At 42.8% G+C, this 46,208-nt stretch carries 37 protein-coding genes, 4 tRNA genes, 1 other RNA gene and 1 riboswitch; of the genes, 6 read left to right on the top strand and 36 right to left on the bottom strand.

Translation table 11 applies throughout. From position 1 onward, the window contains the following. The first annotated feature begins 321 nt into the window (after positions 1-321). Positions 322-392 (top strand) — tRNA-Cys (locus IV73_RS04895). A gap of 62 nt (positions 393-454) precedes the next feature. Here IV73_RS04895 and IV73_RS04890 read toward each other — a convergent pair. After that, positions 455-1,984 (bottom strand): glycosyltransferase, encoded by a 1,530-nt coding sequence (locus tag IV73_RS04890; RefSeq protein WP_057755629.1) that lies wholly within the window; start codon positions 1,982-1,984, stop codon positions 455-457. Continuing rightward, a complete protein-coding gene (gene asp1, locus IV73_RS04885) occupies positions 1,981-3,564 on the bottom strand; it encodes an accessory Sec system glycosyltransferase Asp1 (RefSeq protein WP_057755625.1) in 1,584 nt (527 codons plus the stop codon). Before asp1 ends, IV73_RS04890 begins: the two co-directional genes overlap by 4 nt. A gap of 259 nt (positions 3,565-3,823) precedes the next feature. Here asp1 and IV73_RS04880 point away from each other — a divergent pair, with 259 nt between their 5' ends. Next, the gene (locus IV73_RS04880) at positions 3,824-4,777 is read left to right on the top strand and encodes an aldo/keto reductase (RefSeq protein ID WP_057755622.1); all 954 of its coding nucleotides are present in this window, start codon (positions 3,824-3,826) and stop codon (positions 4,775-4,777) included. A gap of 58 nt (positions 4,778-4,835) precedes the next feature. Further along, entirely contained in the window at positions 4,836-5,204 is a 369-nt protein-coding gene (locus IV73_RS04875; protein WP_057755619.1) for a hypothetical protein, read from the top strand. A 121-nt stretch (positions 5,205-5,325) separates the two neighbouring features. On the opposite strand, the gene galE is transcribed toward IV73_RS04875, so the two are convergent. The 14 genes from galE to IV73_RS04810 all read right to left on the bottom strand — a co-directional run bounded on the left by galE (position 5,326) and on the right by IV73_RS04810 (position 16,461). After that, a complete protein-coding gene (gene galE / locus IV73_RS04870; RefSeq protein ID WP_057755616.1) occupies positions 5,326-6,318 on the bottom strand; it encodes a UDP-glucose 4-epimerase GalE in 993 nt (330 codons plus the stop codon). Between the two features lie 93 nt (positions 6,319-6,411). After that, the gene (locus IV73_RS04865; protein WP_057755614.1) at positions 6,412-7,146 is read right to left on the bottom strand and encodes an acyl-[acyl-carrier-protein] thioesterase; all 735 of its coding nucleotides are present in this window, start codon (positions 7,144-7,146) and stop codon (positions 6,412-6,414) included. A gap of 17 nt (positions 7,147-7,163) precedes the next feature. Next, positions 7,164-8,036: a 16S rRNA (cytidine(1402)-2'-O)-methyltransferase gene (gene rsmI, locus IV73_RS04860; protein WP_057755612.1), complete on the bottom strand. Its 873-nt coding sequence runs from the start codon at positions 8,034-8,036 to the stop codon at positions 7,164-7,166. Positions 8,037-8,073: 37 nt separating this feature from the next. After that, on the bottom strand, positions 8,074-9,087 hold the full coding sequence (gene holB, locus IV73_RS04855; RefSeq protein ID WP_057755610.1) for a DNA polymerase III subunit delta': 1,014 nt from the start codon (positions 9,085-9,087) through the stop codon (positions 8,074-8,076). A gap of 21 nt (positions 9,088-9,108) precedes the next feature. Next, positions 9,109-9,438, bottom strand: a complete 330-nt coding sequence (locus IV73_RS04850) for a cyclic-di-AMP receptor (RefSeq protein ID WP_057755608.1) — start codon at positions 9,436-9,438, stop codon at positions 9,109-9,111. 3 nt (positions 9,439-9,441) lie between these two features. Beyond that, complete coding sequence (tmk, locus tag IV73_RS04845; RefSeq protein ID WP_057755605.1) at positions 9,442-10,074, bottom strand: dTMP kinase; 633 nt, start codon at positions 10,072-10,074, stop codon at positions 9,442-9,444. A gap of 19 nt (positions 10,075-10,093) precedes the next feature. Then, positions 10,094-10,351, bottom strand: coding sequence for a YaaL family protein (locus IV73_RS04840; RefSeq protein WP_057755603.1), 258 nt, complete (start codon positions 10,349-10,351; stop codon positions 10,094-10,096). Beyond that, positions 10,351-10,950 carry a recombination mediator RecR gene (gene recR, locus IV73_RS04835; protein ID WP_057755601.1) on the bottom strand — a complete coding sequence of 200 codons (600 nt, stop codon included), beginning with the start codon at positions 10,948-10,950 and terminating at the stop codon, positions 10,351-10,353. Before recR ends, IV73_RS04840 begins: the two co-directional genes overlap by 1 nt. Positions 10,951-10,981: 31 nt before the next feature. Beyond that, positions 10,982-12,706: a DNA polymerase III subunit gamma/tau gene (gene dnaX, locus IV73_RS04830; protein WP_057755599.1), complete on the bottom strand. Its 1,725-nt coding sequence runs from the start codon at positions 12,704-12,706 to the stop codon at positions 10,982-10,984. Positions 12,707-13,018: 312 nt separating this feature from the next. Beyond that, positions 13,019-13,112: signal recognition particle sRNA small type (ffs, locus tag IV73_RS06525), an RNA gene on the bottom strand. Positions 13,113-13,193: 81 nt separating this feature from the next. Next, positions 13,194-13,940, bottom strand: a complete 747-nt coding sequence (gene truA / locus IV73_RS04825; RefSeq protein ID WP_057755597.1) for a tRNA pseudouridine(38-40) synthase TruA — start codon at positions 13,938-13,940, stop codon at positions 13,194-13,196. Positions 13,941-13,980: 40 nt separating this feature from the next. Further along, entirely contained in the window at positions 13,981-14,787 is an 807-nt protein-coding gene (locus IV73_RS04820; RefSeq protein ID WP_057755595.1) for an energy-coupling factor transporter transmembrane component T family protein, read from the bottom strand. Beyond that, positions 14,780-15,643, bottom strand: coding sequence for an energy-coupling factor transporter ATPase (locus IV73_RS04815; protein ID WP_057755593.1), 864 nt, complete (start codon positions 15,641-15,643; stop codon positions 14,780-14,782). Before IV73_RS04815 ends, IV73_RS04820 begins: the two co-directional genes overlap by 8 nt. Beyond that, positions 15,619-16,461 carry an energy-coupling factor ABC transporter ATP-binding protein gene (locus IV73_RS04810; RefSeq protein WP_057755590.1) on the bottom strand — a complete coding sequence of 281 codons (843 nt, stop codon included), beginning with the start codon at positions 16,459-16,461 and terminating at the stop codon, positions 15,619-15,621. Before IV73_RS04810 ends, IV73_RS04815 begins: the two co-directional genes overlap by 25 nt. Positions 16,462-16,593: 132 nt before the next feature. Between IV73_RS04810 and IV73_RS04805 the strand changes: the two genes are divergently transcribed. After that, positions 16,594-17,202 carry a TrmH family RNA methyltransferase gene (locus IV73_RS04805; RefSeq protein WP_057755587.1) on the top strand — a complete coding sequence of 203 codons (609 nt, stop codon included), beginning with the start codon at positions 16,594-16,596 and terminating at the stop codon, positions 17,200-17,202. A gap of 74 nt (positions 17,203-17,276) precedes the next feature. Here IV73_RS04805 and IV73_RS04800 read toward each other — a convergent pair whose 3' ends face one another. Then, the gene (locus IV73_RS04800; protein WP_057755585.1) at positions 17,277-18,884 is read right to left on the bottom strand and encodes an NAD(P)/FAD-dependent oxidoreductase; all 1,608 of its coding nucleotides are present in this window, start codon (positions 18,882-18,884) and stop codon (positions 17,277-17,279) included. A gap of 298 nt (positions 18,885-19,182) precedes the next feature. Here IV73_RS04800 and IV73_RS04795 point away from each other — a divergent pair, with 298 nt between their 5' ends. Next, a complete protein-coding gene (locus IV73_RS04795) occupies positions 19,183-19,557 on the top strand; it encodes a DUF308 domain-containing protein (RefSeq protein WP_057755582.1) in 375 nt (124 codons plus the stop codon). Between the two features lie 197 nt (positions 19,558-19,754). On the opposite strand, the gene adhE is transcribed toward IV73_RS04795, so the two are convergent. The 11 genes from adhE to IV73_RS04740 form a co-directional block, all read right to left on the bottom strand. Further along, positions 19,755-22,457, bottom strand: a complete 2,703-nt coding sequence (adhE, locus tag IV73_RS04790) for a bifunctional acetaldehyde-CoA/alcohol dehydrogenase (protein ID WP_057755580.1) — start codon at positions 22,455-22,457, stop codon at positions 19,755-19,757. 349 nt (positions 22,458-22,806) lie between these two features. Continuing rightward, a complete protein-coding gene (locus tag IV73_RS04785) occupies positions 22,807-24,699 on the bottom strand; it encodes a M13-type metalloendopeptidase (protein WP_057755577.1) in 1,893 nt (630 codons plus the stop codon). A 91-nt stretch (positions 24,700-24,790) separates the two neighbouring features. After that, positions 24,791-25,369, bottom strand: coding sequence for a xanthine phosphoribosyltransferase (locus IV73_RS04780; RefSeq protein WP_057755574.1), 579 nt, complete (start codon positions 25,367-25,369; stop codon positions 24,791-24,793). 54 nt (positions 25,370-25,423) lie between these two features. Then, a riboswitch (purine riboswitch) is annotated at positions 25,424-25,520 on the bottom strand. 35 nt (positions 25,521-25,555) lie between these two features. Beyond that, a complete protein-coding gene (locus IV73_RS04775; RefSeq protein ID WP_057755572.1) occupies positions 25,556-26,476 on the bottom strand; it encodes a quinone oxidoreductase family protein in 921 nt (306 codons plus the stop codon). A gap of 39 nt (positions 26,477-26,515) precedes the next feature. Then, a complete protein-coding gene (locus tag IV73_RS04770) occupies positions 26,516-27,334 on the bottom strand; it encodes an SPFH domain-containing protein (RefSeq protein ID WP_057755570.1) in 819 nt (272 codons plus the stop codon). Between the two features lie 19 nt (positions 27,335-27,353). Further along, positions 27,354-27,698, bottom strand: coding sequence for a hypothetical protein (locus tag IV73_RS04765; protein WP_057755568.1), 345 nt, complete (start codon positions 27,696-27,698; stop codon positions 27,354-27,356). A gap of 195 nt (positions 27,699-27,893) precedes the next feature. Continuing rightward, positions 27,894-28,613: a purine-nucleoside phosphorylase gene (gene deoD / locus IV73_RS04760; RefSeq protein WP_057755566.1), complete on the bottom strand. Its 720-nt coding sequence runs from the start codon at positions 28,611-28,613 to the stop codon at positions 27,894-27,896. Between the two features lie 66 nt (positions 28,614-28,679). Beyond that, positions 28,680-29,978, bottom strand: coding sequence for a thymidine phosphorylase (locus IV73_RS04755; RefSeq protein ID WP_057755556.1), 1,299 nt, complete (start codon positions 29,976-29,978; stop codon positions 28,680-28,682). A gap of 12 nt (positions 29,979-29,990) precedes the next feature. Beyond that, on the bottom strand, positions 29,991-31,175 hold the full coding sequence (locus IV73_RS04750) for a phosphopentomutase (protein WP_057755553.1): 1,185 nt from the start codon (positions 31,173-31,175) through the stop codon (positions 29,991-29,993). Between the two features lie 143 nt (positions 31,176-31,318). Continuing rightward, entirely contained in the window at positions 31,319-32,002 is a 684-nt protein-coding gene (gene deoC / locus IV73_RS04745; protein ID WP_057755551.1) for a deoxyribose-phosphate aldolase, read from the bottom strand. 254 nt (positions 32,003-32,256) lie between these two features. Continuing rightward, the gene (locus tag IV73_RS04740) at positions 32,257-33,267 is read right to left on the bottom strand and encodes a YeiH family protein (protein ID WP_057755549.1); all 1,011 of its coding nucleotides are present in this window, start codon (positions 33,265-33,267) and stop codon (positions 32,257-32,259) included. Positions 33,268-33,376: 109 nt separating this feature from the next. On the opposite strand from IV73_RS04740, the gene IV73_RS04735 reads away from it, so the two are divergent. Further along, a complete protein-coding gene (locus tag IV73_RS04735; RefSeq protein WP_057755547.1) occupies positions 33,377-34,216 on the top strand; it encodes a LysR family transcriptional regulator in 840 nt (279 codons plus the stop codon). A gap of 57 nt (positions 34,217-34,273) precedes the next feature. On the opposite strand, the gene rpoC is transcribed toward IV73_RS04735, so the two are convergent. From rpoC to IV73_RS04695, 8 genes are all read right to left on the bottom strand, one after another. Beyond that, a complete protein-coding gene (gene rpoC, locus IV73_RS04730; RefSeq protein ID WP_057755544.1) occupies positions 34,274-37,918 on the bottom strand; it encodes a DNA-directed RNA polymerase subunit beta' in 3,645 nt (1,214 codons plus the stop codon). A 52-nt stretch (positions 37,919-37,970) separates the two neighbouring features. Continuing rightward, a complete protein-coding gene (gene rpoB / locus IV73_RS04725; protein WP_476723307.1) occupies positions 37,971-41,570 on the bottom strand; it encodes a DNA-directed RNA polymerase subunit beta in 3,600 nt (1,199 codons plus the stop codon). 272 nt (positions 41,571-41,842) lie between these two features. Beyond that, positions 41,843-44,287, bottom strand: a complete 2,445-nt coding sequence (locus IV73_RS04720) for an ATP-dependent Clp protease ATP-binding subunit (RefSeq protein ID WP_057755539.1) — start codon at positions 44,285-44,287, stop codon at positions 41,843-41,845. Beyond that, complete coding sequence (locus IV73_RS04715; protein WP_057755538.1) at positions 44,284-44,757, bottom strand: CtsR family transcriptional regulator; 474 nt, start codon at positions 44,755-44,757, stop codon at positions 44,284-44,286. The genes IV73_RS04720 and IV73_RS04715 overlap by 4 nt, the downstream gene beginning before the upstream one ends. Before the next feature lie 333 nt (positions 44,758-45,090). Continuing rightward, positions 45,091-45,164 (bottom strand) — tRNA-Arg (locus IV73_RS04710). A 40-nt stretch (positions 45,165-45,204) separates the two neighbouring features. Beyond that, a tRNA-Thr gene (locus IV73_RS04705) sits at positions 45,205-45,277 on the bottom strand. Between the two features lie 14 nt (positions 45,278-45,291). Next, positions 45,292-45,374: transfer RNA gene (locus IV73_RS04700), tRNA-Leu, on the bottom strand. Positions 45,375-45,448: 74 nt separating this feature from the next. Next, entirely contained in the window at positions 45,449-46,108 is a 660-nt protein-coding gene (locus tag IV73_RS04695; RefSeq protein ID WP_057755536.1) for a hypothetical protein, read from the bottom strand. Between the last annotated feature and the right edge of the window lie 100 nt (positions 46,109-46,208).

Below are 46,208 nucleotides of genomic sequence, written 5' to 3'. Positions count from 1 at the left end.
AACCTGTGACCCCCTGCTTGTAAGGCAGGTGCTCTCCCAGCTGAGCTAAACGTCCATTTTTAATTTGTTACCACCGCAACAACAAAAATAATTATATCGGATATTAACTCAGTTGACAACCCCTTTTTACAAAAAAATTCAATTTTGTTTTTTTAAAGCTCAAGAAAGGCTTTCCCATCACATTCATGCACCAAACATTTTTACCAATACCTATTCTCTTCTATCAACGTTTGACCACCTCATGGTAGATAGAAAGCCCTGCTACCCGAGCATTGCTTTTATGCCGGGATTACCGTATAATATTTTATTGTTGATAATAATGGTAGTGTAGCCAAGCGGTAAGGCATCGGTCTGCAAAACCGTGATCGCCGGTTCGATTCCGGTCACTACCTTCGTTTACGTAATTAAAAGCCTGAGGCCATCATGCGGTGTACCTCAGGCTTTTTATATCTTCTCAAACTTTATCAGCTAACACTTCCTGCCAAACAGTGCCAAAGTTTGCTAAATCAAAGGCCTGCGCCTTTTTAAGGCTCGCCTGACTCATTTTCTGCCAGACCTGTGCATCTTCCAAAATTTGCACGATTTTCGGCACAGCCCCATTAAACGGCAAAGTTTGTAACCGATAGCCATTAATACCATCCTCAACCACCGCGTTCGGCGTATAGCGATTTTCCATTGTGATAAGAGGCAATCCTGCGGCCAAGCCTTCAACCAACTGCATACCAAACGCCTCATGGCTCGAAGGATTGATTAATACTTGGGCCCGTCGCAAAGCCGTCTGTACTTGCTTAGCATCCCCATATTTTGAAATAAAGACCTGCTCTCCCAAGCCTAAAGTTTGCACTTGGGCTTTGAATTGTGCTAAATAATCCGGACTACTAGGATAGCCCATGAATTCCATCGTGACATCCGGTAAATAATTCCGAATCAGCGCTAATAGCTGCAGCGCTAATTCCGGAGCTTTTTCCGCGCTCAAACGACCTAAAACTAATAAATGTCCTGGGATGCGTTGATCACGTGCCGGGACGTGTTGCGGTAGCGTGACAACTGTATCAGGCACCACTTTAAAATTTTGTTTTGGGTAACGGCTTTGCAAGTCTGCTCGTTGTCGCTGGGATGGAACAAAAATTGTATCAAAAGCGGGGGTTAAAGCTTCAAATAAATCCTGATAACCTGCATACAACGTGCCAGCCGGCAAATCGGTATTCGTCACGGTGTGCATTTCATGCAAAATCGCATAGCGTCCGGTCATCCCTTGAGCTTGACTCACCGCTCGATCAACGGATCGTCGTTCTGACCATAAGTTAACCTGGCCATCATTTTGTCGGATTAACTCATTTAAAAAAAATCCAAATAAATCATCTTCCGTGGCAAACCGATAATTTTTTCCATGATATTGTTTTAATTCCCAAATTGTTGGCTGAGAAATTCCATCTTTCACCATAAAGTTAACTTCTAAAACGGGGTCTCCTGCTAAATTTAAATATTGAGTAACTTGCACCTGCCCGTCCGGTGTAAACCGATCAACCGAGGAAAGGAAACCACGCCAATCCCAATTTTCACGCCGTGTAGGATTACCAGCCCGATCATTATAGATCACCTCATTCACTAAGCCAACGGTGGCCGGCAATACCGTAATCCGAGCAACTTGCCGCCCAGCTTTTTGCACCAATGAAAAATTCGGATTACTACTATCTAAATGGTCCGTTCGCCAATTAAAATCAGCTAAATCATGGAGACTCTGTTTGCGCATTCGAGTTGTTTGAGTACCTTGAAAATAATCATACATATTAATAACCGTCTGCATATCTAAGTTTAAATTGGCCGCGTCTCGGGCCAAAAAACGGTTATAATTTCGCGTTACATAATAAGCCGGAATGCCAAGCTGTTGAAAAGCACGAATCCGGCGTGCTTGCGCATGTTCCGTTCCAGAATTAAAGGCATAGAGGTTTTCATTCACAAATAAATTTACTTTCGCCGTCATTTATCCTTCCCTTCTGGCAACTCGGCCCAAAACGCAGCAGCATCTTGAAATAAAGCTTCCCAATCCTGATATATCTGCTCCTCAGAATAACGCTGGGCTGATTCATAGGCTCCCGTTGAATAACGTTGTGCTAACTGCGGGTCAGCCAAAATATCAAGAATTGCCTGCGCTAAAGCTTCGTAATCTTGATAAGCCACTACTCGACCATTCCAATCATCTTGAATAATTTCATTCGGACCATAATTAACGTCATATGTCACCCCAATTAAGCCATGCGAAATACCTTCCAGCAAAGCTAAATTGAACCCCTCCATCCGTGAAGTTAGGCCATATAACATCGCTTGATGTTCAATTGCATCAATCTGATCTGTATAACCTTTCAATTGGACCACCTGCTCCAAATGCTGATCTTGAATCACAGCTTCAATCTCACGTCGAGCTCGATATTGGTCGGTGGGGTCCGCATAACCATACAGGTCTAAGGAAACGGCTGCATTTTGTTGGTGCGCCAAGCCGACTGCCCGTACTAAGTCAACCAACTGCTTTTCCGGAGCAATCCGGGCAAAGGCCACAATTTTACCATATTGGCGCTGTGCTACCGGAATTCGGGGTTGTTCGCTTAACCGCTGATTAACAATTCCCACCGGAATGGTCCATAGTTTACTTTTTGGATGAAAGCGCGTCTGTAAATCGCGAGTTTGTTGCGGTGTTGCCGAAACGACCGCATTATACCGATCTAAATTATGTAAAGCATATTCATAATGTTGATTCAATGGCGCGGTCAACGGTTCTTGAGCATTACTAGTTTGTGCATTATGTAAATGCAAAACCGTATAGGCTGGCCAATCTAAATTCAACAAGGCCGCGTCCCCAAGATGGGCGCGATCCAAAATAAAAATATTTGGCGTTTTTGCTGACCAAAATTCATGATTAATTTGATTTAAAAAATGCGCTGTTAATTCATCCAACGTATCAAATTGAAATTGTTGATTTTCCGTTTGTAATTGCCAATGAGTTGGCTCTAAATTACCCGGATTGCCCATTGTGTACTTTCGATAATTTTCAATCACTGGGTGTCCTTTCACATCCAGCCAGGTCTCACCGCTGACCTGATTATTTGCCGTATACCATTGGATCATGGAAGGAAAGCCACGCCAATCATAATATTCAGCTTTGTACAAATTTTGTTGGGTATCAAACCACTCCACCAAGCGTACTTGCTGATCATCTGGATAATAATGCACCCGCGCAATTAATTCATCAGCTTGATTGGATATTAACCAACGTTGCTGCTCTGGTTCAATTTGCCAGATTAAAGGTGTTTCCCCAAAATCCAAGTCACGCGCGGTCACTTTACACCAAGGCACCATGGTCGCCCGCTGGTAAAAATCAAACATATTCAACACTAAAGCATCTGGTAAGGCTTCTTTTTGTAATTGTAAGTGCAATTTAGGGTCCCACTCCCGTAAAACTAATCTTTGGGGCACTTGCTTTTGCGCAAACAATTTAATTCGCTTTAACTCGGCATGCTCAATGCCGGATTTATGAGCTGGCATGGTCGCATTAATATGAAACAGCATTACTTCCCTCACTTCTGTCACGATGATTTAAAATTTCATCTTTATGTTTAATTATACACCTTAAGCTTAACTGAATTTAAAAGCACCCAGTTTCCGCTTTTACTCGCAGTAAGAACACCACATTCATTTTGTTGTAACCCGTCAATCGAATCAGAATTCTCATTGGCAACATTAACAACAAGTAACCGCTTCCATTTTTAAAAATACTGTTATAATTGAAGTGAAACAAATTTATCTTATTCAAGAAAGGATTTTTGATATGCCAAAATTAAATTTAGGTAACTCCGGTCTCATGGTGTCAGACGTCGCTTTAGGTGTGATGCGCATCGCTGACAAAAGCACGCCTGAAGCACAGGCCGTCGTTCAAACTGCCTTAGATAAAGGTATTAACTTTTTTGATACTGCCGATATTTATGCTGGAGGTCGTTCTTCAACGGCTTTAGGCCAAGTTTTACATAATTTAAAACTACCGCGCGATCAATATTTCATCCAATCAAAGGGTGGAATTATTTTAGAAAATGGACAAATTAATGGGGATGGACTCACCGGACCACGTTATGATTTCAACAAAGAACATATCATTGCGGCCGTTGATACCGAATTACAACGTCTGCAAACGGACTACCTTGATGTCTTTTTGCTCCACCGTCCGGATACGCTACAAGATCCAACTGAGATTGCCGAGGCCTTTGATCAATTAAAGACCAGTGGTAAAGTCCGTCAATTTGGGGTTTCAAATATGAATCCTTGGCAAGTTGAATTCTTGCAAGCGTCCTTGCATCAAAAGTTGGTGACCAACCAACTTCAATTTGGACTGATGCATACTGGCATGATTGATGCAGAATTCCATGTTAATATGCAAGACCAGCCTTCAATTGATCATGATGGTGGTATCTTAGCTTATTCACGTTTGCATCAAATGACAATCCAAGCTTGGTCGCCATTCCAATATGGCTTCTTTGCGGGACCATTTATTGATAATCCCGAATTCCCGGAAGTTAACGCCAAGTTACAAGAAATTGCGAATAAAAACCACACCAGTAAGAACGCGGTCGCGGTAGCTTGGATTACCTACCATCCTGCTCATATGCAAGTAATCTTAGGATCAATGAATCCCACGCGGATTGATGAAATGACTGATCATAACCAAGTCCAACTAACTAATCAAGAATGGTATGACCTTTACCTAGCTACTGGGAACGATTTACCCTAAGCTGTATCAGCTAGCGTCGCTACATTCAGCGGATTAATCATCCAGAAAGCAGGTGTTAATGCTTAATTTAATCTTTGCTTTTCCTTTTGAAAAACAGTCGCAAATTATCAAATTCATCCAACAAAAAGTTTCTGAGGACACGCCCTTTAATTTACACGTCACTTTGGCAGGGTCCTCGCAACAAACCTTGAATGCCAAGCAATTAGCAACCTTTCACAATTTAAAGCCAAATCAATTTCAATTATTGGTTAGTACAGATCCAATGCAAAGTCTCCACGAATTTCTCACTCACGCGGACACCGACGCTACGGAAACAATCGTGATAGTTGACCAAGCCTTTGAATGGGCCGAAAGCATCATGGGACCTTATAATTGGATTGGGCATGACATCATGAAATTGCATAACGCTTCAATTGAAATTATCTAAACATAATGAATCGATTCAACAAGGAATGTTCTTGGTAGAATCGATTTTTTATTTTTCAAAGCATTAAAAAACGCCTCAGTTTCTACTGAAGACGTCTTGAAAATGTTCATTCAATTAATAATTAACGATCTTGATAACCCTCTGGATGTGTTTGATGCCAGGTCCAGGCCGTCTTAATAATTTCTTGGACTGATTCATACTTAGGAGCCCAGCCCAAAATTTCACGAGCGCGGGTTGAATCAGCAATCAATGAATCTGGATCACCAGGCCGCCGCGGACCCACCTTGGCTGGAATTTCCATACCTGTCGCTTCACGAGCTGCTTCCACCATTTGCTTGACCGAATAACCATTGGCCGTTCCCAAATTAAATTGGTTTGAATCATGACCCTGTGCCAAATAATCCAAAGCTAAGACGTGTGCATCTACCAAATCCATCACATGGACATAATCACGCACATTAAAGCCATCTGGAGTATTGTAGTCATCCCCAAACATGGTAATTTCGTCACGTTCACCCAAAGCGGTTTGCAAAATGATTGGAACCAAGTGCGTCTCAGTTGGGTGATCTTCCCCAATTGAACCATCAGGCTTAGCTCCAGCCACATTGAAGTAGCGCAAAGCCACCCACTTCAAATCGTAAGCCTGGTCTGCCCAACCCATGATTTGTTCCATTTGTAACTTTGACAAACCATAAGGGTTAATTGGTAATTGTGGCGTAGTTTCTTTAATTGGGCTTTCTTTAGCATCACCATATGTGGCCGCAGTTGATGAAAAGACAATCTGCTTGACATTATGCTTGATCATCACTTCCAACAAAGAAATCATTCCCGCCGTATTATTATCAAAATACTTCAATGGATTTTCCATTGATTCTGGAACAATTGAAGACGCCGCAAAATGCACCACCTGTTCAATATTTTCACGATCAAAAACACCGGATAAAGCTTGCTTATCACGAATATCTACTTCATAAAATGGAACGTTGGCTGGGACTGATTGCCGGTGCCCGGTCGCTAAATTATCGACGACCACCACGTCTTTATTTTGACTAAGTAATAAATCAACCATATGAGAACCAATATATCCGGCTCCCCCTAAGACTAATGTACTCATTGCATTCTCCTTAATTATATGTAGCACGAATGTCGTTTATTCTGACTAACCGACAAAATTACATCACATCATTAACCTAATTATATGCTTTTCTTAGGCCTGCGTCCATTTGATTGAAACTTCCGCTGACAATTCATCCCCATACCAAATCTGATGCTTCGTTTCATCTGCTTGTTGAGCAATCTTAACATCAATCATTTCACCCCAACGGACTTCATGCTCAAACTTAATATTAACTTCTTTTGGCTCATGAGTCCGTAAAAAGTCCATCCCCAGCGGATCTTGCGCCCAATCCAAATATCTAGCATTATTAACATGTTGATTTGAATCAATATCTGAATACCGTACTTGATAAGCTTGCTCACAAGTAATCGCTTCATCTTCCGCAATACGGTCAGGCTTGTCTGGATGTGGCACACGCTTCACCCGGTCAGGATCAAACACATCCACTAAATCAGTCGGAATGCGTGCCATCTTGCGTTTTTTCAAATCCATCATCGTATACAATGAATCAACCTGAATAATTTTGTAACCCTGTTCATCAACAAAAGTATAATCACGCTTGGCCAAAAAAGGGTTAAACTCTTTTCCGTGGGTACTAATCGTCATTGTTTCACCAGATTCAGGCCGCCGGTTAATCGTGATCACATGTTGTAACACAACCCAACCTAACCCGACCGCGTGCGTATATTCAGGACCAACCCCATACGCTAACGATTGCTTAGTAGAAACCCCAATTGAGAGACTTAAGATCTTAGGCAATGTTAATTTACCAGTAACATCAATTTCATCATCTAAAATTTCATGCTTGGTTTCATATATCCGCATTTCTAATTAACCTTCTTTTATTTTTCTAATCCTTGAACGGCTAAGTATAAAGCTTGTCGATCAAGTTCACGTAATTTTGCAATTTGCTTGACTGCCTGGGTGGTTTTCAACCCTTGATGTGTCAAAGCCATCACCGCTTCAATATCAGTCAGCCCCGCCAACGGGTCAATTGCTAGATCCTGCTCCACAGCACCATCAACTAGCAACACAAATTCTCCGCGGGCCTCGTTAGTTTGAGCCCAGTCAGCTAATTCTTTAGCACTGCCTCGCAAAAATTCCTCATACCGTTTCGTTAATTCGCGTGCTAAAACCACTTGTCGCTCAGCTCCCAACACTTGACTGATATTCATCAAAGTTTTTGCCAGCCGATGCGGCGCTTCATAAAAAATCATCGTTTCTTGATGACTTGCCACGCGTTCTAACGCAGTAATTTGCTCTTTTTGCTTGCGGGGCAAAAAGCCATAAAAGGTAAAGGGCTGTGGTGTCAGCCCCGAAGCAATCAAGGCCGTAATCCCTGCTGAAGCTCCTGGAATTGGTACGACGGGTACATCGGCTGCCAACGCTGCTAACACTAGTTCATGCCCTGGGTCTGAAATCGAAGGCATCCCCGCATCAGAAACTTGCGCCAAATCAAGCCCGGCTTGCATTTTTGCCACTAATTCTGGAATGCGCATTTCTTTATTGTGCTCATGAAACGAAATTTGTTTCGTCTCAATTTGAAATTGATTCAATAGTTGCGCTGTGTGCCGGGTATCTTCTGCAGCAATCAAATCAACTGCTCTTAAAATTTCAATGGAACGCTGCGTCATATCTCCTAAATTACCAATCGGCGTGGGTACTAGGTAAAGCGTCCCCGTCGCATGTTGTTTAAAACTTTGTTGCGTTTGCATGCCTTTTATCCTTCCGTTTTTCATTTCCTACGCGCAATTACTGTGTCCCACCCAGCGCAAATTGGCATTTCAAAACGCCGGTTTCAACCGTGGTTTGAAACCCTATATTTTGTTGTAACATCACTGGTAACGTCAAAATAATATCTTGCGCTGCTAACAACTGTTCAACTGAATACTTAGCTAAAGCCGTTTGCCAGACCGCATTATCCACAAAACGTAAATTAGTATCAGCTTGTGTTTTCATCATCACCACATCACGCCACGCTGCAGCCAACATCGCAATTAAAACGCCTTGCCGCTCACGTTCTTTGGATAAGGGCATAAGTTCAATTTGCACTAAATTAAACGCTTCGGGATCGAGTGTCAAAATTTGTGCGACTAACTTGACCACTGCCGCCTGGCTCACCTTAAACCAATCATCTTCTAACCATGTTTTAGCCGTTGATAAACTATCAGATAACGCCATCACCAAAGGCGTCTCATATTCCGTAAAACCTTGGGCCAACAATTGTTGTTGGTAAATTTGGGGTTGCACTTGATGGAAGTCAATCACTTGCGTCCGTGAAACAATCGTTGGCAAAACTTGCTTGGGATTTTCGACCATTAAAATAGCGGTTTGTTGACCACGTGGCTCCTCGATAAATTTCAATAAACCATTCGCAGCATTATCCGTCATTTTATCCGCTTCATAGATAATAAAAATTTTCTGGACACCTTCAACCGCCGTCTTCGTAAACTCATCTTGCAAATACCGAATCTGGTCAATTTTAATCGACAAACCATCCGGGTGCACTTCAATCACATCGGGATGCTCGTGTCGACTAATCCGTTGACATTGAGAACATGTTCCGTCAGGGTCACCATTGGTCGTTGGATGTTCACACATTAAACGCATAGCGAGCCATAACCCAACAACCGCTTGGCCTTGACCGTTTGGACCCGCAAATAAAAAGGCATGTGCTAATTGTTGACTAGCAACCGCCTTTTGTAACCGTGTTACCACAAATGGTTGCTGTTGGTGTGCGGTTTGAATTACCTCATTTGAATCCATGGTCGCCCTCCACTGCAAGTCTTAAAAATGATAAAATTGCTCAATATTTTGGACAAAGACCGTTGCTCCGCCCACCTGCACTTCCATTGGCATGGCATTCATTGATTCAAATGATAAGTCTAAACTCGCAGCCGGTGTGACATATTGTTTCCGGGCTTTAGCGGTTTCTTGAATCAAGGTTAGCACTTCTTCAACCCGCTCATCTTCGACTCCGATCATAAACGTTGTATTCCCAGCACGCAAAAACCCACCAGAAGTTGCCGTCCGCGTTGCGCGTACATTATTTTTCACAAAAACATTACCCAACTTATTGGCGTCTTTATCTTGCACTACTGCTGTAATCATTTTCATAAGCTAAATCTCCTTTTTCATAGCTTGCCAAGTGTCTTCTACAACTTGGGGCAAGGGTTGTTCCCCATTAATCACAATAAAACGTGCCGGGTTGATTTGAATTAATTTTTGATAACCCGCATACACCCGCTGGTGAAATTCTAATGAGTCTAAGTCTAACCGATTAATTTCATCTTGTCGTTGCTCTTGAATGCGTTGCAAACCAATTTCAGGGCGGACATCTAAAAAAATTGTCCGATCCGGCCAAAAATCTTCAATAGCAAATTGATTTAAAGTTAAAACCACCTCAAACCCGATTTCACGGCCGGCCCCTTGATAAGCAATCGAGCTATCCACATAGCGATCAGATAAAACTAATTTATCTTGCGCTAAAGCTGGTTTAATTGTTTGTTGAATATGCTCACGCCGTGAAGCGGCATATAACAACGCCTCAGTTTTGTTATCCATCGCTGGATAATCAGGACTAAGCACCACATCGCGAATTGCTTCAGCCACCGGATTATGGGCCCCGCCCGGTTCACGTGTCACTAGCAATTGGTCTCCATACGCTACCGTTAAACGTTGAATAATTTCACGCAAGACACTCGTTTTACCAGCGCCATCAGGGCCTTCAAAGCTAATAAATTTCCCCGTCATTTTCAGCCATCCTTACCTTTTATTCGTACCAAGTGCTTTGTTGATGTCCACGCCCCTTCATCTTCCGTTGACGCGCCGCCCGAAGAACAAAAAAATACTTCTGTTTAGCAAACGCAGTCTGGGCTTTAATCCAGCGCGGGTCAATATTACTTTCATATAAAGCTTCTTCCGAGGCCTTAGCTTTATCAAAATCATATTTAGCGTCTTGAATCGTATCAAATAAATCTTGATCATATTGCGCAGAATTCAATTTCAACTTATTAAATAGTCCAAACATTACATTTGCGTCCTCCCTTCGACTGACTTAATCAACGTAATTTCATCAGCGTAGTCAATATCACTGCCGACTGATAAGCCGGTTGCCAAACGTGAAACCCGAATCCCAGCTGGCTTTAACAAGCGACTTAAGTACATCGCAGTCGCTTCTCCTTCAGCATTCGCGTTCGTTCCCACAATCACTTCTTCAATTTTTTCATTTTTTTGTAAGCGCGTAACCAATGATTCAATATTAATATCATCTGGACCTTGCCCGGCTAATGGTGATAAAACGCCGTGTAAAACATGGTACAAGCCATGATATTCATTGGTATTCTCAAGAGCCATTAAATCTTTAACTTCTTCAACTACTAAGACCGTTCCCTGATTACGCGTATCATCTGTACAAATTGCACAGGGGTCCTCTTCGGTTAAATTTCCACAAATACTACAAAACTTTAAATCTCGTTTAGCCGAAATTAAAGACTGCGCAAAATGTGTCACATCTTCTTCGGCCATATTAACCGTATAAAATGCCAGGCGGGTGGCCGTTTTAATTCCAATCCCCGGTAATTTTGTATAACTGTCGATTAATTTGGCAATTGGCTCTGGGTATTGCATAGCCGCCCCTTTCCACTAATCCTTTAGTTTACTAATCTGCATGTACTTCTACTAAATCGGCGCCAAACATTTCGCGGGCCTTTTGCACAACTGGTGCTGGGGCCTCATCTTCGGGCAAATCAATGGCATTTTCTTCCGGAGCCGGTTGTGCAGCTTGTTCCACATCCGCCTTACTTTGCTTAACATGATGCTGTTGCACCCACGTACTACGTAAGTCGCTCCATTCTTCATTCGTGATTAAGACCAAGGCACGTTCATGCTCTGATCCGCTCAAGGTTTGAATTTGTTCCATTAAAAATTGAATCAGCGTTTCGTCACGAAACGTCTTATCCCGGAAAATTTCAAAATCAAAACCGACAACCATACCATCAGGCGAAGCCGCTAGCGGTTTAGCTGTATTCAGCATGGCCTTTTTAGTGACTTCTAACTGGGCCAAAACATCCGCCCAAACGCCTTCCATCCGGTTCAAATCCCCCCGAGTCGCCGCATCCAACACGGCAAAAACATGCCGCTTATCAATGCTCGCCTTTTTAACATTTGACTTATCACGGGTACTAGTTGAATTTGATTTTGTTGGTGTCACCGTTTTTTCCAACATCACTGACTTTTCAACCGGTTGTGCTGGTTCTTCGGCTGACTGGTTTGCTGGTGTTGTTTGCACAGCTTGAGCTTCCACTTGTGTCAACAACTCTAAGCGACTCAACTTCACCGTTAAGACTTCCAAATAAATACTTGGCCGGTTCGTAAACCGCAACTGCTGCTGAACTTCATTTAAAGTATCAATCATTTGATACCAAAGTTGCTCTTCTTTTTGCAATAATTCATTAAAATTATCATCAGGCACCAAATTAACTAGATCCGGTGCCTCATGCGCAATCAATAAATCCCGCGCATAACTAATCAAATCTTCAATAAACCGGTTGGCATCTTTCCCCTCAGCTAAAACTTTAGTAAGTTCTGCGAGCGCATGATCCGTTTGATGTGTGGCAACAGCCTTTAAGTAATCACCAAGCAAAGTCTGGGTCACAGAACCCGTCACTAATAGAGCGTTATCCAAAGTCACTTGGCCATCCCCAAAGGAAAGAGCTTGATCCAAAATACTTAAAGCATCCCGCATCCCCCCATCAGCAGCGTTAGCAATGACCTTCAAAGCCTTTTCATCATATTCATTGCCCCGTTGTTGCAAGATGTAAACTATCCGCTCATAGGCTTCACTGGCACTAATACGCCGAAAATCAAACCGTTGCGTTCGCGAAATAATCGTCGCCGGAATCTTTTGCGGCTCAGTCGTAGCCAAAATAAAAATCACATTGGCTGGGGGTTCTTCCAACGTCTTCAACAAAGCATTAAAAGCTCCGGTTGAAAGCATGTGTACTTCGTCAATAATATAAACTTTATACTTCGCCAAGGTTGGAGCATAATTCACATCTTCGCGAATTTCACGAATTTCATCCACTCCGTTATTTGAAGCTGCATCCAGCTCAATAATATCACCCAACGTGCCTTGATCAATGGCTTGACACACCTCACAAGTTCCGTCAGCTTCACCATCAACTGGATGTAGACAATTTACGGTTTTAGCAAAAATTTTAGCCGCTGAAGTCTTTCCTGTTCCCCGTGGACCAGTAAACAAATAAGCGTGCGAAATTTGTTGCGTCCGCAACGCATTTTGAAGTGTTTTAGTAACCACTTCTTGACCTACCATATCCGCAAATTTTTGTGGTCGCCAAGTGCGATAAAGTGCTTGATACGCCATCTTACTGCTCCCTTCGAATCGACTTAACATTATCACCATGCGATTAAAATCATCTTAAATCGTAGCTATGCTTTCATTTTGCGGTTCAATCCCCCCTAAATTAATTGGGTTTTAAACCACGGAAAGTGTTTTCTTAAATTATCAATATTAATTTAAAGCTTAGATTTTATTTTACCATTATTTGAGAAACAAGCCCACCAAAAAGAACGAACTTGCTAGAAAATAAACAGGAGCGACCGCCTTTCATTTCAGCGTTCTTCAGTTCAAAAAAACAAAAAAAGAGCCCATGGTTATTCAACCACAGCCTCTTGTTAAATTCTACATTAAGGCACAGTATACGATCTCCTTAGTGCTGCTGCCTTCCGACCCTGACACGGTTCGAAGTGCACACTTGCCTTTGTCTTTCGACATCTATAATATTAACATCTTTTAAATCTGACTGCAAGCCATCACTACCTTTTTTAAAAGACATAATTTCTAGCACCTTTTAGTAATCCACTGATTTTAAATATAGCCCGCTTGCTGGTGCCGTCAACCGTGCTTGTTGCCGATCCTTTGCCGCTAATAATCTTGGAATATCATGTACAGACCGACTTCCCATGCCGATTTCAAGTAAGACACCAACCATAATGCGAATCTGATTGTATAAAAATCCCGTTCCCGTGAATTCAAAAATCAATTCATCCTCACTCACTTGCTCCAAATTCGCCCGAGTCACCGTCCGCACCGTCGTTTTGGCCTGATACCCCGCTGCTGCAAAACTTTGCCAATCATGTTCGCCCAAATAATCACCAATCGCCATTTGCATTGCAGCAACATCTAAGCGGCGGGGCCAATAACCAGTATAATTACGGCGAAATGGGTCCCGAAATTCCCGATTGGTCAGTCGATAGCGGTAGGTTTTGGTATGCGCACTATATTGGGCATGAAAATCATCATCGACCCGTTGAATTTGTTTAATTTCAATGTCGTATGGTAACATCGTCGATAAACCTTTGCGCACGCCTTCTTCAGGAATCGCAAAGGGTAAATCAAAATGTGCAACCTGTCCTAACGCGTGGACGCCGGCGTCCGTACGACCTGAACCATGTACTTTTAACGCCGGATCAGGGTCCTTAGCCATGCGGTTCACCGCTTTTTCCAGTTCTCCTTGCACCGTACGTCTACCCGGCTGCACTTGCCAGCCCAAAAAGTCTGTTCCATCATACGCTATCAGCGCCCGATATCTTGGCATTCTTATTTCCTCTAATTTCATCTTAAATTCAAACTACAACTCATCCAAAAATATACCGTAACCAAGCTAAAGCGCAACTAAAAATAATAAAGCTCAGCAAAGCCACAGTGTCATTTATTTGCCAATGATGTTGTCGGTATTTTGTGCGTTCAACATCACCCCGATAACCACGCGCTTCCATCGCATCTCCTAATTCAATTGCCCGTTTAATTGCATTAATAAAGAGCGGAATCAAAACAGGCACAAAGGCTTTGACGCGTTGCAAAAGATTTCCTTCATTAAACCGAACCCCGCGTGCACGCTGCGCATTCACAATCTTTTCCGCCTCATCCAGCAAAGTTGGAATAAACCGTAATGCAATCGATAGCATTAACGCTAATTCGGCCACTGGGACCCCGATTTTTTTCAATGGTTGTAATAATTGTTCCATCGCGTCTGCTAAATCTAACGGCGCAGTTGTGAGCGTCAAAACGGTCGAGATGAGAATAATCAACAAAAAGCGAATAAAAATCGCAATTCCATTCACAACCCCATCTTCAGTAATTTTCAACCAGCCCCACTGCCACCAAATTGGTCCCGTCGTCACAAATAAAATCTGCAAGGCGGTGGTAAACAACATTAAATAAATTAACGGCCGAATCCCGCGCAAATAAACCCGTAATCCTAACCCTGTCATCATAACGACTAATAATGTAAAGGCACTGGCCCACAGGTATGATGGCCAGCTCGTCGCCAAAAAAATCACAAAAATAAAAGCAATACTAACAATCAACTTCACACGGGCATCTAAGCGATGAACTAACGAATGCCCGGGGATAAACCGCCCAATCAATATTTTATTAAACATCGCGGCCTCCTTGAATTTTTGCCACAATTTGGTCTGTCAACTGATCTAAATCAAGCGTCGGCGTTAATGCCACCCCTTTTTGCGTTAACAAATCTGTAAATTGGCGAACCATGGGCACATCCAATTGACGTTCCCGCAGCCACGCACTATCCGCAAAGATCTCAGCTGGCGTTCCTTCTTTGACCACGGTCCCCTGCTCAAAAACTACCACATGTTGCGCATATTGTGCGACAAATTCCATCTGATGCGTTACCACGACTACCGTCAAATGACGTTCCTGTTGCAGCCGGGCAAACAAGGCCATTAAATCTGCTTGTCCTTTTGGATCCAAACCAGCTGTGGGCTCATCTAAAATCAGAAGCTCCGGTTCTAAAGCTAACACGCCCGCGATAGCCACGCGTCGCATTTGGCCACCTGACAAATCAAACGGTGACTGGCTTTCAAATTCAGCAGACAAATCGACCAACCTTAATGCTTCCTGTGCTCTTTGTTTAGCTTCAGTTTTACTAGCACCAAAATTTAAAGGCCCAAACATCACATCTGCTAAGACCGTATCCTCAAACAACTGCGCCTCGGGAAATTGAAATACCAGTCCCACGTGCTCCCGTAATTGATTCGTCGTCTTAATCAAGGTATCGGCTTGTAGCGTTTGATTTAGAACTTCCACTTTTCCAACTGTGGGTATGGTCAACCCATCTAGCAATTGTAACGTCGTCGATTTCCCTGAGCCAGTGTGCCCAATTAACGCCGTAAATTGCTGTAATGGAATTTTAAAATTAACATCATGCAAGCCCTCGCTCGCAAACGGCGTCCCAGCTTGATAGGTAAAGCCTACTTCTTGGAAATTAATTGCCATATCCACTCCGCCATTCCTTCCATCGTTTCATATTGGGTTGGTACTGCCACCCCTCGCGCGGCTAATTTCGCTTTTAATTGTTCCGCAAAAGGTACATCTAAGCCGAGCGCTTGTAATTTTTGCGCATCCGTAAAGATTTCATCCGGCGTCCCCGTTTCAACTAATTGACCATCATTTAACACAATCACTTGATCAGCGCTAGCGGCTTCATCAATATCATGTGTAATCGAAATGACTGTTAAATCAGGGCCGAGGTCAGCTTTTAACTGACGGACCTCTTCCATCATTTCAAAACGGCCTTTTGGATCCAACATGGCCGTTGCTTCGTCTAAAATCAAAATTTGTGGCTCAATGGCTAAGGCGCTCGCAATGGCAACCCGCTGCTTTTGCCCCCCCGAAAGATGCGCTGGTTCACGCTCGGCGAACTCCCACATATGCACTTCTTCTAAAACCATTTGGACACGTTCTTGCATCTGCGCATGGGGCATTTGCCGGTTTTCTAAACCAAACGCGACATCATCAGCCACTGTCGCCCCGACAAACTGATTATCCGGATTTTGGAACACCATCCCCACTCGATTACGAATGACATCAACATGCTCATCATCAACCGGAATTTGATCAATTAAAATTTGTCCATCACTGGGGGTTAGCAAATGGTTTAATAATTTAGCCAAGGTCGACTTTCCCGAACCATTATGTCCAATTAAAGCCACCCAAGCCCCCCGGTTCACCGTTAACGATAAATTTTGTAAGGCTGCTTTAGTTTGATTCGGATACGCATACGTTAAATTTTTAATTTCAATTATTTTTTCCATGGTATTTATCCTTTATCAACATTACAAATATATTTTACCAAATCGCTTGCATATCTTGTTACAATAAAAATAACGCTAATCATTTTATCTAAAAATGCTTGGCCAATTTATTAACGAAAAGAGGGTCTTAGCATGGCTGAGATTGATTTATCACACTCAAATGATTATCGAAATGTAACTGATTATTATAAAAATATGTCTGACGAAGCGATTCGGGCCGATTTAGACCACAAACGCAGCCCGGCCGTGTCTATTATGCAAAATTTAACGCATGATTTTAATAAGGCCACTGCAGTCCGCAATAGCAACGCCTTTGCGACCCGTAAATTAATTTTCTTAAATCCTGTCAACCAATCATTTCCAAATCGACCAGAAGGGGCTAAGAAATGGGATCGGCGCGGTTCAGTCGGCACTTATAACTATGAACACGTCGAGCACCATCGCGTGACGGATTACCAACAAGTTTTTGATCAACTGCATGCGGAAGGTTACACCATTTATGCCATTGATAACATTGAAAGCTATCAACCACAAAACCTATTTACCACTCAATTAGCCACGAAAGCCGCCTTTGTCTTTGGTGAAGAACAAATTGGCTTAGCGGACGATTTAATTGCCGCAACTGATCAAATGTTATACATTCCGCAAGCCGGAAGCGTCCGTTCATTAAACGTCTCAGTCGCCCATGGGATTGTGATGGCCTTTTATGCTGCGCAACATCCCCAAAATCCAGCTAACTAACCCCTTAAAAATCATACAAACTATAAAATGAGAGGCTAAAACCTAGTTCCAACCTCTTTTTTATTTTGTTCAATTTACTTTTCAGCTAAATCATTATAACTCGCTTTACTGTCACCAGTAATTAACGTCCCAAGGTTCTTCTCCAGCCAAGGAATTAACCAATGATCGACGCCAAACGAACGCCCCGCCCCATTCATCAGCGCAATTCCCACAAAGGGCAACAGCAGTGCAGAAATTGAAAATGACGTTCCTAGCATGATCAATGAAAGAATTAAGGTTAAAAAACCGGCCAAAGTGGTCATAAATCCAATAAACAATGCGATTCCAACAAGGGCAAAGAAGCCGCCAACACCACTGCCGACTGCGACCCCGGTAATCATTAAGAAAACCCCTGTTGCCAAACGGAGTGGCACAGACCATAAAATATTACCGACATTCGCGACGTTTCCTTGTTGTTCCGGTAACTTAGCGGTACTTTCAAAAATTTCACGCTGAATATATTTAACCATTTGATAAAATGAGCCAATTGATCGTAGGAAATACAAATTACTCCAATGTTTGGCGTGACGGGCCAAGAACCCTGTCATAGCTAAATGAGATTTCCAAACTGCAACCCCATACCGCGACCCCACTGAAATAAAGATGCGTTGCGCGGCCGGCTTCATTTTCTGAAGTTCGCCTTTATCGCGCACCTTTACCTGAATATTGTGCGCTGCGACCTTAGCTTCTTGAACAGCCGTATTTACATTTGATAAACGGTTATCTGCCTTTTGAATCGCATCACCCACGGCATAAACATCTTTTAAGCCCTGTACTTGCATCAATGCGTCAACTTCGACATGCTGTTGTTCGTTCGTCGTAAAGGATAAATTAGTGACTTGTTGGCGTCCTTGCGTCCCACCAGCCCAAATGACGGTGCGACTCATTAATTGCGTGCCGTCGTTTAACACCACGCCCTCCGCAGTGACCGTTTCAACCGTCTGATGTAAATATATTTTCACACCTTGATGCTTTAAATAATTAGCTACTTTCTGACTTATGCGTTTGTCCGCTAGACTAGCTAATATCTGTGGCTGCTTTTCAACCAAGACCAATTCAATTTCACGCTGCCGTAACTGATTAGCCTTTGCCAAAACGCGACGTTCATCCAGTAATTCGCCAAGCATCTGAATCCCAGTATTATTACCACCCACGACCACTAGGCGCAATTTAGCTTGACGTTCTTTTGCTTCTAATTCAATTGCCCCTTGACGCACCATCTCTTCAATCTGGACCCGCAACCGCGTCGCTTGATCCAAACTCCAAAATGGGAACCCGTATTCAGCTACTCCAGGAACTGTAGTCTTAGCTTCGACCCCGCTGGACCAAATTAATTGCTCATATTCAATCGGCCCTACCGACGTCGTCAACGTCTTCGTTTCAACGTCAATTTGTTCCACATGCGTCGTAACAATTTTAACGTTTTTTTGATGCATAAATAATTGGCGTAAATCAAACTGAACATCACTTGATTCAATCCGTTTTGCCGCTACTTCATGCAAACTGGTGCGATAGGTAAAAAAGGGATGATCATCTAAAAGGACAACCTGATATTCTGACTGAGCTTCCAATTGTTGAGCCAATTGATGTGTAGCAGTAACTCCTGCATATCCGGCTCCCACAATGACAATGTTTTTTACCATGGCGCACCTCATTTTATTTATGACTTCCTTTCACCTTATTGTACCTTATTCCCCATAAAAGTGCGATATTGCACGAAATCTCCTTAATAAATTTTAAAAGATTCCCATAAGCCACACTAACCCATATCAAATTTATTTTTCAGGAGGTTTTCATATGCAACAAGGCACATTTAATTGGAGCCTTTTCCTATCGGGAATCCTTTTCGTTCTAATTGCGATACTATCAATCAATATGCCTGGAGCGAACTTACTAGCTTTGGTTATCATTTTTGCGGTCAGAGCCTTTTAAAGGGCACTTTTGAAATTTTCATTTGAAACCGCTGGCTGGCAAAATATTACTGGCCAGAAGGGAACCACTACGCTCGTTTTGGGCGTTCTTGATATTATTATCGGAATTTTCTTCTTCTTTAACTTGTATGCTGGGCTGACAATCCTACCATATATCTTTGCTGCTTGGTTTATCCTCGATTCAATCCATACTTTAATGATCGGTGATATCTACCGTTTAGCAAGTGACGGTTTTTACTGGTTAAAATTAATAATGAGCATCTTAGGATTTATCTTGGGAATTATTTTGCTCTTTGATCCAATTACCTCAGCCTTAACTTTGGCGTTCTTGATTGGCTTTTATTTCATATCAATCGGAATCAACTATATTGTTGAAACCTTTTAAACTGTGCTAAGTAAAATGACGTTGGCTTCTGAGTCAGCGTTTTTTATATTCATGAATAAATTCTTTGTAGCAAAATGAAAAATTTCAGCCAACATTCAACCGCCACCCCAACTGCCAAATGCAGAATAAAAAAGGATAATCGAAATAATATCAATCATCCTTTTATATTTAATGCATTTGAAACCGCAAAGCTGAGCTTAGAATTGGTCAATCAATAATTGACGGATTTCTTCCAAACGAGGTTGGCGAGGGTTTCCGGCAGTACACTGATCGTTATAAACCAAGTCCATCAACTTATCAATTGATGCATCAAAGTCCTTCTTAGAAACACCATTACCTGACAAAGTGGTATCAATATCCAAGGCATCCGTTAACTTCTTGATTTCCTTCAACAAGGCATCGACTAATTCGGCATCATTTTTTCCTTGCAAACCAAGGTGACGTGCGATATCAGCATAATCCTTTTGTGCAGTATAAGTCTCGTAGCGTGGGAACGGTGTCCGCTTAACGTTACCCGTTACCGCATTAAACTTAATTACGTGTGGCATAGCAATTGAAATTGCCAATCCGTGTGGTAAATCAAATTCTCCACCAGTCTTGTGAGCCACTGAGTGGTTAATTCCCAAGAAGGCGTTGGCAAAAGATTGTCCAGCCAAAGTTGCAGCATAGTGCATCTTGGTCCGAGCTTGACGCCCTTCCAAAGTTGGATGGCTTGGGTCATAGTTATATGAAGCAACCAAGTTATCAAAGATCAACTTGATAGCTTGCAAAGCCCATGGACGTGTGAATTCTGAAGACATAACTGAAACGTATGACTCCAAGGCGTGCGACAAAGCATCTAGTCCTGAGTAAGCAACCGTGCGCTTTGGTACCGTCATAACAAATTCTGGGTCAACAATCGCCACTTGTGGGGTCAACTCATAGTCAGCCAATGGATACTTAACGTGGGTTTCGTCATCAGTAATAACCGCGAATGGTGTAACTTCTGATCCCGTCCCTGAAGTGGTTGGGATAGCAACTAACTGCGTTGAACGTGGCTGGTCGAACTTAACAATTCGCTTACGAATATCCATAAACTTTTGTTGCAATTCTCCAAACAAATTCTTCAAAGCATCATCATCTTCCAAGATTCCTGGGTGGGTTGTTGAGTATTCATACAAGAACCGTGAAATCTTTCCGGCATCAAGGGCTGATCCTCCACCAAGGGCAATCACTGTATCAGGCTTAAAGTCTGACATTTGTCGGGCAATTTCAACAGCTTGTGAAATGGTTGGATCAGGGCGCACTGTTCCGTACAATGAAGTCTTAACAGGAGTTGTGCTCAAGTTAAATTGATCCAAGACCTTGTCAACAAAGCCAAATTGAACCATTCCTGGGTCAGCAACGATAAAGGCCCGGCTTACTCCAGTCAAATCTTGCAAGTATGTGATTGAGTTTGATTCGTAGTAAATGTCCTTTGGCAAGCGAACCCATTGTGGCCGGTTACGACGGCGAGCAACGGTTTTAACATTTAGCAAATCGTAAGTTGAAAGATTGTGTGACAATGAATTCTTCCCCCATGATCCAGTTCCAAGCGTCAATGATGGACGCAATGCATCAGTATAGATATCTCCAACGCCACCGATTGAATCTGGTTGGTTAACCAAAATTCGTGAAGCTTCAACGGCATCAGCATATTCCTTAACAAATGGGTCGTCTTGCGCTCCAATTTGAATCGCAGCGTTGTGTCCAGCTCCTTGATAAGCCAACAATGACCGAACGATTGAAATTGCTTCTTGACGTGATCCAGCCTTATAAACTGACAAAACCGGGCTCAACTTCTCAGAAGACAAAGCTTCCCCAATATTCTTCTTATCCAATTCAACTAACAAAACATCAGAGTCAGCAGGAACTGAAATTCCGGCGCGCTTAGCAATATTTTGACCAGACATTCCAGCAACCGGTCCCTGAACCCCATAACCATCGGCGTTCTTAACAAAGACCCCTTCAGCTAACTTTTCGTGATCCTTAGCAGGTACTAAGTAAGCACCTTGCTCTTGCATTTGCTTCATGAACTGATCATAAATGTCAGCTGCCACAACCGCTGAGTTCTCAGTTGCACAAATCATTCCATTATCGAAACGCTTTGAAAGCAACAAATCTTCAACGGCCCGTTCGACATCAGCAGTTGAGTCAATATAAACCGCTCCATTACCAGCTCCAACACCCATTGATGGATTTCCTGAAGTCAAGGCAGCGTGCACCATTGAAGGTCCACCAGTAGCCAAGATTGAGGCAATTCCAGGGTTCTTAATCAAAGCTGTTGTTCCTTCCAAAGAAGGCTTGTCAATCCATTGGATGAAGTTTTCAGGTGCCCCAGCTGCAACGGCTGCGTCATAAACAATCTTAGCTGCATGTGCTGATGACTTTTGTGCTTGTGGGTGGAATGCAAAAACAATCGTGTTACGAGTCTTAGCAGCCAACATTGACTTAAAGATGGCCGTAGAAGTTGGATTAGTTGTAGGAACAATTCCAGCTAAGACCCCAAGGGGAGCTGCTAATTCAACTTTACCAGTTACGCGATCTTCATTGATTACGCCAACCGTCTTGTCATTCTTAATTGCGTTATAAACTGATTCAGACGCGAAACGATTCTTCGTATCCTTATCTTCCACAACCCCACGGCCTGTTTCTTCAACCGCTTCATGGGCCAACAACAATGAGTTCTCAGAACCAGCTAAAGCCATTGCCGCAACAATCTTGTCAACTTGTTCTTGCGTATAAGTAGAAAATTCGACTGCAGCCTTTTGTGCCTTTTCGACCAATGCTCCAGTCATCTTTTCAGCTGCTTCAACTCGCGCAGCCTTTTCTTCAGGCGTTAAAACTTTTTTTGCTTTTTTAGGTGCTTTTGTTTCAGCCATTTGTATATCTCCATTTATTTATATTCTCGTTTGTGCATTTGTTAACATTGATAAGTATAGCACCTTCGTGGTATCTGTCAACACTATTTAACCATCCTTTCGTCCGATTACACGCGGTTATATCCACGTTTTTAACCCATGCATGTGAAATTATTATGTTTGTTAACGCTTTCATTGTTAAAAATTAAAAGCTCGTTTTTTTAACATATTGTGAAATATGATTCAATTATGATTAGCAATTTATTTTTATTTTTTCAATTAAAAAAGCACACCCACCAGCTTAACTGATAGACGTGCTTTATTTCATCACAATTCTTAAATTAAATTGAGCCACTCATAGGAATTAAATTTACCAGATCGCAATCCGATTTTTAGGATCACGCCACATTTGATCATCTGGCTCCACCCCAAAGGTTTCAAAAAACAAATCAAAGTTAGCAACTTGCACATTGACCCGCAACTTAGCTGGCCCATGGACATCAATACTCGTCATCATTTGCATGTATTCCTTCCGGGCTTTCATACGCCAAATGGTTGCCCAGTTAGTAAAGAAGCTTTCAGATGAAAAGACATCCTCTTGTTGTGCCGCAGCTAAAGCCGCTGCAAGCCCACCTAAGTCAGCCACATTTTCCGAAACCGTCAACTTACCATTGACTGGCACACCATATGAATCCAAACCGTCAAATTGATCAACGACTGCCTGTGTTCGCTTTTCAAAGGCCGCATAATCTGCTGGTTGCCACCAGTCATGTAAACTTCCTGTGGCATCAAATGAAGCGCCGTTGGTGTCAAAAGCATGCGAAATTTCATGCGCAATCACCGCCCCAATGCCACCATAATTAGCTGATGATGACTGTTCCAAAGAATAGAACGGTGCCTGCAAAATGGCAGCGGGGAAGACGATTTGATTTTGTTGTGGGTCATAATAAGCGTTAACCATATGCGCTGGCATATGCCATTCCGTCCGATCCACGGGTTGATTCCACTTTGACCATGCTTCTGCAACATTTTGCCGCGTTAACATCATCAAATTTTCAAATAAACCTTTTTGTGGATCAATAACCTTCGCCTGGTAGCGTTTCGGCAAAGTTTCAGAATACCCAATTTTGGCATCAATGGCATTTAATTTCTCAATGGCTGCCATTTTAGTTGCGGGCTGTAACCACGTATTCTCTTCCAAGCGATGTTGATACACATCGATCATCACTTGCACCTTGTGCTCCACGTCGGCCTTAGCCGCAGCCGAGAAATTTTGATGCGCATACCATAAGCCCAAAGCTTGGTTAAATGGACCAGCCGCCAAATAATAAGCGGCTTTTTTAGAAGATGCTGCCTCAGGCGTACCGCTGACATACCGTCCATAGGCTCCGCCGAGTACACGCAAATCATCCGTCAACCAGCCTGTATAACTCAAAGCGGTCTCGACTAACAAGTAAGCCTTCAATTCAGGCCAAGCTTGCTCACCATAAAACTTCTGTGCATTTTGCCAGAAATGTTCTTCGGGTACAATGATTTGATCCGGTTTGGTACCAATGACATCATTCATAAATTGATCCAAATGTAATTGGGGGACCAGACTTGTAAAATCCTGCCAAGCATACGGATGATACAACTTAGCATATTCTGATCCTTCTTCATTTGACAAAACATACTGCGCAATTTTGGCGTCATACGCTAAGGTTTGATTCAATAAAGAATCAATCTCATCGGGCTGATAACCAAACTTTACCAAAATATCTCCCGTAGTCTTCCGATAGACATCCAAAAGTTCCTGCTTTTTGGGGTGATCATCTGCATAATAAGTCGTATCTGGCAAAATAGTTCCTAACGCATCCGCCCACAAAACATTCATTTGAGCATTTTTAAAATCAGGCGCAATCCCTAAAGGTAATGCATTCGGATAGCCTTGAATTTCAAACTCAACTAAATGATCAACGTAATCCGCAAAACTCGTTAAAGCTTCAATTTTTTGCAAAATATTTTGAACCGGTTGAACGCCGACCTGTTGCCGCGCCGCTTGGTCACTCGTTAAATGGTGTAATTTAATAAAATTATTCAAAATTTCATCATCGGGTACATTTTCACCGGCCAACCACTGGTCGGTCGTTTGAAGCATTAATTCTTCAATCTCATCACTTAAATCGTTAAAACCACCGGTCCGGACTTTATCAACTGGAATGTCCACATGTGCGGCCCATTCACCATTGATGGCTTCATAAAAATCATCCTGTTTTCGTACCATACTACATTACTCCCATTCTCTATAATCCGCCTTCTATTATAGGCGGTTTGAGACCACGGGTAAACCACTCACACCCATGACAGATGTCACCTTAGGCTTCCGGTTCAAAAACTACGTGTCCATTTTCAAACGCCTTGATTCGTGCTAAAGCTTCAATACGAACTTGTTGATCATCCAACAAAGTCCGCCCCCGTTGGAACGTCTTTTCAATCACAATCCCTGCACCAACGACTGTCGTCCCCGCTGCCTTGGCGATATCAAGCATACCTTGCACGGCTTGACCATTAGCTAGAAAATCATCAATCAACAAGATTCGCTCCCCCGGTTGGATAAACCGCTTATCAACAATAATATGATTAGTTTCTTGCTTCGTAAATGAATAAACATCAGCTTGATAATTATCATCAGTGAGCGTTAAAGACTTTTTCTTACGCGCAAAAACCAAAGGCACATTCAATGCTAAAGCGGTAAAAACAGCGGGGGCAATTCCAGATGACTCCACGGTTAATACTCGATCCACTTTTTCATCAGCAAACCGGTGCGCAAATTCTTGACCAATCGCTTGCATCAATTGCGGATCAACTTGATGGTTCAAAAAAGTATCCACCTTTAAGACATCTTCTCCTATTACTTTCCCATTCTTTTGAATTCGTTGTTCTAATAATTGCATCGACTTCACTCCTTTTGATTAATAACAAAAAAACGCCCATCGAAAAACGAATGGACGTTAAATACATTCCTTAGTAGTCCACAGCTTAGGTGTGGGTAGGTCTCACCGGCCATTCTCCGATGATTATACTAAGGTTTAATTGATTTAATTAATTGTCTTTAATCTTACTGGAAAACGTTAGAGTTATCAACTCTTTTCCGGTTGAAAAGTTAAAATTGATTTCCCCACTAATTGATTCGTCCGCGCTAACCGATGCTGCTCTTGCAAATTTGCTAATGTAAAAGGCACCACTTGCCCGATTTGGACTTGCCACTTTTTTTGTGCTAAATGATCTAAAACGGATTCCAATGTCGAACGTGAAATCCGAGAATAAGTGTGTTCAACCCGCTTATCATCCGCCAAATCTGCCGGCACCGGCCCCAAAGCTAATAAATGTCCCGTTGGTTTTAAACTGATCACTTCTTTTACGACAACTTCACCACCAATGGGATCTAAAATCGCATCAAAAGCCGGTAATTGCTGATAATCAACGGTATGATAATCCAAGACGTGCGTGGCACCGAGCGCCTGCACCTGCGCGAAATCCTTGGGACTAGCTGTCGCGGTCACCTCGGCCCCGCGTTCCACGGCCGCCTGGACGGCCATGGCCCCAACTTGACCCGCACCACCTTGAATTAAGACTTGCTCACCAGCTTGCACCTTTAAGCGTTCTACAATCATCTGATAGCCGGTTGCGCCACCCAGCGCCACGGCCACCGCCGCCGTATCATCGATCTGTGCTGGAATTTTAGCCAGTACTTTCTCATCAACAGGCACAAATTCAGCATAGGTGTTTAGATGACGGGTAGCAACGACGCGATCCCCCACTTGAAAATCTTTGACTGCAGCGCCCAGTGCTGTAACACGACCTGCCACGCTTGAACCAGGAATGACTGGCCACTTATCATTGGGGCCAAAAACTCCGGCGACATATTTCACATCGTAAGGGTCAATTGCCACCGCATAATTTTGCACCATGACCTGATGATCACCTAATTTAGGTAAAGCAACCTCGGCCATTTCCATCACATCGACTGAACCAAATTGATTAATTTGAACTGCTTGCATAATGCCCTCCTTCAAAATATCATGGGGATTGATCTAAATTTACTTCATCCCCGCCTTTAACATTTTACCAACCACTGGTAATTGTCCCAAATGATCCACTTGTTCACTAGGTACCACAATGGTGTTCGCTGGGTTTTCACCGATACTTCTAAACGCTTCAATGGATTGATTTTGGAAATACTTTTGATCAGCTTGTTGCAATGCATCTTGAATCGTATCAATCCGATATTTTTCCGCATCAGCCCGCGTTTTCGTGGCGTCCGCTTCGGCTTTAGCGGTTGACATCAAAGCATCGTTTTTCGCCTTGGTTGTCAAATCAATCGAACGTGCTTCCCCCTCAGCCTTAGCAATTGCAGCCACCCGTTCCCGATCGGCTGTTAATTGCTTGTCCATTGCCTCTTGAATGGCCCGTGACGGCGTCAATTCATCAATATTAATACGATCCACATTAATCCCGTAGATATTGGTGAGGTCACCAATCGCTAAGCTTAACTCTTGATTGATCTTAGCAGTTGATCCCAGGGCTTCATTCAATTCCATCCGCCCAATAATATCTCGCAAATGTCCGCGCACCAATTGAGCCATTGACTCCACTGAATCCGTATTTTCATACATATATTTCACTGCATCAGTCACATGGTAGTTTAAAGTCACGCTTGCTGATACATCTGCATTATCCTTAGTGATCACTGAATAATTTGGCAACCGCAAAGGCTCCATCGCTAAACTCACCCGCCGAATCCGTTGTAAAAAGGGAACATAAAACGTCAAGCCGGAATTGACCGTACTTTTATATTTTCCCAATGTTTCCCGTAATCCCACATTGTTTTGGGGGACAATTTTAATTCCAAATGGCATACTCTCTACTCCTTCTCCTCTATTCCTGGTTAGCCTCTAAAGTTAAATAAACTTGGTTTCCCTCAATCTTAACCACTCGATACTCAGCCTTTGGGTCAACTTTTGTCGTTCCATCCAATTGATATCGATAATTAATTCCATCCAATAAAACCAAACCTAATTGCTCATCAATCACACGCCCTGAAAGCTTTCTTTGTCCAAATTGACGTTCTTCAAAAGTAGCAGGGGCTGCTACTCCAAATTCTGTGTTTAACAACTGCATAATGTAGTCTGCCACTGAAATTTGCTGATAGTCAGCATATTTTTTAACCGTTTGATATAACTTATCCGTTAAATTTAATTCGATTGTTTTTTCGTCATACATCCCTCCTATGCTCTCTGATTCATATTATAGCATTAGTGATTTTAAAATTTTCTGCGTCGCTCCAATTGCTTTATTTCTTTAATAACCATTATTAAAATATAATAAATGTATAGTATAAGATAGACGGTAACCTTTAATATAAAAAGGTCAGAACAACTTTGGTTCTGGCCTTCAATCGATCAATTTAGTTTGATCTTAATGTGTTTCATTTTTAATCGCTGTTTCCAAAGCAACATGCATCATATTGGCAAATGATGTTTGGCGTTCGGCCGAAGATAACGCTTCACCACGGAAAATATGGTCAGAACAAGTTAAAATGTCCAATGTTTGGATTTTTAACTTCGCCCCTAGCAAATAGAGTCCCGCGACTTCCATTTCCGTTCCCAAAACACCGTAATCACTTAGTTTTTGCATATCAATTTCATCATTATAAAAGCGATCGGCGGCGAAAATATTCCCCACCGTGACCGGAATATCTAATTCTTTAGCGGTATGATAGGCAATATCCAACAATTTAAAATCAGGCACCGTTGAGTAATAAATCCCGGGACCAAAAGTATTGGCGACAACTGAAGAATCAGTCGAGCCTCCTGAAGCTAAAACAACGTCACCCAGTTGCAAATCGGGGGCCATCCCTCCAAATGAACCTACCCGCATGATGGTTTTAACCCCATATTCCTTCACTAATTCATTAATATAGATTGACATTGAAGGGATTCCCATTCCAGAACCCTGTACTGATATCCGATGTCCTTTATACGTTCCCGTAAAGCCTAAGGCCCCACGAACTCCATTCACTTGCACAACATCTTCGAGAAAATTATCAGCAATGTATTTTGCCCGGAGTGGATCACCAGGTAAAAGTACTGTCTCAGCGTAATCGCCCATCTTCGCTTCATTATGCGGAGTTGCCATAGTCTTATCTCAACTTTCTTTTAGTTTAAATCTCACAAGCTAGCGTCAAACCTACTGAACGGTTTCTTATTTAATCACCGCATGAATCAGTTCTGGCTTCGTCGCTTCTGGTCCAATTTCAACATGCTCTAAAACATAATCAATAATATCTGGAATTTGTTTCTTTTCCGTTGCAATTGTCATCAAGCTCTCGCCCACTGAGACTGGATCACCCAATTTCTTGTGCAACGTAATACCAACACCATAATCCAAAAGATCATCCTTCTTAGTACGGCCACCACCAAGCCGCATGGAAGCAATTCCAATAGCGTTGGCATCTAAGCGTGCTACATAACCCGTAGCTGGAGCAGGTACTTCGACTTGATATTGAGCATGTGGCATCAAACTATAATCATTTAAGACGGAAACATTCCCCCCTTGGGCCGTAATCATTTCGCCAAACTTAGCTAAAGCCGAGCCGTCCGCTAAGGTTCCTAACAACATTTCACGCGCGGTCGCTTCATCATCAGCTTGATGCGCCATCATCACCATCGGTACCGCCAAGGCTAACGTCACCTCTAACAAATCAGCCGGCGCGTCACCCTTTAACATATCTAAGGTTTCTTCGATTTCTAGAGTATTACCGATCTTATTTCCCAACGGCTGATTCATATCGGAAATCACCGCTTGCATTTGCATGCCGGCTTCACGACCGATTTTAACCATAATTTGCGCTAAAGCTTCGGCTTGCGCTTGCTCTTGCATAAAGGCTCCTGCTCCAGTTTTCACATCCAAAACCAAAGCGTCATTACCGGTTGCCAATTTCTTAGACATAATCGAAGCGGCAATCAAGGGAATTGAGTCCACCGTCGCCGTCACATCACGCAAAGCATATATTTTCTTATCTGCTGGGGCAATATTACCCGTTGCGCCGATAATGGCGGTTCCAACTGTTTTAATTTGTTGTTTAAAATCTTGTTCGCTGATTTCGACTTGGTAGCCGGGGATGGCTTCGAGCTTGTCTAACGTGCCACCCGTATGTCCGAGCCCACGTCCCGAAATCATTGGTACTTTAATTCCCAAAGCAGCTAGCATCGGGGCCAAAGGTAAGCTAACTTTATCACCCACCCCACCAGTCGAATGCTTGTCGACTTTCACGCCTTCTACATCACTAAAATCAATTACATCACCCGAATGCATCATGGCTAAGGTTAAATGTGTTAATTCTGGCAGGGTCATCCCCGTAAAATAGGTTGCCATTAAAAACGCGGAAATTTGATAATCCGGAATCTGATCAGCAGTAATATCTTTAATCATCGTTTCCAATTCGGCCTGCGATAATTCTTCATTATTTCGTTTTTTCATCAAAGTTTCAAGCATTGTCATAATGAATCCTCTTTATTTCAAAGCAGTTAAGAAGCTAGTTCCAACTTGATTACCAACCTTAAAGTTATCCAAAACGGTTGCCCCAAAGTCCGAATAACTCTCACGAATTCCTAGCGATCCATGCTGTTGCATTGAAGGTGAGTAAGCTAGAACTGGCACTTGTTCGCGTGTATGATCTGAGCCTTTAAAGCCGGGATCATTTCCGTGATCAGCCGTAATTAACAATAAATCATCAGGACGCAACGCCTTCATCACTGACCCTAAGCGCCGATCAAAATCCATTAAGGCCTTGCCCATTCCTTCTGGATCACGCCGATGACCATACAAGGTATCAAAATCCACTAAATTCGTAAACGCAAAACCAGTAAAGTCTTGTTGTAAGACATGCTCAACATGATCCATGCCATCCATATTCGATTCATTATGATATCCTTCATCAATTCCTTGACCAGAGAAGATATCATTAATTTTTCCAATCCCAATCACCTTTTGTCCAGCAGCTTGCAACTTAACTAAATCAGTTGCACCCGTGGGGGCCAAGGCAAAGTCATGCCGGTTAGCGGTCCGCTTGAAATTATCTGCTTGCGTCCCAACAAAGGGACGTGCAATAATGCGTCCAATAATATCAGGAGCTTCATTCACTAATGAACGCGCATATTCACAAATCTTATACAATTCTTCGACGGGGACGACCTCTTCATGCGCCGCTATTTGTAACACTGGATCAGCGGAGGTATAGATAATCAAGGCACCTTCTTTAACTGCCTGCTCGCCATAATCCTTGATTACTTCAGTCCCTGAATACGGACCTTTAGCAATTACAGGACGGCTTGCAAAGGCTGAAATTTTATTAATCAAAGCTTTCGGAAAACCATTCGGATAAGTACTTAATTCATGCATCATAGGCAAGCCCATCATTTCCCAATGTCCATCCAAAGAATCCTTTCCAGCTGAAATTTCAGTCATCTTGCCATAATAACCCACTGGTTGATCAATTGGCTCAACCCCTAAAATTGGATTATCAGACCGAATATTCCCAAGCCCAATTTTTTGAAGATTAGGGAGCGCCCAATTCCCTTGAAAATGTTCTCCAATATGCCCTAAGGTATCTGCCCCTTCATCGTCGTACTTGGCTGCGTCCGGCGCTGTACCAATTCCAATTGAATCTAACACAATTCCAAAAACACGCTTATACATTTGCTTTACCTCTTTTTTACGCGACTTTAAAAAACATGAATTTTAACGATAACCAAAAAAAGCCTAGACACGATTAGTATCCAGGCCCCTGTTGGTCACCTTCGTTGTTAATCGTGATATACAATCACAATTTTAAACATTTTTTAGTAATTACTATCTGAGACTTCATCATTCATAATGGCAACTGAAGCTGAAACACCTAGGCGGGTTGCTCCGGCTGCAATCATCGCATCGGCTTCTGCGCGTGAATGGATACCACCTGAGGCCTTCACACCCAAATCAGGGCCTACTGTCTCACGCATCAGCTTAACATCTTCTGCCTTCGCTCCTGAAGTTGAAAAGCCAGTTGAAGTCTTAACAAAGTCAGCGCCACCATTCAATGTATCCTTTGAAGCACGGACAATCTCTTCTTTCGTTAACAAAGCCGTTTCAATAATGACCTTCAAAATGGCGTGCCGATCATGCGCAGCTTTGGCTAATTGCGCAATTTCGTCGGTGACCATGCGATCATTACCACCCTTGAGTTCTCCGATGTTAATCACCATATCAACCTCGGTCGCTCCGTTTTCAATGGCATCAATGGTCTCTGCCACTTTAACTGCCGTTGTATTAGCCCCTAGCGGGAACCCAATCACTGTACATACATTGACCTCTGTATCTTTGAGTTGTTCTGCTCCATAAGCCACCCAATAAGGATTGACGCAGATTGAAGCAAAATCATATTCTTTTGCTTCATCAATAATGGCTTGAATCTGTGCTTGCGTGGCATCAGCCTTCAACAAGGTGTGATCCATGTATTTTGCTAATTCGTGCTTAGTTAATGACATAATAATATCACCTTTCAAAAAATAAAATTATTTTAGGAATGCCCAACTTCCTAGCACTGGTAGTCTCCTCGCCACATCACTACCAACCCGCAGACGTTCGCCAATGTAAACGTTTACAATCATTATTGTAGCACATCTAAAATTAACACTCAATCATTTTCCTAATTTTATAGACAACGTTCTTTTTAGCCTAAATAAAAAGGACATGCCAGAAAACCGCCATGTCCTATCACCTCGCATCAACTGCTAGTTTATTAATAAATCAAATGAATTAAAGTGACTGCCAATCCCACTTGGAAAATAATGGTCACTAACCCATAACCTAAATATTTTACGCCTGATCCAGCAATCGTTTTCCACTTTAAATTCAACCCAATCCCGGCCAAATTCACCACACCAAAGAAACCAGTGACGGCTTTGGCCCCATGTACCGTTGCTTGTGGTAACGTGACCACAGAACTAACGAGCAACAAAATCAAGAATGCATAAATAAACCAAGGTACTAGCTTATACACTTTAATCGGCGGCACGGTTTGGGTTTCACCCAGCGCTTGTTGTTCATGCCTTTGCGCTGAACGCGACATCAATAACACTACCACTGAAAGTAAAATTACGCGCAACATTTTATACAACGTCGCGTAACCAACCACATTAATATTAACCAAAGATGCCGTTCCAATGACTTGCCCCACTGACTGGACGGTTCCCCCAATTAATGCCCCGACTAAAACATCGCTGTGTGGAAAAATTGCTGGCCCTAAAGCTGGCAAGACAAATAAAAGCACAACTCCGGATAACGATACGGTCGCTACCGCTGTCCGCCGTTGATCATCGGAAGCTTTAATTTCCGGAGCGACTGCTGCAATCGCGCTGGATCCACAGACAGCGTTTCCGGATCCCATCAACATCCCCGACTTTCGGTCAACTTTAAATAAGACTTTTCCAATCCACATGACAAAATAAATCGTCATAGTCATCATCAAAACAATGTATAGGATTCCTTGCCAACCTAAGGCTTCGATGGTGGCTAAAGTAACTTCCATTCCCAATAGAGCAATCCCAATTTCAATCGGATATTTTTCGGACCATTTAACTCCCGCAGTTAATTGCGGTTGTGTCAGCAACGTATTCCCTAAAAAAATTCCTAACAATAACGCAATGGCTTCCGCCCCTAAACTCGGAATGTATCGACTCAACCACTCGGCCAAAATTGAAACTAATAAAGTTACGCCAATCCCCAACCACATATTTCGCTTAATTCGCAAGATTCATACCCTTCTTCCTCTTTGATATATATAACTTTAAATCGTTTTTTATAATTAGTAAAATAGATTATAATAATGTTTATCATTAATAATTTTAATGGAGACCAATATGTTTGAACTATTTGAAACTTTTATCACCGTCTATGAAACTAAAAGCTTCACCCGGGCGGCCCAGCATCTCTTTATTTCTCAACCAACCGTCAGCGTGCGCATTCAAAAATTAGAGGGTGAGCTGCAGACCCCTCTTTTTACGCGAGATCAAAATCATCGGGTTCGCCCAACCGAAGCGGCGACCATGTTGTATCCACAAGCTTTAGAATATTTAGCCAATTGGGAACAAGTCCAAATGCAAATTCGCCAACGTTCGCTAGCCAAAACGTCATTTAAAATCGCAGTATCACACAGTGCTGCGACCAGTGTCATGCCTGAAATTTTCAAAAAATTACAACCCTTTTTACCCGAATTAAATCTAACTATTAATATGCAAAATTCCGAAAAAGTTTTCCAATTAGTTGCCGACCACGATATTCATTTTGGCATTATCGAAAAACCAATTCGTGGTGACCTAACGCAAAGCTTCCCCCTCTTTAGTGATGAATTAGTTTTGGCGGGTTACCCAAAGACACAAACCTTTTTCATTCGGGAAGCGGGATCTGGCGTTAGTCACTATACACAACAATTTTTAAAAACAAACCCATTCCCCATTGAACACATTATCCCCATGAATAGTAACGATATGATTATTGCCCACCTCAAAGCCGGACTGGGGGCATCATTAATTTCTAAGCGTTTCGTAACGGATTCCCTCCCCTATCAATATTTATCCGATCAATATCAGCGCATTTTTTACGGTTTAGCGTACCTCGACGAACACGACCCCCTCGTTTTAAAAATCATTGATCTTTTAAAGTACAGCTATCCGTTTCAAAATAATGCAGCAGCTAAATAAGCCAAACAAAAAGGCATGTCCCTGCGGGCATGCCTTTTGTGTTCATTCACTTAACAATTACAATTGCATTGAATTTTCAATATCTGAGATCGAAGGAATACTTGATCCCTCATCTGCTGCAACAATGGGTTCTGCTTCAAGCTTTGGCTTAACTGAGCGATACTCTGGCATTCCGGTTCCAGCTGGAATCAACTTACCAATAATAACGTTCTCCTTCAAACCAACCAATGGATCATTCTTTCCACGAATAGCGGCATCCGTCAAGACACGTGTTGTCTCTTGGAAGGAAGCGGCTGACAAGAATGAATTCGTCTCCAATGAAGCCTTCGTAATTCCCAAAAGCACTGGACGCGCAGTAGCTGGCAAATTACCATTCTTTAACGCATCAACGTTAGCTTCACGGAATTGCGCGATATCCAACAAAGTTCCAGGCAACAAATCAGTATTTCCAGGATCCATGACGCGCACCTTACGCAACATTTGCCGGGCCATAACCTCAATGTGCTTGTCGCCGATTTCAACTCCCTGCATCCGATAAACTTGTTGAACTTGTTCAACGATATAGTTTTCAGTTGCCATCGTATCCCGCACCTTAATGATTTCCTTTGGATCAGCTGACCCTTCAGTAATCGTATTACCACGGTGGATATGATCTCCTTCGGCATACTTCATCCGTGCTGTCATTGGCAAAGTGTAAGACCGAGTATCGGTTTCACCCTTAATAGTAACTTCCTTAGTCCGATCAGCTGGATTTTCTTCAATTGATTCAACAATTCCAGAAACTTCAGAAATAGGCGCTTGCCCCTTAGGGTTACGAGCCTCAAAGATTTCCTGCACACGAGGCAATCCCTGTGTGATATCGTCTCCGGCAACTCCACCAGTGTGGAACGTCCGCATAGTCAATTGAGTACCAGGTTCTCCGATTGATTGAGCAGCAACCGTACCAACGGCTTCTCCAATTTCAACCACATCACCAGTCGCCATGTTGCGACCGTAACAACGCACACAAACTCCGTGCTCAGTGTTACAAGTAAAGGCCGAACGAATGTTAACAGTCTTAATTCCTGCAGCATCAATTGCCTTAGCGATGTCTTCATCGATCATTTGGTTATGTTCAACCAAAACTTCACCAGTTTCAGGATCAACCACCGTCTTTTGAGCGTAACGTCCTAAGACCCGGTCGTACAATGGCTCGATAACTTCATTTCCATTCATAATGGCAGAAACATCCAAACCACGATCAGTACCACAATCATCTTCACGGATAATAACATCTTGAGCCACGTCAACCAAACGACGGGTCAAGTATCCTGAATCGGCAGTCTTCAAGGCTGTGTCGGTCATCCCCTTACGAGCCCCGTGGGTTGAGAAGAACATTTCCAAAACTGACAATCCTTCACGGAAGTTTGCAATAATTGGCAACTCCATGATCTTACCATTAGGCGCAGCCATCAAACCACGCATTCCGGCCAATTGCGTAAAGTTAGAAATGTTTCCACGCGCTCCAGAATCTGACATCATGAAGATATTGTTGTCTGGCTCGAAATGCTCAATTAGCTTTTCAGTAATATCATCCTTGGCCTTATTCCAAATATCAATTACGCGGTTATAACGCTCGTCATCAGTAATCAAACCACGCCGGAATTGCTTTGAAACAGTTGAAACTTTAGCGTGCGCAGCTTCGATAATGGCTGGCTTTTCCTTCAAGTCCGTAACGTCGGCCACTCCAACCGTCAATCCAGACTTAGTTGACTCTTCGTAACCAAGATCTTTCATCCGGTCCAAGAGCAATGACGTCTCAGTAACCTTATAAATCTTGTAGACTTCGGCAATGATATCTGACAAGTATCCCTTCTTAAAGGCGCCATAGATTGGCGTATTTTGCATATACTCATTAATATCTTGACCTGGCTCTAAGAAGAATTTGTCATCAATTTGATGCAAATTATCCTCACTTGGTTCGTTCAAGTATGGGAAGTCGACTGGCAAAATATCATTGAAAATCAACTTACCAACCGTTGTAACCATAATCTTGCTACGTTGGTCATCCGTAAATGGCTTATTAGCATCAAATGATGAAGTTTGCACTCCAACCCGTGTATGCAAGTGAACATACTTATTTTGCAAAGCTGTCCGCGCTTCATTGATGTCTTTGAAAATCATTCCTTCTCCTTCACGACCAGCTTCTTCAGTCGTCAAGTAATAATTTCCAATAACCATGTCCTGTGATGGCGCAACGATTGGCTTTCCATCCTTTGGTGCCAAAATGTGGCCAGCTGCTAACATCAAAAGCCGTGCTTCAGCTTGAGCTTCATCTGAAAGTGGCAAGTGAATGGCCATTTGGTCTCCGTCAAAGTCGGCGTTATAAGCTTCGGTAACCAATGGGTGCAAACGCATCGCTTTACCTGAAACCAAGACTGGTTCAAAAGCCTGAATTCCCAAACGGTGCAATGTTGGGGCACGGTTCAAAAGCACTGGGTGCTCTTTAATTACGTCTTCCAACACGTCCATCACGTCATCATCTTTACGATCAATCTTGCGCTTAGCAGCCCGAATGTTGCCAGCCAATCCACGTGATACCAATTCCTTCATAATGAATGGGCGGAATAATTCCATGGCCATTTGCACAGGCAACCCCATTTGATTCATCTTCAAGAACGGACCAACATCAATAACTGAACGTCCTGAATAATCAACACGCTTTCCAAGCAAGTTTTGACGGAAACGTCCTTGCTTACCCTTCAACATATGTGAAAGAGACTTCAATGGACGATTTCCTGGTCCGGTAACTGGACGTCCACGCCGGCCGTTATCGATCAAGGCATCAACTGCTTCTTGCAGCATCCGCTTTTCGTTTTGCACGATAATTCCAGGCGCATTCAAGTCCAACAAACGCTTCAAACGGTTGTTACGGTTGATAACCCGGCGGTACAAATCATTCAAATCAGACGTGGCGAAACGACCACCTTCCAATTGAACCATGGGTCGCAAATCTGGTGGGATAACTGGAATAACATCCATAACCATCCACTCCGGCTTGTTTCCAGACTTAACAAAGGCTTCAATAATATCCAAACGCCGCACTGCGCGCACACGCTTTTGACCAGTGGCTTCACGCAATTCTGCCTTTAATTGTTCAACTTCACCTTCTAAGTCAGCTTGTTCCAACAAAGTCCGCACCGCTTCAGCTCCCATTTGAGCCTTAAAACGGTTACCAAAAGTAGCCTTGTTTTCACGATATTCACGTTCTGACAACAATTGCTTTGTAACCAATGGTGTATCTCCACCATCTGTTACGACGTAAGATGCAAAGTAGATTACTTCTTCCAATTGCCGTGGTGACATATCAAGCACCAAGCCCATCCGTGAAGGAATTCCCTTAAAATACCAAATGTGTGATACAGGGGCTGCTAATTCGATGTGCCCCATCCGCTCGCGACGAACTTTAGCTGAAGTAACTTCAACTCCACAACGGTCACAGACAATTCCTTTATAACGAATCCGCTTGTATTTTCCACATGCACATTCGTAATCTTTTGTTGGTCCAAAGATTCGCTCATCAAACAGCCCATCTTTTTCAGGCTTTAATGTTCGATAATTGATTGTCTCTGGCTTTTTGACTTCACCGTACGACCAGCTACGAATCTTGTCTGGACTAGCCAAACCGATTTGCATGCTTTCAAACTTATTGACATCAATCAATGTTTTGACCCCTTTCAATCTAGATCCTTATCTTTATAAGTCACGTCTTAAACTATTCTTCAGTTGTGTTAGTGGCTGGGGTATCTGACTTTTTACCATCATCCGCAAAGCCTTGTGCCAACTTTTGTGCTTGTTCAGTTGCAACTTCGATGTTGACAACTGAATCATCTTCATCCATATCGCGCAATTCAATTTCACGCTGATCAGTATCTAAGACCTTCATATCCAAACCAAGTGACTGCAATTCCTTAACCAAGACCCGGAATGACTCTGGCACACCTGGCTTTGGAATTTGTTCACCCTTAACGATAGCTTCATATGTCTTAACACGTCCGATCACGTCGTCGGACTTATACGTTAAGATTTCTTGCAAGGTGTGCGCTGCTCCATAAGCTTCTAACGCCCAAACTTCCATTTCTCCAAAACGCTGTCCTCCAAATTGAGCTTTTCCACCCAAAGGCTGTTGTGTAACCAATGAGTAAGGCCCGATTGAACGTGCGTGAATCTTATCATCAACCATGTGCGCTAGCTTCATGTAGTGCATAATTCCAACTGAAACGCGCTTATCAAAGGCTTCTCCGGTCCGACCATCATACAAAACAGTCTTTCCATCAGCTGGCAAACCAGCTTCCTTAACGGCTTCCCAAATATCTGAGTCACGCGCCCCGTCAAAGACAGGTGATGCGATGTGAAGTCCAAGTTCACGGGCTGCCATTCCAAGATGCAACTCCAAAACTTGTCCGATATTCATACGTGATGGCACACCCATGGGTGACAACATAATATCAATTGGCGTTCCATCTGGCATGTATGGCATGTCTTCAGAAGGAACAATCACTGAAACCGTCCCCTTGTTTCCGTGACGACCGGCCATCTTGTCACCAACTTGAATCTTACGACGTTGGGCAATGTAGACCCGGACCATACGGTTAACACCTGGGGCTAACTCATCCCCATTTTCACGCGTAAAGATCCGCACATCTTGAACGACTCCGCCACCACCATGTGGCACCTTCAAAGATGTATCTCGAACTTCACGAGCCTTTTCACCAAAGATGGCGTGCAACAAACGCTCTTCAGCTGATAATTCAGTCACTCCCTTAGGCGTAACCTTACCAACCAGAATGTCACCATCTTCAACTTCAGCCCCAATCCGAATCGTTCCATCTTCATCCAAATTCTTCAATTGGTCTTCACCAGTATTTGGAATTTCGCGGGTAAATTCTTCAGGGCCAAGCTTTGTATCACGTGCCTCTGATTCATATTCTTCGATGTGAATTGAAGTGTAAACGTCATCACGAATCAAACGTTCGTTAATAATGATGGCATCCTCAAAGTTATATCCTTGCCAAGTCATAAAGGCAATCAATGGGTTTTGTCCCAAGGCTAATTCACCTTGTTCCATTGATGGTCCATCCGCAATCACTTCATCGGCATCAACTTGATCGCCGACGCTGACGATTGGGCGTTGGTTATAGTTCTTTCCGGCATTTGACCGACGGAACTTCATCAACTTGTACTTATCAAGTGAACCATCTTCACGCCGAACCCGAATTTCGCGACCGTCAACGTACTCAACAGTCCCTGGGTGGCTCGCAATCATTGCGACTCCGGCGTCATGGGCAGCCTTGTATTCAATTCCCGTTCCAATCAATGGAGCATGGGGATTGATCAAAGGCACCGCTTGACGTTGCATGTTGGCTCCCATCAAAGCACGATTTGAGTCATCGTTTTCCAAGAATGGAATAGCCGCCGTGGCAACGGCAACAATTTGTTTAGGTGAAACGTCCATGTAATCGACTTGGTCAATGGAAACTTCGATATTTTCATCCCCACGTCGGGCCAAAACTGTATCTGTCGCAAATGAACCATCTTCATTTAAGACTGAGTTTCCTTGCGCAACCGTGAAGTTATCTTCTTCATCCGCTGTTAAGAAGTCAATTCGATCGGTAACCTTATGATCTTCCCATGAAACACGGCGGTATGGAGTTTCAATAAATCCATATTTATTAACTTTCCCATACGTAGCTAATGAATTAATCAATCCAATGTTAGGACCTTCAGGCGTTTCAATTGGATCCATTCGTCCATAGTGCGTATAGTGCACATCTCGAACCTCATATCCGGCCCGGTCACGCGTCAAACCACCAGGTCCCAAGGCCGACAAACGCCGCTTATTCGTCAATTCTCCCAAAGGATTAGTTTGATCCATAAACTGTGAAAGTTGTGATGAACCAAAGAATTCCTTAACTGCCGCAACGACAGGGCGAATATTAATCAATTGTTGTGGCTTAACCGTTTCCGGATCTAACGTCGTCATCCGTTCACGAACAACTCGTTCCATCCGAGTCAAACCAATTCGGAAGGTGTTTTGTAGCAATTCACCCACCCGACGAATCCGCCGGTTTCCAAGGTGATCGATATCATCCACATTTCCAATTCCATATGGCAAGTTCAAGAAATAATTCATTCCGGCGATGATATCGGCGGGTTGAATTGTCCGAACGTCATCAGTAATGTGTCCGTTTGAAATGACGGGCAACGTTTGCTCAGGATCAGTTGGGTCTTGTACCAAAATCGTTTGCAAAATCATTGGAGTTGAAACAACCGCATCATCAGCTGGCGTGTACGTTGCTGTCTTGAAATTAGGATTTTGCAAGTAAGGCTTCAATTGCCCCAAAACTTGCTTATCCACAACTGTTCCCTTGGCTGCAATAACTTCTCCAGTTTCTGGATCAGCTAAAGTCTCACCCAAAGTCAACCCAAGCAACCGGTTTTCCATTGCCAATTTCTTGTTAGCCTTATAACGTCCGACCATGGCAAGATCGTACCGCTTAGGGTCAAAGAAACGTGCTACCAATAAGTTACGAGAAGCATCAACCGTCTTTGGCTCTCCTGGACGCAACTTTTCAAAGATATCCTTTAAGGCTTCTTCAACTCGTGAGTCGTTTAAATCCTTGTGCACATCTTTTTCAAGGGTCAAATTAATTGAATCATATTGATCCCCTAAAATTTGCAAGATTTCATGATCTGATCCATAACCTAGGGCACGCACCAATTCAGTAATTGGTAGCTTACGCGTCCGGTCAATCCGCACGTAGCTCAAGCCCTTTGCATCAGTCTCATATTCCAACCATGCTCCACGAGATGGAATATAAGTAGTTCCATAGCGAGGACGGCCGTTCTTATCATTTTCAACATTATAATAAACACCTGGTGAGCGCACTAATTGTGAAACGATAACTCGTTCGGCACCGTTAATAATAAACGTTCCACTTGGCGTCATCTTAGGGAAATCACCGAAGAAGACTGCATCTTCTTGGATTTCACCAGTTTCATGATTAGTTAACCGTAATGTTACTTCCAAAGGCGCTGAGTAATTTGCATCATGCATGCGCGCCTCTTCTACTGTGTACTTTTCGTCTTTCAACTTATAGTCCACAAATTCCAAGGTTAATTTACCTTGGTAGTCTTCGATTGGCAAAATATCATTAAAAATTTCACTCAACCCTTCATCCATAAACCAATCATACGAATCTTTTTGAATCGCAATCAAATTTGGCAAGTCCAAGACTTCTTTAATTCGCGCATACGAACGCCGAACTCGGTGCTTACCGTACTTAACTAAATGATGTTCTGCCAAGTTTCCCACCTCACTAAAATTTTGGTCACTGTGTACCTGCGAAATATTACATTTTGGTTACAAATTGTGCACTCCGCTCATTTTTAAGCGCAAAAAAGATAATAGCATCCGTTTTCCGTCAAATGCTATTATCTTTGATATCTAGCCATTTAGGGACAATATTTCCTAAACTGCCTTGTTAAATACACAGTTAAACTAATATAAATATACCACTTTATACAAACTTTTTCAATCAAGCCGCATCTAGCAGCCTATCATTCCATGTTATGTGTTTTTAACTATTAATTTTTAAATGTAATTTCACCCTTATGGGCACCAATTGTCACCAATTGGTTTGGTTTAATTTTACCAGCTAAGACCTGCTCACTCAACTCGTCTTCAATCTTAGTTTGCAAAGCGCGCCGCAAAGGTCTTGCTCCATACTCTGGATCAAACCCTTCGTCTGCAATCAAAGCCACCGCTGCCGGCGTAATCTTGATTTGATAATTTTGTTCAGCCATTCGCGCCACTAATTGATCCGCTAAGAGGCGCACAATAGCTTTCACTTCTGGTTTGTCCAAAGCCTTAAAGACCACGACTTCATCCAAACGATTAATAAATTCTGGCTTGAAGGCCTCCTTTAAGGTTTGACGAACCACCTGATTCATACGTTCATAATTATTAACATCATTATTGGCACCAAACCCAACGGTCTTTTCATCACGAAGGCGGGTCGCTCCCAAATTCGAGGTCATAATGATAATCGTGTTTCGAAAATCAATCTTCCGCCCCTTAGCATCGGTCAGATATCCATCATCAAACACTTGTAACATCAAATTATAAATATCAGGGTGTGCCTTTTCCGCTTCGTCTAGCAAAATCACTGAATATGGATGACGTCGAACTTTTTCAGTTAATTGACCGCCTTCTTCAAAGCCGACATACCCGGGCGCAGCTCCTACCAGCCGACTAGTTGAATATGATTCCATGAATTCAGACATATCAACACGAATCATATTATCTTCAGAACCAAATACTGTCTCAGCCAAAGCTTTCGCTAGTTCCGTTTTTCCAACTCCAGTGGGTCCCAAGAACATAAAAGTTCCCATTGGTCGGTTCGGACTTTTCAGTCCAGATCGCGCCCGACGAATCGCGCGGGCAATCGCTGAAACAGCCTCATCTTGACCAATCAAACGCTTATGCAATTCACTTTCCAAATTCAACAAACGCTCTTTTTCGTTTTGCGTCATTTGTTGCACTGGAATTCCCGTTTGCTCCGATAAGACTTCTGCCAAATCTTCTTCTTTAAGCGCAACTGCATACTGATGATCCACTTGTTCATTACGCTGTTTCTCTAACTTTTTCTTTTGTGCTAATTCTTTTTTACGCATTTGTGCAGCCAATTCAAAATCAAAGCTCTCCAAAGCAGCTTCTTTTGCGTTCTTGAAATCTTCAATTTTTTCTTCCAAAGCACTAATTGGTGTTGCCGCAACATGATTTTCAATTTGAACTTTAGCTGCTGCTTCATCTAATAAATCAATCGCCTTATCAGGCAAAAATCGGTCTGGCATATAGCGAACCGACAAGTTCACAGCCGCCGCAACTGCCTCATCACTAATCTGTACTTGATGATGTGCCTCATAACGAGGCTTCAATCCACGCAAAATTTCAATCGCATCAACTTCACTAGGTTCATCAATTTGAACTTTCGCAAAACGCCGCGCCAAAGCAGCATCAGTTTCAATATATTTTTGATATTCGTCTAGCGTTGTTGCCCCGATGACTTGAACTTCACCTCGCGCTAGCGCCGGCTTTAATAAATTGGAAGCATCAATCGCTCCCTCAGCTCCACCGGCCCCAATCAAAGTATGCAATTCGTCAATAAACAAAATCACTTGTCCGTTTTCATGAACTTCTTCTAAAATATTTTTAACCCGATCTTCAAACTCGCCACGGAATTTAGTCCCAGCAACCAAGCGACCCATTTCGAGCATCATCAAACGTTTATGCGCCAAAGATTCAGGAACTTCGCCTGCCACAATCAGCTGCGCTAATCCTTCGGCAATTGCCGTTTTACCAACCCCAGGTTCGCCAACTAGCACCGGATTATTTTTAGTCCGCCGCGCCAAAATTTGTGTCACCCGTTTAACTTCTGGCTCACGCCCAATCACGGGATCCATTAATTCATTGCGGGCTTGGTCCGTCAAATCGCGGGCCAAGCTGTCTAACGTTGGCGTTTCACCTGGTTCGCGCTTTTGTCGCTTAGGACCAAATAGATTTTCTTTTTTACTGTTATCAGGCAATGGGGCTCCCATCATTTGCAAGGTCGCCTGCTTCACATCAGACGGTGTCAAGCCAAGCTCACTAATAATACGCGCTGATAAAATATTTTCATCATCGAGTAAAGCAAACAAGAGATGCTCCGTACCTACTTCTGTCGCTTTTAATTCTGCTGCCTTGGCTTCAGCCTTTTGCATCACAACTAATGCTTTCGGTGAATAATCACGTTCAGCATGCTTATTCCGTGGTGCCATGCCATAGCCAGTCAAATCTTCAATCTCTTCTTGAATATCTCGATCGGTCACATGAAAGCTCAACAAAATTTCTTGACCCGCATTTTTATCATCCGTGGTCATCATCCCAACCATTAGATCCTCAGTTCCAACGACCTGATGCCGAAAATGACGCGCCCACAGTTGAGCCTGGGCTAATACCGCTTGTAATTTATCTGTATATTGTTGACTCATTCTTCGTCCTCCCGCTCTAAATCAAAGCTCAGTTGTTTCAAAGTTTGTCGCATTAAATGCGCCCGTTGTTGCTTTGCTGTCCGATCCGATCCCAAGGCCTCCAAACAGGTTTCCAGCAACCGTACTTCACGTTTGCTAACCCACCCCGTCTGTCGGAGCCATCGTAATAGTATCTGGCACTCTGGCCAACTTAGTTCATCAGATAATTGATTCATTTTATCAACCAAATCCTGAATTTTTTGTTGATCTGGACCAGATTGAATTTTCAGATAGCCACCGTCCCCGCGTTTGGTTGTCACTAGATACCCTTGCTCAGGTTTAAACCGCGTGCGTAGGACATAATTAATCTGCGACGGCACTACATCGAATTTACGGGCCAATTCAATCCGCTGCACTTCTACTAGTGCAGATCGCTTTAAAAGCTGTTTTAAATATGCTTCAATAATATCTGACATATTTTTAGACGCCATTTCGCCCCCCTGCTCCACTTAAATTCAATTATAGTGTAATCTTTGCATCAATTAACCATAATTTTAACTAATTTGATGATAAAAACAACCCACACGTCGTAAATTTTTCATAAATTTGACCTTTCTTGACCATTATCACGAACCCTTAGTTCATACTCTTTAGAAAATTCAACCGGATTGTGCAAAGATTCCAAATATGACCAGCCCCATCCAAGTTTACCGTTTAACGATTGAGCAATAATTCGTCAATTTGTTTTTTTACGTACCATACCAGCCCCATTTAAAAATAAAGCGACAAAAAAGGAGATTGATAATCAATCTCCTTTTTTAGGATGCACCTGGCAGGACTCGAACCTGCAACCTTCTGATTCGTAGTCAGACACTCTATCCAGTTGCGCTACAGGTGCATATTAATATATAAAGGCCTTTAAATACTTATCAAGCCAATGCCGACTACTGGATTCGAACCAGCGACCCCTTCATTACTAGTGAAGTGCTCTGCCAACTGAGCTAAGTCGGCTTGATAGATATTAATGCGGATGACAGGAATCGAACCTGCACGTCACAAGGACACAGGAACCTAAATCCTGCGCGTCTGCCAGTTCCGCCACATCCGCATAGATGTTTTACTAATAACCCGAAACAACTTTTATATCATATCACCCTGCATGGGGTATGTCAACTGATTTTATCAATCAGTCTTAATTTGTTTCAAATTGGTAATCCAAGTATGCGTAGCGGTATCGACATCTTCCATGCCACTCGCATCAGGCACTGTTAAGTATAACACCTTTACCTGCTGCCAATCAACCACTGATTTCAATAAAATGCTATTTTCTAAAGCAGTCAATTGAGCGACGGTCACTTGTTGTAAGCGTTCCGGTTGGTTTTGGAATTGTTGAGCAAACCAATTCCGGGCCAAAAAGCGCCCTAACAACACTGAAAATTGACCCGCATTCAAAGGCATCACCCGTTGAACCTTAACGGTTGGCAAAGCCGGTACTTCTTTATCTAAAAAGCGTTCCAATTTCAGCCACTCTAAATCTATAACATAGAAAAATTGCCATGGTAACCCCCCCAATTCAGCTAAAGTTGCTGGTAACATCTCAGCTAAAACCCAATTGCCAGTTTGAGGACGTTGCGCGAGAAAAATATTTAAAAACCGTTGCATTGTTTCTTCAACGACTGGCACTTGGCGCTGGCTCTGCGTTAGATGATAGCGCACCTGCAAAAATTCAGTAACCTGATCATCCGCTAATTGTTGATCATTACGCGTCTTCATTTGCCGTATTTTAGCCGATTTCTGATTTTTCGTACGTTTAACTTGTGCAAACTTACCTTGTTTAACCATGTTTCCCCACCGCCTTTCAATCCAGAAATTCGCTGTTTTTCAATTATCATTTAATGATACAAAGATACGAAAAAAGCTAGGAACAAGTCCTAGCTTCACT

Origin of the sequence: Weissella kandleri (assembly GCF_001438705.1) — a bacterium.
GTDB classification, from domain to species: Bacteria; Bacillota; Bacilli; order Lactobacillales; family Lactobacillaceae; genus Weissella; species Weissella kandleri.
The sequence above is the reverse complement of the archived record's forward strand: the minus strand, read 5'-3'. Positions and strand labels throughout refer to the sequence as shown.

What these genes read in the sequence shown, in the direction of transcription:
- IV73_RS04810 (WP_057755590.1), bottom strand. Translation starts at nt 16,461, where the DNA reads ATGGAAAAAATAATTGAAATTAAAAATTTAACGTATGCGTATCCGAAT.
- IV73_RS04815 (WP_057755593.1), bottom strand. Translation starts at nt 15,643, where the DNA reads ATGGCAATTAATTTCCAAGAAGTAGGCTTTACCTATCAAGCTGGGACG.
- IV73_RS04820 (WP_057755595.1), bottom strand. Translation starts at nt 14,787, where the DNA reads ATGTTTAATAAAATATTGATTGGGCGGTTTATCCCCGGGCATTCGTTA.
- rsmI (WP_057755612.1), bottom strand. Translation starts at nt 8,036, where the DNA reads ATGCAAACGCAACAAAGTTTTAAACAACATGCGACGGGGACGCTTTAC.
- IV73_RS04715 (WP_057755538.1), bottom strand. Translation starts at nt 44,757, where the DNA reads ATGGCGTCTAAAAATATGTCAGATATTATTGAAGCATATTTAAAACAG.
- IV73_RS04800 (WP_057755585.1), bottom strand. Translation starts at nt 18,884, where the DNA reads ATGGTAAAAAACATTGTCATTGTGGGAGCCGGATATGCAGGAGTTACT.
- IV73_RS04865 (WP_057755614.1), bottom strand. Translation starts at nt 7,146, where the DNA reads ATGCGGATATATGAAACCAAGCATGAAATTTTAGATGATGAAATTGAT.
- IV73_RS04735 (WP_057755547.1), top strand. Translation starts at nt 33,377, where the DNA reads ATGTTTGAACTATTTGAAACTTTTATCACCGTCTATGAAACTAAAAGC.
- deoC (WP_057755551.1), bottom strand. Translation starts at nt 32,002, where the DNA reads ATGTCATTAACTAAGCACGAATTAGCAAAATACATGGATCACACCTTG.
- asp1 (WP_057755625.1), bottom strand. Translation starts at nt 3,564, where the DNA reads ATGCTGTTTCATATTAATGCGACCATGCCAGCTCATAAATCCGGCATT.
- galE (WP_057755616.1), bottom strand. Translation starts at nt 6,318, where the DNA reads ATGAGTACATTAGTCTTAGGGGGAGCCGGATATATTGGTTCTCATATG.
- IV73_RS04780 (WP_057755574.1), bottom strand. Translation starts at nt 25,369, where the DNA reads ATGCAATTATTAGAACAACGAATTCAAAAGAATGGGAAAGTAATAGGA.
- IV73_RS04875 (WP_057755619.1), top strand. Translation starts at nt 4,836, where the DNA reads ATGCTTAATTTAATCTTTGCTTTTCCTTTTGAAAAACAGTCGCAAATT.
- IV73_RS04890 (WP_057755629.1), bottom strand. Translation starts at nt 1,984, where the DNA reads ATGACGGCGAAAGTAAATTTATTTGTGAATGAAAACCTCTATGCCTTT.
- truA (WP_057755597.1), bottom strand. Translation starts at nt 13,940, where the DNA reads ATGCCAAGATATCGGGCGCTGATAGCGTATGATGGAACAGACTTTTTG.
- IV73_RS04720 (WP_057755539.1), bottom strand. Translation starts at nt 44,287, where the DNA reads ATGAGTCAACAATATACAGATAAATTACAAGCGGTATTAGCCCAGGCT.
- IV73_RS04750 (WP_057755553.1), bottom strand. Translation starts at nt 31,175, where the DNA reads ATGTATAAGCGTGTTTTTGGAATTGTGTTAGATTCAATTGGAATTGGT.
- adhE (WP_057755580.1), bottom strand. Translation starts at nt 22,457, where the DNA reads ATGGCTGAAACAAAAGCACCTAAAAAAGCAAAAAAAGTTTTAACGCCT.
- deoD (WP_057755566.1), bottom strand. Translation starts at nt 28,613, where the DNA reads ATGGCAACTCCGCATAATGAAGCGAAGATGGGCGATTACGCTGAGACA.
- IV73_RS04775 (WP_057755572.1), bottom strand. Translation starts at nt 26,476, where the DNA reads ATGCAAGCAGTTCAAATTAATCAATTTGGTTCAGTCGATGTGATGGAA.
- IV73_RS04770 (WP_057755570.1), bottom strand. Translation starts at nt 27,334, where the DNA reads ATGCCATTTGGAATTAAAATTGTCCCCCAAAACAATGTGGGATTACGG.
- holB (WP_057755610.1), bottom strand. Translation starts at nt 9,087, where the DNA reads ATGGATTCAAATGAGGTAATTCAAACCGCACACCAACAGCAACCATTT.
- IV73_RS04840 (WP_057755603.1), bottom strand. Translation starts at nt 10,351, where the DNA reads ATGTTTGGACTATTTAATAAGTTGAAATTGAATTCTGCGCAATATGAT.
- recR (WP_057755601.1), bottom strand. Translation starts at nt 10,950, where the DNA reads ATGCAATACCCAGAGCCAATTGCCAAATTAATCGACAGTTATACAAAA.
- IV73_RS04695 (WP_057755536.1), bottom strand. Translation starts at nt 46,108, where the DNA reads ATGGTTAAACAAGGTAAGTTTGCACAAGTTAAACGTACGAAAAATCAG.
- IV73_RS04850 (WP_057755608.1), bottom strand. Translation starts at nt 9,438, where the DNA reads ATGAAAATGATTACAGCAGTAGTGCAAGATAAAGACGCCAATAAGTTG.
- IV73_RS04805 (WP_057755587.1), top strand. Translation starts at nt 16,594, where the DNA reads ATGGCTGAGATTGATTTATCACACTCAAATGATTATCGAAATGTAACT.
- tmk (WP_057755605.1), bottom strand. Translation starts at nt 10,074, where the DNA reads ATGACGGGGAAATTTATTAGCTTTGAAGGCCCTGATGGCGCTGGTAAA.
- IV73_RS04765 (WP_057755568.1), bottom strand. Translation starts at nt 27,698, where the DNA reads ATGTATGACGAAAAAACAATCGAATTAAATTTAACGGATAAGTTATAT.
- IV73_RS04880 (WP_057755622.1), top strand. Translation starts at nt 3,824, where the DNA reads ATGCCAAAATTAAATTTAGGTAACTCCGGTCTCATGGTGTCAGACGTC.
- dnaX (WP_057755599.1), bottom strand. Translation starts at nt 12,706, where the DNA reads ATGGCGTATCAAGCACTTTATCGCACTTGGCGACCACAAAAATTTGCG.
- IV73_RS04755 (WP_057755556.1), bottom strand. Translation starts at nt 29,978, where the DNA reads ATGACAATGCTTGAAACTTTGATGAAAAAACGAAATAATGAAGAATTA.
- IV73_RS04785 (WP_057755577.1), bottom strand. Translation starts at nt 24,699, where the DNA reads ATGGTACGAAAACAGGATGATTTTTATGAAGCCATCAATGGTGAATGG.